This window comes from Runella sp. CRIBMP, assembly GCF_009905605.1.
In the GTDB taxonomy this organism is placed as follows: Bacteria; Bacteroidota; Bacteroidia; order Cytophagales; family Spirosomataceae; genus Runella.
The window spans coordinates 634,386-692,056 of sequence record NZ_JAAAKZ010000003.1 but is presented as its reverse complement, the minus strand read 5'-3'; the positions used below and the strand labels follow the sequence as shown (position 1 = coordinate 692,056).

Below are 57,671 nucleotides of genomic sequence, written 5' to 3'. Positions count from 1 at the left end.
CCTTAATATCATTACGGAAATGAAGATTCCGCACATAAAAATTAGGAAAAGGGTTTCCGCCCGCACCACGGTTATAATATTCATCATCTCCCGCGAGCCGTGCCCACGTAAAACCCAGACGAGCCGCCAAATGAGGGGTAAAATTTCGCGTGTACCCCGCATTCACATTCCAACGCATCATCCTGAATACCGACCTTACTGGAGTACGAAGGGGGGCTAATTCTCCCAAATAAGAAGAAGTTCCCAAGCCAAAACTCACGGTTGAATACTGTTCAAAAGGAGTTTTACGGCGTTGAGCTTCCGAAGCATACGTCACCAGTAGCGTAAACAACACGGTGCCGACAAGTATTTTGAATTTCATTCGCTTTACTGATTTATGCGTGACTTTGATTCAACGCAAAAATGATTGTATTTATTGAATAGCACTACAAAAATCGCGCCGAGAATTAGTTTCTAGCATCCAAACCCCAATGTAATTTGGTCCGTAAGGTCTGCACAAAGTTATCTTGGCTCAATTTGACCAAACGCGCCTTAAAGAGTTCTTTCTTAACCAGTAAAGTGACGGTTGAATCCACAATCCTGAAGCGGGAATCTAACGAGACCAGAAAATTACTGCTCCGACTTTCGACCCTGAAACTTAGCTTACTCACGTCTGGAATAATCATGGGACGAACATTGAGATTATGAGGGCTGATGGGCGTAATCACAAAAACATCGTTTGTTGGCAATACCACTGGGCCACCGCAACTCAGTGAGTAACCCGTAGAACCCGTTGGGGTTGACACAATCAGACCATCCGCCCAATAAGAATTCAAGAACTCTCCGTCCAAATAGGCGTGTACCGTAATCATGGAAGAGGTATCCGTTTTGGTAATGGTAAAATCGTTGAGCGCAAAATTATAATCTTCAAATAAGTCTGTATCAGACAATAAACTTACCAACGTACGGTCTTCAGTTTGAAAATTCCCCTGAAAGAGCGCCTCTAGCGAATCATTAATCATGGGCGGCGAAACCGTGGCTAAGAAACCAAGGCGGCCCGTATTGATACCTAAAATGGGGATTTGCCGCGAGCGCGACTGCATAACCGACTCCAGCAGGGTGCCGTCGCCGCCGATACTAAAAATAAAATCAGCATCAGGCGCACCGTGCGGGTGCGGGTAGTTCTTTTCGGTGTAAGGATTGACCCCAGCACTCAACAAAAAAGAATAGAAGGAAGAAGAAATAGAATAGTCTATTTGCTTACTCTTCAGAATATCAAACAATGCCTGTACGTACGGCTGCGTGTCGGTTGTAAAACTGCGTCCGTGAATGGCGATTTTCATGGGTATCGCTTCGGGGATAGATTTGGACGCAAAGGTATAAGAATCCTTTTTAAGTCGACACTTAGGTTTCCAAATACCTCAGTAATAAATCCAAACGGTGCCGATCGGGGTTTTCAAGTGGCTCATTGGCATACACATTCTCCACTACATAACTGAAACGTTCAAAGGTAGCTACCACCGCCGACACTTCGGTGCGGTTAAGTTTGAGCGTGAGCGTTGCCTGATCAATATCGCCGTATTCAGCACCCGAAAAATAACTGCTGATGATTTTTACATTATTGGATTCCACCAGACGGCTGATGTCGGTCATGGAGTAATCGCGGTTTGACATCTTAAGCACCACTACCGCTCCCGCTTCCTGCGCGCCCAGCAGTCCGGCAAACTTGGCCATCATGTCGGTTACGACGATTGTGCCAGCGTAGAGATTATCCTCATCCAACACTGGAACAGTATCTAACTGGTACTGATTGGCAATGCCTATGACTTCATAAATGTGCTGAAATAGATTGGCGTGGACAGGATTAGGTGGCAAATTAAGTTCGGAAAGCAGCTTCTCATCGTCTGGAAAATTTAAGAGTGTATCCTCACTCAAAAGCCCTTTGTATACTTCATTTTCCACTAAAGCTAATTGCCGAATGCCATATTCGTCCATTAAGTCAACCGCTTGCCCGACCGAGTCGTAAGGTCGTAAAACGGGGGTAGCGGGGTTGATAAGTTCTTCGGCCAGCATGGTTGATGTGTGATTTTTCTGAAAACTTAGAAAAGTTATTTAAAGTTTCCAAAAGTATTTTGAGATTTTATTGATAATGAATCAATAGATGAACAAAAAAAAATGTGTTTTCATTTTTTTTCACCCCATAATAAGCGATTCGTTTTCAATGATTTTACATTTTTACCACCACCAACTCCACCCGTCGGTTACGACGACGTTCGCTCTCTGAGGTTCCCTTCGTCACGGGGCGCGTGGGTCCAAAGCCTTTGGCTTCGATACGTCCCGCGTCAATCCCTTTGCTGACCAGGTACTGCTTGACGGCATTGGCTCGGTTTTGAGAAAGCTCCATGTTTTTGTCAAAATCACCCAGATTGTCGGTATGTCCTTCCACCCGAATTTCCATGGTTGGGTTTTCGCGCATGAGCTGTGTCAGGCGATCCATCTCGGCAAATGAAGACGATAGTAAATCGAATTTAGAAATGTCAAAGTAGATATTATTGAGGGTAATCGCCTCCCCAATCGCTACAGGATTTAACACAATTTGGTTGTCTATTTCTTGCCCTCCTTTGGCCTGCGTCAGGTCAAACGCGCCACTGCTCGGAAAATATCCCTTAGCCGTTGCCACGTAAGCGTATTTGTTTCCCGCATCCAAGTTAATTCGAAACCTTCCCGACGAGGCCGACAACTGCATGGAATCCAGCCCGTTGCCCTCACTTGGCACTACATAACTGATTCGTGCTGAAATAGGCTTTTTGGTTTTTGCATCCACCACGGTGCCACGCAAGGTTACTAATTGCGGCGCGGGTACTGTCTCTTTTTTAGGTTCAATAGGCGGCGGAACATCCTTGGGCTTTTCGGCTATGATAGGAGGCTCCTCATTCTTAGGTTCAGGTGTTGGCTGCTTTTTGGGCAATGGCCGCTTCGGGTTCCGGACATGAACACTGAAATAGTTCCAGTACCTTTTTGTTCCCTGATCACGCCCTTCAAACATATCAAACACCTCAATGCCTGGTTCTAGTCGCTCAAAATAAACAACAAATTTAACCATATCACCAGGTCGTATTTCACGCTTTTGGGGGGCTACAGGAATACCTTCTGCTTTGATAAATCTAAACTTACGCCCAGCATTTCCAGGTTCATACAGCCGACAATTAGGGTCAATTTCGATTTCTTCGTTTGAACGGCGTCTCCCCAGAATCATATCCTCCAACGAACGCGGATTCGAACTGTAATCAAGGGTAAAATAGAGGATTGTAAAGTCCTTCGTCAACTCCACTTTTGTGATATTGACATAGGGTTGAGATTGTTGCTCCACATAAGGGCTCAGGGTGGTAATTTTTTGCGCAACAGCCCCTCCCGAAAGTAGCAACAAGAGGCCTAAAAAATGGTATAATCGTTTCATGGTCAGATGAGATAATCTTGTGGATAATCTTGCCCGAAATAACGCCATTGAAGAGCGATTAGTGCGGAAATACTGTTAAAAATAGTTAATACCTCGCCATTCAACGTTGCATTTAGACCAATTAAACAAAAAATCTTGAAAGTATCAAAAGGTAATTAGATATTTGTCTAATTATTTAATTCTATGAACAACCTATTTCGTGCCCTCAATGACCCTACCCGAAGAAAAATTCTCGAAATATTGCGGGAAAAAGATTTTACTGCGGGCGAAATTGCCGATAAGTTTGAAATGACCAAACCCAGCATTTCGCATCACTTAGATTTGCTGAAACAGGCCGAGCTCGTTACTGCCGACAAACAAGGACAATTTATTTATTACTCCCTCAATACTACCATTTTAGATGAACTTCTAACGTGGATTTTTACCCTAAAACAACCATGAAAAAGTCCCTTAACTACTTAATGTTGGCAGCCATTACCGCGCCACTTATTTATTTAGCTTTTGTCTGGAATCAATTGCCCGACATTGTTCCTACACACTTTGGCCCTAGTGGCAAACCCGACGCTTTCGGGCCTAAATGGACGCTGGGTATCCTGACCGTTGTGTCTATCGGGCTTTATTTTCTCATGCGCAATGTTCCTCACCTCGACCCTCGTCTCAATCAGGCAAGCGTATCGGAGCATTATCCCAAACTGATTCTATTGGTACTTACTTTTTTGGGGGCTATTCATATCCTAATTATCCGTTCGGCACTGGAGCAAATGGCGGGAGAAGTATTCATCAACTTAGTATTTGTCGGTGTTTTTTTATTGTTGGCTGGCATTGGCAATTACCTTAACACCCTCAAATCCAATTACTTCGTAGGAATTCGTACCCCGTGGACGCTGGAAAGCGAAACGGTATGGCGCAAAACCCACCAAATGGGCGCAAAGTTGTTTTTTGCGATGGGAATTGTAGGCGCACTGGTCGTGGTTTGGTTACCCGAAATGTGGAAAATCGTCTGGACACTTTCCCTGATTTTTGCCACTGTCATCTGGGTTTTTGTGTATTCGTATCGAGCACATAAACAAGAACAAGCCAATCGGTGACCTTTTTTCCCACATCCATTTTCCTTTTACCTGTATTGGTTTGTTAGATTGTCAACAATAATCTGACTATCGTCTGACCATAACCACATTACAAACTAATTCACTAAGCGCTAGGCTTTCGGATGCGATTGCTTGAAAATCTTCTTTAATTTTTCGATGGAATTGTGGGTGTAGACCTGAGTGGCGGCCAAGCTACTGTGGCCGAGCAAATCTTTGATAGAGTTTAGGTCAGCCCCGTTGTTGAGCAAATGAGTAGCAAACGTATGGCGCAGTACGTGCGGGCTGCGTTTTTGAAGAGAAGTAACCGCCGAAAGGTATTTTTTGACAATCCGCTGAATCAGCATCGCGTAGGCGGGTTCGCCTTTATTGGTCAGAATCAGGACGTTCGTACCAGGAAACTGCTCATTTTTGAGCGCCTGATAGCTTTTTACAAGGTCGGCAAGGTTTTTATAGATGGGAATAACACGCTGTTTGCTTCGTTTTCCCATCACTTTTAGTGTGAGGTCATAAAAATTAATATCGCCATCTTTCAGCTCCAGCAATTCAGCCAAACGCATTCCTGTTCCGTACAAAAGCTCAAGAATCAAGCGGTCGCGCAGGCCTTCAAAATCAGCTCCAAACTCCATCTCTTCAAACAAGAGGAGAAGGCTTTTTTCTTCGACAAATTGCGGTAAGGGCTTGTCGGTCTTTAGCGCCGAAACCCGCAGCATGGGGTTCATCGTAATCACTTTGCAGCGCAGCAGATACCCATAAAAAGACCGCAGCGTGGCCAATTTTCGGTTCACGCTGCGGTGGTGTAATTCGGCCTCGACCAAACTCACCGCCCACCCCCGCACCATGCGAAAGTCGGCTTGGCTGAGTTCAGTGAGGTTATAGGTTTTTTCCAAAAACTCCGCAAACTGCTCCAAATCTTTTTTGTACGCCGTGAGGGTGTGTACACTGAGTCGTTTTTCGACCGTGAGATGTTGGAGGAATTGATCAAGCATCGTTTGGATTTTAGTTTACTATAACGTTCTGATTCTTACATTTTTGTACCAAGACTCATCGCCGTGGTCCTGAAGCGCGATTTTTCCTTTGGCACGGGGCGTAGCATAGGTCCATTTTGTAAATTTACTTTTGGCCAATTGCGCTTTCCATTCGGCACCACCATACTCGTATTCCACCACTTTCACGCCATTGAGCCAATGCTCTATGTGAGTGCCATTGACCACAATTTTTCCTTTGTTCCACTCGCCGGCGGGCTTGCTCACAAACTTACTCGGGGCCTGCATGTCGTAGTTAGCGCCCGTTTTTTGTTTGTCGTTGATTTTCACCATTTTACCATTGTCGTTAAACGGCGGGTATCCTTCATCGTCAATCACCTGATACTCAGGTCCTGAGTAGTACGGCGGGTGCGCGGGATCTTCGATTACTTTATACATGACACCGCTGTTGCCTTTGGGTTTTACTTTAAATTCAAACTCCATTTCAAAGTTTTCAAATTCAGCATCGGTTACGAGGTCGCCTGATTTTCCGTGGGTCATCAATGCCCCACCCATCACCATCCAGCCACTCACGCCCGTTTTGCCATAACTGTGCCAACCAGCCGTAGTTTTGCCGTCAAACAGGTTTTTCCAAGGTCCAGGTTTGGAAGCGTAAGAAAAAGTAACCGCGCCAACTAAAAAGGCACTCATTAAAATGCGAAGACTTTTCATGTGCATTTGATTGATTTTAGTTTTATTGAAAAAGGGAATACATTCGTCTAATTTACTCATTTTTGACGAGCTACGGCTACCGCAATTTTAGAATCTGCCGTTCCGTAGTACAAAAACCACTTGCCCTTATACGACGCTAGCCCTTCCACAAAACACACCTGATTGATTTGGCCAGTAATTTCGTAGGGGCGGTCGGGTTTGATAAAATAATTTTCAGAACGGTCGTTCAACTGAGCGGGATTTTCGGCATCAAATAAAAACTGACCCGCGGCATAGGCACCTTCGGGCAGGGTGGGGTCGCCCGTTTGGGCGTAATTCATGCCGTTGTAAATCAACACAATTCCTTTTTTTGTCAAAAAAGCAGGTGGCCCCGACTCCAGCAAACGTGAATCATGTTTTCCGGGGCGCGTTGATGCCACCGCCACGCAGTTCACATCCGACACATTTTGGGGCTGATACGAGGTATCTTTGGGCTTAGTGCTTGGATACCAATTGATTAAATCATCCGAAGTAGCCACGTAAAGTTGGGCTTGGTCACCCCAGTACATCCAATATTTCCCGTTGATTTTGGTAGCAATAAATCTATCTCCCACTTTTTTGCACACGATTGCACCCGATTTTGACCAAAAATCACGGTTTCCTTTGATAAAATTATTAAACGCCAAACCGTGTTTTTGCCACTTGACCAAATCCTGCGAGCTTGCCACGCATAGACGCGCCTTGTCGCCATCGTAGGAGGTATACGTCATTACGTAGTGCCCGTCTTCGGTCTCTACAATGCGAGGGTCTTCGCAGCCGCCTTCCCACTCGTATTTTTTCATAAAATCATTGTCGGGATAAAACACCGGCTGAGGCATTCTTTTAAAATGAACCCCATCGCTACTAACGGCCAATCCTAAACGAGAAGTACCCGCATATTTGCCCAATTTATCTTCGGCCCGATAAATCATGTATACTTTGCCATTACGAACCACTACGGCGGGATTAAACACATCTTTTTCTTCCCAACGAACGGTTTCTCCTCGGACGGGGCACGCAAAGGTTGTGTTGGCCTTGGCCTCTAAAATCGGATTGGCGGCGTCCATTTTTTGGAACGGTCCTAACATCCAAGATTGTGTTTTTTGGGCAAAAACAAGGGGAGAAACAAGCAGAAGCAGCAGGATTTTTTTCATAAATTAAAGGAGATTGGAACACAAACAAGAAAGGGTTAAAAGTATTGATAAACAACCTCTTAACCCTTTCTTTAATTTTATTTATTTATCTAGTCAAAACACAACGAAGCCGCCCCAAGCAAGCCAGCATCATTGCCCAAAGTGGCGCGTTTGATTTCGAGGTCTTTCAGATAATACGGTGTCAACCAATAGTTGAGTTGTTTGGTCACGGCAGGAATGATATAATCAAACGAAGCCGACAAACCACCACCGATAAGAATCAGCTTAATGTCCAAAATCCGAATCATAGACACCAGCCCATCGCCTAGCATCTCTCCTACTGCGGTCCAGACTTGAAGCGCCAATTCGTCGCCTTCGGCGGCAGCGGCCACTAAGCCCGTGGTAGAAATCGTCCCATCATCGGGCAGTTGAGTCGCACCAGTGTACGTCCGACGCATTTCATTGGCTAAATCCAATAATTCTTTCTTTCCGATGTTGCGTTCGAGTACCTTCCCGTTGCGCGAGGGAATATGCCCTGGCTCCATGGCATTTCCATCACCACCCACAAACACTTTACGGTTGATAATCGCGGCACCACCTACGCCCGTACCAAGGGTGATGAATATATAATTTTCGTTGATTTTTTCTTCGGCAAAGTAGAATTCTCCCAAAGCCGCTGCATTGGCGTCATTTTCAAGAAAAAACTGTACACCTGCAAATCGTTTTGACAGATACTCCACCAACGGAACGTTATCAATTTCGGGAATAGCCGTAATTTCTAACGGAACGGTCCGGTTTCGGTTAATCATTCCCGGCAATCCGATGCCTACTTTCTTTACGTTTGGATATTCGTGCAACTGAATCGCGATTGCGTCACCGAGGCGTTCCTCAAAGTGTCCTGACTGGCGCCAACTGGTAGTATCGTGGCTATAAAAATTTGAAATTCGACCGCTTTCTGTGTCCACGACACCCATTTTGACGTTGGTTCCGCCCACGTCAATACCCAAATATTGTTCCATTTGAAAATATAAATCGTTATCAGTTAGTGGTTAATAGTACAAGGCTAGGTGCAAAGTACTGATTTAACGCGCAAAAATCCTAAACTTAAACAATATCTCCCAATTGCGGACGTATCAAAATTTCTTCTACCACCGCTCCCGCCGAAAGATGGTACGCCGACCAAATTGCTTCCGCAATATCTTCAGCCTTTATAAACCGTTCGGGCGGCAATTCTACTCCTTCCCAACTTGAAGTAAACGTGGCCCCGGGCAAAATAGCCGTCACTCGAATTCCTTTGGTTTTGAGTTCCTCTCTCAGTACTTTGGTAAAACCGTAAAGGGCAAATTTGGCAATACAATACGCCCCTCCATTGGGGTAAGCCGTGATGCTCGCCGTTGAGCACAGCGTAAAAATATGGCCTTTTTTGCGCTCTTTCATCCCTTCTACCAAGCCTCCCGTCAGATAATGAGCACTATACAGGTTGATTTCCATCATTTGCTCTAAAGTTCCTGCGGGCGCTTCGTGGATTTGACCAGGCACAAAAAGCCCCGCGTTGTTAACAATGATCTCGACGGGTCGGTTGAGCGCCGCAATGAATGTCACAAACGCTTCAACTTCTGCTTTGACGGCCATATTCACGGCTTTCACATACAGCTTTGCCGATGGATATTTTGCTTGAAGGGACCGTTGAAGTTCCAACAAATCCGACTCGGTACGGGCACAGGTGACCACGTCAAAACCACCAGCCATAAATCGTTCTACGGTAGCTTTGCCAATTCCTTTGGTTCCACTACTCACAATCACAAGAGGGTTCATCTTAAAAAAATATCATTTTCGTTAAGCAAAGGTTAAGATAAAGTTTTACTTTTGTTGGCTTTTTTGTAAGAAAAAGGTATTTTTAACTTAATATTGTTCTTTTTATAACCTTAAAAAACTTACACTTCGTCAATGAATATTTGGCACATTTGTTCTGCCATTATTACTGCTTACCTGTTGGGGTCTATCCCTTCTGCCATTTGGTACGGTGAAGCGTATTTTGGGATTGATGTTCGGAAATTTGGGAGCGGAAATGCGGGGGCAACGAATACTTTCCGGGTATTGGGCAAACGTGCGGGTACAATTGTACTGTTGATAGACGTATTGAAAGGCTGGACGGCCACCAAGCTGGCCAGTATTCTGTTTTTTCTGGAAGTTATCCAGCCAAACCAAGTTCCCACCTTCAAATTAATATTGGGTTTTGCGGCCGTTTTGGGGCATCTCTACCCCATTTTTGTGCGATTTAAGGGCGGCAAGGGAGTCGCTACTTCATTGGGGATGATCTTGGCCATTGACCCGCTCGTTGCTTCGGTCTGCATTGTTATTTTTGTATTGGTATTGTTGGTATCTCATTATGTATCACTCAGTTCTATCATTGCCGCGTTTGCATTTCCGATGATGTTGGTCTTGGGTATTTTTGGGAAAGCCAGCACCTTATTAATTGTTTTTGGCTTTTTATTGTTTGCGGTTGTGGTCATCACCCACCAAAAAAATATTGTTCGTCTACTCAACGGCAACGAGAGCAGAGTGAATCTTTGGGGGCGTCGCAAATAGCAGACTCTCGACTTCTTCTTGCCACTTTGTTCATAGCACTTTGCAAGTTTATGCGTTATGTTTGCGTTTGAATACTAATTTGCGTTCAAATCAGCAACCATATTCTCCAAACGATGTCTATTACCCTCATTCTTATCATCATTACCGTCGGTATCAGTTGGTACGGCTTCCAAAATCCTTCTTTCCTCGACAAGTGCTTACTTAACCCCGTTCGGGTTTCTGCCCACAATGAGTACTACCGTTTTGTTACTTCGGGCTTCGTCCATGCTGACTTTGGCCACCTGATTTTCAATATGTTTAGTTTGTATTTCTTTGGGGAAGCCATGGAAATGTTTTTGGGAGGTATCTTTGGGCCAAACGGTACTTTTTATTATCTAGCCCTGTATATTTTGGGTATTGTGGTCTCCGATATTCCTACCTTTATTAAACACCGCAAAAACAGCCGCTACAACTCCCTCGGCGCCTCGGGTGGCGTATCTGCGCTGCTATTTGCGTTTATTTTATTAGCTCCGCTCCAAAAAGTCTGTTTATACTTTGCCATTTGTATCCCAGGTTTTTTATTTGGTGCTCTTTACATGGTTTATTCCTTTTACGAATCACGAAAAATGGGCGGCCGAGTCAACCACGATGCCCACTTATATGGAGCCATCTTCGGTATTCTTTTTATGGCGTTGCTCTTCCCCGCCGCTGTACCCAATTTTTTTGAACAGATAAGTACTTGGCGTCTGTTCTAGGCTTTTTACTTAGCTATTATCTCTTTTCATCATGACTAAAATCCAAATTCCTTTTTTGCTTGCCCTTTTTGTTTCGGTGGCGTCGTACTCGCAGGACGTATCTGTCCAATACGCCCAAAGCATTACGCCCAAAGACCTCGAGCGTCACCTGCGCGTTATTGCTCACGATAGCCTCGAAGGCCGAGACACTGGCTCTCCTGGCCAAAAAAAGGCCGCCGCCTACGTAGCCAACTTCTTCAAATCCATTGGTTTACAACCCATTGTCACTGCTAAAGACGGTTCAAAATCCTATTTCCAACCCTATGGTTTGTATCAAAAAAGCTGGGGTGAAGTTTATCTAGCGACCGAAAAGGAACAATACGAATTCCAGCAAGATTTTTATTTGAGCGGCCTACTCAATGTGCTTTCCGAAGAAAAAGTCCCCGTGGTTTTTGCGGGCTACGGTATTGAATCCGACAAATATGATGACTACAAAAGCCTAGATGTGACGGGCAAAGCCGTACTTATCCTTGAAGGAGAACCCAAAAATAAAAAAGGCAATTACCTGATTTCGGGTGACGAAAAACCCTCCAAATGGAGCAATGACGCCATGTCGTGGCAACGTAAAGTCAGTCTCGCCACGAGCAAAGGTGCAAAATATGTGCTGATTGTGTCGAATTTGACAGGTGATGATTTTGCCAAAGAAGTAACCAAGCGCGGCGTCATGAATCAGCGTTTCAACCGACTTTCGATGAAGCCTTACACCGAAAAAACCACGGGTAACGCCGCGTTTACCATTTCGCGCGCCATGGCGCTTGACTTGTTGGACATCAAAGCCAAAAAATTGGCCAAAATCGAAAACACCATCAGCAGCAAAGGCCAAAGTTTGGCGGGTAGCCTGCCCGAGCGCAGCGTACGGGTCAAAGCCGAGCGAAAAGAAAATATCGTCATGACCGAAAACGTGCTGGGCTTTTTGGAAGGAACCGATAAAAAAGACGAAGTCATTATGATTACCGCCCACCTAGACCACATTGGCATCTCGGCCGACGGCCAAATCAACAACGGTGCCGATGATGACGGCTCAGGCACGGTGTCCATTCTTGAATTGGCCGAAGCCTTTGCCAAAGCCAAAGCCGAAGGGCATGGCCCGCGCCGCAGTATTGTTTTTATGACCGTAACGGGCGAAGAAAAAGGGCTTTGGGGGTCTGAATATTATACCTCCAATCCTGTCATTCCTTTGGCAAATACCGTTTGTGACCTTAACATTGACATGATTGGCCGCGTAGACAACGCCCATAAATCCAACCCCAATTATGTGTACCTCATCGGTTCTGATAAGCTTTCGTCTGAGCTACACGCCATCAGTGAGGAAGCCAACAAGAAATCGGTCAATTTTGACTTAGATTATACTTTCAACAATCCGACCGACCCCAACCGGTTTTACTACCGCTCTGACCACTACAATTTTGCCAAAAATAAAGTGCCTGTTATCTTCTATTTTACGGGCGTACACGAAGATTATCACCGTCCCGGCGACGACGTAGAAAAGATTATGTTCGACAAGCAGTCCAAGATTGTGCAATTGGTTTTTCATACGGCCTGGGAATTATCAAACCGCGAAGAGCGCATCAAGGTCGACAGCAATAAACCATAATAATCGTAGGGGCAGACGTAAAGCCTGCCCCTACCATCCTAAACCTCTTTCTTATGATTACGTTTGATACGCTTGCCGCTTTCCGCGCCCACATTGGGCAGTCGCTCGGAAGCAGCGACTGGGTGACCATCACCCAAGAAAAGGTCAATGATTTTGCCAAAGCTACGGGCGACAATCAGTGGATTCACGTTAATACAGAATTGGCGAAGCTTTCGCCTTTCAAAACGACCATTGCCCACGGTTTTTTGACCCTCTCGCTGGCCCCGAAGTTCATGTACGAAATGTATCAAGTACAGTCGGTCAAAATGGGTCTTAATTACGGAACCAACAAAGTGCGTTTTACCTCGCCCGTCCCCACGGGAAGTCGAATACGAATGCACGCCATCCTTAAAGAGGTAGAAGACCAACAACCAAACGGCGTCAAATCGGTGATAGAAGCCACCTTTGAACTTGAAGGGAGCGCCAAACCCGCCTGCGTTGCCGAATTGATTACGCTTATGTTTGAATGAAAATCAGAGACTGAAAAACGGAGTATGGAGAACGTATTTATGAACATGCTTCGTTTTCCGTATTTCCAGTCTCTGTGTTCCGAACCCTTTAAAATCATCAACCTAAAAACGAATTAAAATGCGTTTAGAAAACAAAGTTGCTATCATTACGGGCGGTGCACGCGGCATCGGCAAAGCTACTGCCGAAATATTTACCCGCGAAGGGGCCAAAGTCATCATCTGGGATATGCTTGACGCTGGTGAACAAACCGCACAAGAACTCAGAGACAAAGGTTATTCGGCAGAATTTACCAAAATCAGCGTAACCGACGTACCCGCCATTGAAGCCGCCGCCCGCGACATCTTTGAGAGGTATGGTCAAATTGATATTTTGGTCAACAATGCGGGCATCACCCGCGACAAATCCTTGCTCAAAATGTCGTATCAAGAATGGGCGCAGGTAATAGACATCAACCTCAACGGTGTTTTTAACTGCACCAAAACGGTGGTTTCTTACATGGTTGAAAATAAATACGGCCGCATCATCTGTACCTCTTCGGTGGTAGGACAAACGGGCAATTTTGGTCAAACCAACTACGTAGCTACCAAAGCCGCCATCATCGGAATGGTGAAAACATGGGCCAAAGAGCTCGGAAAATACAACATCACCGCCAACGCCGTGGCCCCGGGATTCATCAAAACCGACATGACCGACCTGATTCCAGAAGAAGTACGCAATCAAACCGTGGCCGCAATCCCCGCAAAACGCATGGGCCTGCCGGAAGACATCGCCAACGCTTATCTTTATTTGGCTTCTGAAGAAGCTGGATATGTGAATGGACACACATTGAGTGTCAATGGCGGTGTAGCATAAAATAAGTATGCTTGCATACCTTTTTTGAAAAATGTATCTTTGGGCAAAAGTCAAGAAAACTCATACACTTCATTATGGCATTCAAAGACACCCTTTTAGAAGGTCTGAACTTCAACCTTTCCGAAGAACATTTGGCGGTAAAAGAAGCCGCCCGCGATTTTGCCCAAAACGAACTTCTACCGGGCATTTTAGAGCGCGACAACGAGCAAAAATTTGACCCTAAACTCCTTAAACGCATGGGCGAGTTGGGGTTTATGGGCATGATGGTCTCGCCAGAATACGGCGGTGGCGGCATGGACACGGTATCGTACGTACTGGCGATGGAAGAGCTTTCTAAAGTAGACGCTTCTGCATCGGTGATAGTTTCGGTTAATAACTCGTTGGTTTGCTACGGCTTGGAAGCCTACGGCACCGAAGAACAAAAACAAAAATACCTCACCCGATTGGCCTCTGGCGAAATAGTCGGAGCTTTTTGTCTTTCCGAACCCGAAGCAGGCTCAGATGCCACCTCCCAACACACCACCGCCGAAGACAAAGGGGATTATTACCTCGTCAACGGCACCAAAAACTGGATTACCAACGGCGGCATTTCGTCGGTTTGCTTAGTGATTGCCCAAACCCACCCTGAACTCAAACACAAAGGCATCAACTGTCTGATTGTAGAAAAAGGTTGGAATGGGTTTGCGGTCGGAAAAAAAGAAGACAAAATGGGCATCCGTGCCTCAGATACGCATTCGCTCATGTTTAGCGATGTAAAAGTCCCCAAAGAAAACCGCATCGGCGCGGATGGATTTGGGTTTAAATTTGCCATGAGCACCCTCAACGGCGGTCGTATCGGCATTGCCGCTCAGGCGCTGGGCATTGCGGCGGGAGCTTTTGAGCTTTCGTTGAAATATTCGCAAGAACGAAAAGCCTTTGGAAAGCCCATTTTTGAGCACCAAGCCATCCAATTCAAACTTGCCGAAATGGCTACCAAAATAGAAGCGGCGCGCTTATTGGTATATAAAGCGGCACGACTCAAAGATGAAGGCAAAGACTACGTAGAAGCCGCCGCCATGGCCAAGCTTTTTGCGTCTGATGTAGCCATGTGGGCTACCACCGAAGCCGTGCAGATTCACGGTGGGTACGGTTATGTCAAAGAATACCACGTAGAGCGTATGATGCGCGACGCCAAGATTACGCAGATTTATGAAGGCACTTCTGAAATACAAAAATTGGTCATTGCCCGGGAGCTAATCCGGTAAAAACGAAAATTATCAAATCAATAAAGCGGGCCAACACCCGCTTTATTGATTTCGCAAAATGCTCCGCTTCTCCCCTACGGAAATCGTCAACACACACACCAGCATTTTATTCCCTGCCCTTGCTATACTACAATTCTGCTTTCTAAAAAAATTGGCTGGTACCTTTCATGCCCAAGCAATGTCTTTTTTTACCAAAGTATCGCAAACCCTCAAAACCAGATTATTTGGATTAAGGAAAGATTAGACAAAACGCAAAATGCATCGTTTATTCCTCCGATTCTTTCTTTAAAAAAAATATTTTTCAAAAAAAGTACCCCTGAAATACAAAATTTCTCAATAGCCCTATTGGGGCAAAAAGCCCAAATAATCCAATTTTTACTGTTTTTATAAAAAAAAGTATGCGTTTTCTTGCAGGATTCGTGTACTTTTTTTTATATTGAAAAAAATTCCACACTTGTATTAGTTTTGTACAATTATTAGTTTTGTACAAATTTTAAAGAATATCCGTTTTTCGTAAGAATACAAGCAACGCACTTAACCATTACCCAATGGAAGATTATAATAAAATCATCGAATCGCTCGGAGTGAAGTTTATCAAGGCTCGTCACATCCGTATGCTGCAAACCATCACAATTAAAAACTTTTACGACGTCGAAAACTCGTTGATGATCCTCTATGATGGAGAGGTATTGTTTGCCAACGAAAAAATAGAAGTCGGCGATATGCTGTTCATCCCAGGTGGAAAACATGCCACCGTAACCTACAGCAGCGGCGACAACGTGCAACCCAAAGTGGTCAGCAACGAAGAATTCTTGACGCGTCGTGAGTTGTATTTCGACAGTTTGCGCGATGCCACTCAGGTTGGAAAAATTCCTCACTCGTTTGGTCTAGTTGCGTTTGATGCCAAGGTGTTTGATTCGGTCAACTTCTTTACGTCGTTGGACATTCCTCCTTTCATCATCAAAAACAATTCCTACTTGGGGCGCCTGATCGGCGAGATTCTTCAGGAAGATTTTAACGAGACTCCGGGGCGCGGCCGTATCATCAAAATCAAGACCGAAGAACTAGCCATTGAGGTGATTAGGTATATTTTGAAGAATAAGCTGTTTGTGGAGCAATTGGTGACCAACAGTACTTATTTCAAAGACCCACGCTTGATTGATATTTTTGCCTACATCAAAGATAATTTGGGGGGAGATTTATCCAACAAAGTGTTGGCCAACGTCGCCAACGTTTCCGAAGATTACGTAGGACAATACTTCAAAATGCTGACGGGTATCAATCCCCAGGATTATATTGAATACCAACGTATGGAAGAAGCCGTAACGCTGCTCCGTACGTCAAAGAAAAGCATTCGGGCCATCGGAGCTGAAGTGGGCTACAAAGACACCGCCTATTTCTGCCGTCGCTTCAAAATGATGTTTGGTATTCCGGCCGGCAAGATGCGCCGCCGCGAATCGCTGATGAACGTTTAAAGGTGAAAAATAGATTGACTTATAAAGCAGCTCATTGAGATGAGCTGCTTTATTGTTTTTGCAGGGTTTTGGCTTAAATTTGCTTAAAAAACGAAACCTTGTCCAAAGTATGAAAAAGCTATTTTACCTATCGCAAATTGTTGTTTTAGGTCTTTTATTTGCAGCAGAGGCATTGGGCCAGATCAAGGGTGCATGGAAACAATCTTCTTCTGATGGAAAAACGACGATGTTGATTTGCTCAGACAATTACCTGATGGTTTCACGTTTCCAAGAAAAGGAATTTTTATACACAGAAGGGGGTGTTTATAACCTCACCGACGGTACTCTCACCTACAAAAGCGAGTTCAATTCGGCGGATACGTCCAAAGTAGGTAAGACATTGAGTTTTAAAATTAATTTTTCAGGCAATAAATTTTCAGTTGAGGGCTTGGGCGAATGGCAACAGGTAGATGATGCCAATACCCCCGCTGCCGCTGTCTATCGTATTACGGGCCGTATGGGCAACGACAACAAAATCACCCCCATGCAGCGCGGCGCGCGAAAAACCCTCAAAATGCTCACCGACACGCGTTTTCAGTGGGTAGCCATCAATCCTGAGACCAAACAGTTTTCGGGAACTGGCGGCGGAACCTACACCATTAAAGATGGGAAATACACCGAAACCATTGACTTTTTTAGCCGCGACAACAACCGCGTTGGAGCTTCGCTCAGTTTTGATTATGAGCTTAAAGACCGCAAAGACTGGCACCATAGCGGCCTGAGCAGCGCTGGCGCCAAGATTTATGAAATATGGAGCAAAGAACAATAGCCTCTAAATGCCCAATCCTCAATACATACTACCGCTTAGAATGACCATTCCTCAACTCCACGATTTTTTTCGCACCTGTACAGGTGTATCGACCGATACCCGCCAAATTACCGAAGGATGTTTGTTTGTAGCCCTGCGCGGCGACAAGTTTGACGGCAATCTATACGCCAAAGACGCGCTCGAAAAGGGCGCAAAGTACGCAATTGTGGATAACCCTGAGATAGCTGTGGATAACCGTTATCTGTTGGTGGATAATAGTCTGGAAGCGCTCCAACAATTGGCCGCTTTTCACCGACGCCAATTATCCATTCCAGTGATTGGCTTAACTGGCTCCAACGGAAAAACCACCACCAAAGAGTTGATTGCGACGGTATTGTCCAAAAAATTCAGAACCTACGCCACCAAAGGTAATCTCAACAATCATATCGGCGTACCGCTTACCCTCTTGGCCATCGACGATAGCTACGAAATAGCCGTGGTGGAAATGGGTGCCAACCACCAAAAAGAAATTGCGCTTTTGAGCAGCATTTCCCAACCCACTCACGGTCTGATTACCAACGTAGGCAAAGCCCATTTGGAAGGTTTTGGCGGAATAGAAGGCGTCAAAATCGGAAAAGGAGAGCTGTATGATTGGTTGTCGCAATCGGCAGGTACGGTGTTTATCAACGGAGCTAATCCTACGCTCGTTGAAATGGCCGCCCAACGTTCTTTTGCGAAAAAAATCACTTATTTAACGGGCGAGCAGGCGCCTGTACTGTTGGAAGATTCGCCGTTGGTGAAGTATCGTGATGCCGAAGGGAATCACATCCAAACTCACCTGACAGGAAAATACAACTTTGAAAATATCGCCGTGGCGTTGGCCATTGGTGCGCATTTTGGCGTTTCCAATGCATTGGCCAACCAAGCGGTAGCGGAGTACAATCCCACCAACAACCGCTCTCAAATCATCCAGAAAGGCACTAACACCATCATTATGGACGCCTACAACGCCAACCCCTCGTCGATGTCGGCAGCGGTTGAAAACTTTGGACGACTAAAAGCGGAGCGGAAAATGGTGATTTTGGGCGATATGCTCGAACTCGGCGAAGAATCTCCCCAAGAACATCTGGCATTGGGGGAATTAGTGGCACAACAACAGTTCGACGTAGTGATTCTGGCGGGAAAACTCATGCAGGATGCCCTGCCAGCATTACCCAAAGCCTACTATTTCCCCGACAAATTTTCGTTACACAATTGGATTGTAGACCATCCACAAACCAATACCCACGTGCTTATCAAAGGCTCGCGGGGGATGGGGCTTGAAACGGTTGTGCCCTATTTATAACAAAGATTAATAGCCTACGGCGTAGTCTTTTTTGAACGGTTTTCCCGACCACGCCTTTTGCTGCGTCCATTCGGCGTCGGGGTCGCTCCAGAATGGGTCGGTGGCGGGTAAACCCAATGGAATAAACCCTAAAGTGGTCAAATACATACTTCCCGCGTTGGAATACGAATCGGCAATATTGGGTTGGTGCCCCGCAAAACCCAGCGTAAGCCAGCCATCTTTGTCAAAAATTCCTTCCTGCGCAAACATCCGTTTCATGACCGCCGTGAGTGCACAGCGCACTTGAGCTGCGCTAACTCCCTCGGGCAATTGATGAATCAAAGCCGCATGGGTCAGCGCCTGAAACGCCCCCAAACGATACGTTACGCTACGGCCAAAGGCTGGGAAAGAACCTTCGGGGGATATTAATCTTTCCAAAAAATCGGCGTGCCGTTGCATTCGTTTGACCGCAAGCGTATAACGTTCCTGCAACACTTTATGGTTGCCCGTGGGCGATTGTCGTTTGTTGGCTTCCAGCCACGTTTGCAGCACATCGACCATCATAGGCTGAATGACGAAAGAGTTGTAATAATCAGTGTGAAAGACTTCACCGTCTTTAAACCAGCCATCACCTACGTACCAATCTTCGATTTTTCGGACGCCGAATTCGATGCGGTAGCGGTCAGCTTCTTCACCAATAGATAACAAAAACGCTTCTACAATGGCTGCAAACAAGACCCAGTTATTGTTGGGCGGAACCACTCGACGCAATAACTTAAATTCTTCAATGACCCGTTTTTGGGTAACATTATCCAGTGGTTTCCAGAGTGCATCGGGGGCTTTAATGAGGGCTTGCGCCAAAAACGCCGCATCCACCAATGTCTGTCCTTCTTTTCTCCAAAGCATATAATCAGGGTGCGACGGGTTCACGCTGTTTTCGATGCTTTTAAGGGCATAGCCCCTCATTTTTTTGCGCAGCTGCCCTTCTTCGGTGGCGTCGTCGGGTAGCGCAAGCCACGGCGCTACGCCTACGATGGTTCGGGCAAAACCTTCTAAGTAGGCTACTTTTGCGTTGCGGTTGTCCCAAGCGGGGCTGTATTCTACTTTCCAGTTTTTTACCAACGTACCTTCCGCCAGATTTTTGAGCACAGGCTCGGCAATTTTATACAACAACTTAGCCCAATACAACCGGGCCGTATCATTAGCTTTATTTACTTGAGCACCAGCCAAAGGTACACCAACCGCACCCAAGCCCAACAAGGTATTTTTTTGAATAAAATCGCGACGATTCATAAAAGAGATAGCATTCTTACTTCATTAATTTCAAACAAACGGGCATCGAAACCTTGATTTCCTTTCCTGTGGGGGTCAGTTTCCCCGTTTTGGTGTCACGACTAAAAACCACCACATTGTCGCTGTCTTGATTGGCCACCAAAATCCATTTACCAGTGGGGTCAATCATAAAATTACGGGGGGTTTTTCCCAGTACATTCTGATGGCCTACGTAGGTCAGTTTTCCCGTTTTTTGATTAATGCTGTAAATCACCAAACTCTCGTGCGTGCGGTTGGAGCCGTACAAAAATTTACCATCGGGAGAAATGTGAATATCTGCGCACCACTTGCGGCCTGTGTAGTCGTCGGGGAGGGTAGTAATCGTCTGGAAAGGTACCAATTTGCCATCTTTGTAGTTAAAGCCCGTCACGGTGGCATCCAATTCCTGAATCACGTACGCAAACTTTCCATTGGGATGAAACGTAAAATGCCGGGGGCCAGCACCAGGAGTGGTAGCCGTAAAAGCAGGATTTCCTGGGGTCAGCTGACCCGTTTCTGTGTTCAACGTATAGGTCATAATTTTGTCAGTGCCTAAATCAGGAACAAACACATCACGGTTGTTGGGGGCGATATTAATCGAGTGAACGTGCGGTTTTTCTTGGCGTTCTGTATTGATGCTTTTTCCTTCGTGCTGGATGGTCTGGATGGGCTTCCCAACCGAACCGTCGGCCTGAATGGGCAGTACGCTCAAACTCCCGCCGCCATAATTACCAACAATAACCCATTTCCCAGTTTTATCAACCGTTATATGACATGGCCCTACGCCACCCGCCGACTGGGTGTTTAGTAAAGTCAAACTTTGCGATTGCTTATCAAATGAAAAGGCACTTACCGCCCCTCCACTCATTTCGGCCACAGAATATACAAAACGTTGGTCGGGCGAAAACGCCAGAAACGATGGATTTTTAACCCCTTTTCCAATCGTTACGGGAGTAAGGTCTCCTGTTTTGGAATTAAACTGATAGACATAAATCCCTTCGCTGGCTTTGGAAGTATAGGTGCCTATAAACAGAAGATGGCCTGTATTTTGGCCATTTGATACAACACTCATTAGATATAAAAGCCCAAAGAGGAGAAGGCTGACTCTTTTCATGTTTTAAATCGGTTAAAAAGAAGTGATAACTATCGTTTTTTTCGCTCTTTTTCTAAAGTAATAAAAAAAATGCTTTTACCCACGATTCCGGCACTAGTTTTGGGGTTTGTCATGAATGTTAAAAAAAATGCATAACTTTTGGTCTTTATTTCAGTTCAGGATAGTATCTTAATTTACATACTTACACACGTTATGAAAGGCATAGTTTTTACCGAGTTTCTCGACATGGTTGAGCAAAACTTCGGTTATGAAATGGTTGACACATTACTCAACGAGTCGGAGTTACCTTCAGGAGGCATCTATACAAGCATCGGCACTTACAATCACCAAGAAATGATAAACTTGCTTGTTACCCTGAATATGAAAACAAAAATCCCCATTTCACAGCTATTGAGAACTTTTGGTCGCTACCTGTTTCAACGTTTCACTAAAATATACAGCCATCTGATTGATAAAGCCCCCAATGCTTTTGCCTTTCTGGGTTCTATCCACAATTACATCCATGTTGAAGTACGAAAGCTCTACCCAGATGCCGAACTGCCCCATTTTGACATAGAACAACCCAATGCAAATACCTTAGTAATGCACTACTCGTCTGTCAGAAGCATGGGAGATTTGGCGTATGGCCTTATTGAGGGCGCAATGAAACACTACGGCGAAACGGCAACGATAACGCAGGAACTTCTTCAAGAAGACGGTAGTAAGATAAAATTTGTGATTGAAAAGTAGTATGCAAGACATCGAAATTCTACAAAGACGGGTAGAACGGGAACGCAAAGCTCGCCTGCAAGCTGAGGCAATTCTAGAAGAAAAAGCTTTCCAACTCTATCAAACCAATGAAAAACTGCGGTTCCTTAACGAAAACCTCGAACAACAGGTAATTGAGGGAGGCGCTAAGCTACAAAAAAGTGAAAAAAGATACCAGCAGCTCATTGAGTCTGTACAGGATATTATTTATAAAATTTCACCTGAGGGTTATTTTACGTTTGTGAACCCTGTGGTTGAACAACGTCTAGGATACTGCCCTGACGAAATCATAGGGCATCATTTTACCGAACTAGTAGTGCCTGAATACCGTGAGAAACTCGTCAATTTTTATTGGGAAATGGTGCACTTTCAAAAAGAAAGCACCTATAACGACTTCCCAGTCTACAAAAAAAATGGCGAAATTGCATGGATTGGACAAACGGTGCGGCTCATCGAAAATGAAGGAAATGTAGTGGAGCTGGTCGCAGTAGCGCGCGACATTACCGAACAGGTGGCCACCGACGATGCCCTCCGCACTACCCAAACCCGTTTATCAACCCTTATCACCAATCTACAAAAAGGTGTCTTGGTAGAAGACGAAAACCGCAAAATCATTCTGGTCAATCAATTATTTTGCGACCTTTTTGAGATTCCCGCTCCCGCCGAGTCGTTAATCGGAGTCGATTGCTCACAATTGGCCGAAGAATCGAAACATTTATTCAAAAATACAGAAGAATTCGTCCAACAAATCAATGATTTACTGGACAAGCAGAAAATCAGAGTCAATGAAGAATTACACATGGTCAATGGTCGCATTCTTGAACGCGACTATATTCCGATTTTTTTGGAAGGTCAATACCGAGGGCACCTTTGGAAATATGCCGATGTAACCGAACAGTTTTTGGCCCGGGAACAAATTAGAAAGAGCGAGGAAAAATACCGAGGCATCATGAACAACATGGAGCTCGGCCTGATTGAAGTCGATAAAGAAGAACACATTATCCGGGCATACGACCGTTTTTGTCTGATGATGGGCTACACAGAAGCAGAACTCATCGGCAAAGTGGCGTCTGACTTATTCTTACCTCCCGAATTTCGTGGAATATTTGAGCAGCATCAGTCAATAAGAAGCGAAGGCAAGGCAACCTCCTATGAAGTTCAGATGATAAAAAAAGACGGAAGCCGCATCTGGGTCATTCTTAGTGGTGCGCCCATCATGGACGAACATGGCAACATTGTAGGTTCTATGGGAATCCACTACGATATTTCAGCGCGAAAACACCTAGAACAAGAACTAGCCCTCGCCAAAGAAATTGCGGAAGAGGCGCGTCAAGCTGAAAAACAGTTTTTGGCAAATATGAGCCACGAAATTCGTACTCCGCTCAATGCCATCATTGGAATGACCCACTTATTGTTTGACACCCGCCCCAGCAAACAGCAATACGAGTACCTTGATATTCTTAAATCATCGGCTGATTTTCTACACAGTCTTATCTCAGATTTACTTGACATGGCAAAAATTGAAGCTGGACGCATCGAAATTCAGAACCATCCATTTGATTTAGTAGGTCTTTTAAGAACTACCCAACGTGTATTTCAAATTAAGTTAGAAAACCGCCCCATTGAGCTGGATTTAATGATTGACGGCCGTATTGCGGGCAACTATCTAGGCGACGATGTGATGTTGAATCAAATCCTTCTCAATATCATTGGCAACGCTGAGAAGTTTACGGAAGAAGGAACGATTGAAATAACGGTAAAACTCAAGAAAGAAGACAATGAAACCTGCTGGATTGAGTTTAAAATAGCCGACACGGGCATCGGCATTCCGAAGGAAAAACTGGACTTAATTTTTCAGAAATTTAAACAGGTCAACCCGCAAGGACATAAACACAAGGGCACCGGTCTGGGGCTATCTATTACCAAACAACTCGTTGAATTGCAAGGCGGTACCCTAACGGTAAAAAGCCACGAAGGAGAAGGAACCACTTTTACGTTTACCCTGCCCTTTCAAAAATCTGACACTGAGATTGTTAAAAACGACTATACAATTGAAGAAGGTACGGCCAATTTAGAGCTATGCAACCTGCTCGTTGTGGAAGATAACATCATGAACCAACGCTACATCAGCGGCTTGCTCAATAAATGGAATATTCCGTTTACCATCGCCATTGACGGCAGAAAAGCGGTAGAACAAGCCCATAAACAGCATTTCGATATTATTCTTATGGATATTCAAATGCCAAATATGGACGGATACGAAGCAACGTTGACCATTCGAAACACGAATAATCTCAACCAAAATACGCCCATTGTTGCCCTTACCGCCTCGGCAATGATGGATCAGAAAAACAAGACGAAGGCGGTCGGAATGAATGATTTTATCACCAAGCCATTTACTCCGTCGCAGCTGTTAAGTGTTATTCAAAAGTTCCTCAAAGTAGAGAACCTACCTACACCCTCCCCAGTTTCTCTCTCTGAGCCAACATCTACTCTTCTCAATTTTTCTCGCCTCAAAGAATTGTACGGCGACGACAATGAGTACATTCTGGATATGATGGAAACTTTTCTGACTGATGCACTACCCGATTTTTCGGGATTTCAGGCATTAATAAATACCAACGACTGGGTGACTTTGAGCAAGTTGGCACACCGACTAAAACCTAGCCTTGGGATGGTAGGACTCACGGATTTAGAAAAAACAATGGCCGAAATTGAAAACCAAGCCCGTAAGCAACCAGAAGCTGAAAGTTTGCAGCTACTTTTAAACCACGTCAATGCCCAACTCGAAATAGGCGTAAAAGAAATTAAAAGCGAAATTGAGAAGCTGAAGCTATAACACCTTTCGTAAAGAAGATACAATATGCTCCACCATTGAGTCAAACCAGATTTATTGGTGTAAGTAACTATCGTAAAGCAGGAATCGGAAGCAAATCCATATCGGTAAAATCCTTGTTCTCGCCCGCCATTCCCCAGATGAAAGAATAGCTTGAAGTACCGCAGCCCGAGTGAATCGACCACGGCGGCGAAAGGATCGCTTGGTGATTGGCTACCCACAAATGACGCGTTTGTGTAGGCTCACCCATGAGGTGCAGCACTCCGTGGTTTTCTGGCACGTCAAAGTAGCAGTAGGCCTCCATGCGTCGGTCGTGCGTGTGGGCAGGCATCGTATTCCAGACGCTCCCCGTTTGGAGTACCGTCAATCCCATCACCAATTGGCAGCTTTGAATACCGCCTTCATGGATGTATTTGTAAATGGTACGTTGGTTGGCCGTTTCGACCGCACCCAGATTAACCGGCGACGCTTCTTCTTTGGTAAAAGCCCGATTGGGGTACGTATGATGCGCTGGCGACGACAGCAGAAAAAAGCGCGCAGGGTTCTCTACATTTTGACTGCTAAAAATCACATTCTGAGTACCTTTTCCGAGGTACAAACAACCTAATTTGTCCAGTTCAAACATGACTCCGTCGGCCATGATACGGCCTTTCCCTCCCACATTGATAATGCCCAGTTCGCGGCGATCCAGAAAATAGGCAGCTTTGAGGGCATCGTGTGTTTCAAGCGTAATGGTACGCTCAAGCGGCATTGCACCGCCCGTCAACACCCGGTCATAATGCGAATACACCCATTCGATTTGATTGGGCGTAAACAATGTTTCAATCAGGAAGTTTTCGCGAAGCTCTTCGGTATTCATCTGGGCCGTTTCTTTACGGCTGCTTTCGTGCCTTATTTGCATTTGAGTTCTTTAATTAAATATATAATAATCTACTGTATTACAATTATTTACCTCCCCATCCAACCACCATCTACGGTCAAAACTGTACCATTGACGTAGTCAGAAGCCGAAGATGCCAAAAACACGGCTGGGCCTTTGAAGTCATCTGGCTCGCCCCAACGACCCGCCGGAATACGGTCCAAAATGGACTTGCTGCGGTCGGCATCGGCCCGCAATGCGGTTGTGTTATCTGTAGAAATGTATCCAGGCGCAATCGCGTTGACGTTGACCCCTCTGCCCGCCCATTCATTGGCGAGAGCTTTTACGAGACTCCCAACCGCGCCTTTGCTCGCGGCATAGCCAGGGACGTTTATCCCCCCTTGAAAAGTGAGCAGCGAAGCCGTGAAGACAATCTTTCCATACCCTCTTTCCATCATTTCTTTGCCAAATTCTCTGGCCAAAATAAACTGCGCATCTAGGTTGATAGACAGTACTTTATCCCAATACTCATCGGGGTGGCTAGCCGCTGGTTCGCGTAGGATAATGCCCGCGTTATTGAAGAGAATATCAATGCGAGAATGTTCTTCTTTTACTTGATTAATAAATGCGTATAATGAACTGCGGTCGCCTAAATCAGCTGCGTAGGGGCTGAATTCCCGGCCCAATTGACGCACGGCTTTTTCAATTTCACTTCCTTGCAACGGCATTGACCGCGACACCCCGATGATGTCGGCTCCCGCTTCGGCGAGACCTGTGGCCATTCCCAAGCCAATTCCTCGATCACAGCCGGTTATCAATGCCACTTTACCCGTCAAGTCGAAGTTTTTCATTTTTTCTGATTTTAATTTTTTTTAGAAATTTGGATAAAAGGCATTGTTATCCATTTGCTTTACCTCATTCTATTTATCCATTGCCGTATTCAAGTTTAGCTCACAATTTTAGTACATTACAAATATTTTGTTGACTTTTTTTATGCAATCGTTGTCGGTAACGTTGCCGAAACCTATTATTTTCAGTTTGTATTGATTTTATTTGAATTGAATGGTAAAAACCTGTAGCTTAACCTTCCCAAACAGTACACCTGCTCTCTACGTACACAAATTGTACAAAACCAACATTACGACTGTCAAAATTATTATTAAAGATATATCGAAGGCACTTAATCTCTCCACTTCGACCGTTTCGAGAGCATTACGAGGCAGTTATGAGATCAACATTGAGATCAAACGGCTTGAGATTTAATAGGGAGAACGCAGAAATTACCGTACTTGAAAATACGAAAAGGGAATGAACACGATGTTTATTCCCCTTTTATCAAAACAACAGGAAAGCCTCCTACCTTATGACGAAAAACTTTTGGGTTTTTAATTGATCTTTATTTTTCACCTGAACGAAATAAAGTCCGGAAGGCAAATCAATAACAGGAATTGAAACACTATTTTGACCCACTTCGGTCGGTTTCCACATTCTTACAAATTGATTACGGCGGCTATCAATCACATTGATTTGAAAAAACAGATAGGAGTATTCAGAACAATACGATTTCATTACCTATTTGTGAATCTTTAATATCTCCAACACCTTCATTGGTATTTCCAAAAATAACCCAAACCTAACTGAAAAAGTGGGCAATTTCGCCAAACGTCGAAAAAAATCATCAAACAGGTTGGGATAAAATAATTTTGAAAAGAAAAATAAAATCTAAAACTTGTAATGAGAAATTTGCTACTTATCATTTATATCATCATTATAACCAGTATATTGGGGCAGGAACTCCACGCTCAGAAAGTAAATTTACGATACTGCCCCTACAACTATTCTCGCAACAATGGCAATGGACAAGTCGTAAGCACTTTTGCTTCCAATATCACACCCGAAAGTATCTACTCTCAAACAGCCCTTACATCGGGCAATCAGGGTAATTTTCATTTTACGTGGGACAATCCCGTCGTTTATCCACCTGTCATAAACAGAACATGGTTGACTTCGAACGAAGGTATCACAACTCAAAACTGGTTTTTTGGGCAAACTAACCAAGGATCGCCCTTTAATCCGCCATCAGTACCCAATGGCAACACAGCCACTTATACATTTTACAGAGAAAACCTTCCTCCTTCTGGTTACATTACATTTGAGTTTATTGACCCCGTTGATGGCCAGCCTACGGCTGTTTGTACCTATCAATTATTCAATGGAGGCTCATCATCAGGAGGATTAGTATCGGGGCCTGTCAGTTCTGGTTCAGATGGAGGCTTAGAGAGCGAAGGGGCCTTGGCCGATAAAATAGCCCTTCGGCATTTTGAACGACAAACCCATCTACAGCCTGAATTTGACAACCCGACTGAGGATAAATCATTTGAAAAAAATAGAAGACAAGCTCGTATAGCTGCCGACGATTTAGCCAATTTCGTACCTATATCGCCCTTTGTCAATAGTCAGTCATTCATTTCTACACCTACCGATTTACCTCAAATAACCAACGCCAAAAAAGTACTGGCCGTAGATTATTTCGTAGGCAGATATCGTACTGCTGCCCTACTTGCTACTTATACCGAAAACGAGGTGTACAATCATACTAAAACCATTTGTGATAGGCTAAATGGTGGAAAAATTTTGGAAATTAAGCCTATGCAGATTTCAGGTGGAAACTTTATTTTGACCAAAATTTTACAACCTACTTTGATTGTTGAATATGCAATTTGTTTTTCATTGGCTGATAATGGCACTCACTACATGAGTGAAAGCCGTTGGGGTATTGATGAATTTGCCAAAGGCAAAAATTACCTTAACTTCCAAATTTGGGCAAGCAGTACTACCCATGCTGAGGCGTTGGTAACACAGATTTTGAAAATGGCTAACAAGCCTATACACTTTTCGAGTCAAAAACCCTCCATTCCGACTTCATTTGTCGAAAGTGGGCGTTACACCAAGGGGAGATTGCTACTCAATATACGAAGTATGGCTCCTACCAAGGTAGTATTTAATGGAAAGCTAAAACGTACTGAAACTACCCAATACTCCGAAAATTGGGCGTTTGAACAAACCCTTGATCAATCCCTGCAAGTCGTGGAAATTCCAGTCAATCAGATGTTTGATAGCGGGATTACAATCACAGACATTACTACCAATACTCACGATGTGCTGTATTTGGCGGATAGTCCTTGGGGAATAGATGCCCCTACACAAAACACACACCTTCAAGTATTTGAAGTGACAGAAAATAAAGGGGCCGATACCCCTAAAAACGGATATTTACTGGAACGCAACGCCCACTTAAAGGCCGAGGTCAAAAGCTATGTGTCTTTGTTCAAGATGTTGCGACCATCTGCCCAACCACTTGACATGAGTGATTTTGAAGGTGTGCAGTTTGAGGCATCAGGTAAAGGCATTGTAGAGGTAGTCTTGATGAAAAAATCTATCGCAAACTTTGAAGAACAGTTTCGTTTTGAAGTGAAACTCAATGCCAACACCCGTAGCATTTCTATTCCTTACAGTGATTTTTACTCAATTAGACACAAAGTCCTTAATGTCAAAGACATTACAGCAGTCGTGTTTTCGTTTAGGGGCAATGATCGTGATTTTAGGGCAGTAGAGCTAAGCATATCAAACTTGCATTTTGTTAAAAGTATCAATTCGAATTCCATAGAAAAGACATCTGACATCAATATTTCAGTTTACCCCAACCCGACCACTTCTGAGGCTAAAATGATAATTAATCTTTTCAATGATGCTATAACTAAAATAGGTGTCTATGACTTAAACGGACGACTCTTTTGGACAAAAGAAATACAATGCTATCAAGGCAACAACGAAATATTATTACCTATTAACGATTTACAAACTGGTGAGTACATCTGTACTTTTCAGGCTAGCAATTTAAGATTGAGTAAGAAAATGATGGTAATAAAGTAAGATTTGGAAAGAGGAAATTGATTTTTTGGTAGTCCTGAATGGGCATACCATTAAGTGGTCGAGCAAAAATTTTTGTGTAATTGTATTCGCTCGCTTCAAAGCGAGTGTCCACTATAATGAGTCATCTTGACGATTAAGGCTGGAAGCCTTCCGATAGCAGTCACTAACGCGACGCGAGCGACTGCTATTGTTTTTACTTTATGGCGATTTTGTTTGAGCTGACTAGTGTTTAGCAATCTTTAAGAGTTCGTTTTTTGGGATTTTATTCTGCCCTACCTCCTTCATTTCAAATACTACATTAATAACTTCTGGGCAAGGATTGGGGAATACATTTACTTCAACAGAAGAGTGTTTTTTCATTATTGATATTTTATTGCACATTACTTACTTAAATTTCAAAGGATTTAGAGCATAAATTAGTGCCGTTAAACGAGAATACAACAGCAGTAATATCATCAGCTTTAAAATTTCTTGACCTCGTCGAATAAAAGTCACTATTTAAGAAATAGTAAAAAAATTGACTTTTCTGTCAACTGAAGTTCTACTCAAAATTGTTCATTGGGGTTGCTATTAGATTTTTTCAATAAAATACCCTCTACAATCCCGATACCCAGTACAAGAACGGAGTATCGGGAAGAGAAGCTTTAATATTGACCGCATTCTTTCCAAAATCGGTTCATAAACTAAAATAGCAGGCACGCCTTCACTAATAAATGAACTTAGGTAGTTGAACTGCGCTTGGGCAATCATTGCAATTGCAACAAGTAATAGTATCAGTTTTCATTTCTCCTGATTTTGACCCAAAGATCTCTTATCAACAGAGATGCTTGCTCATGTTTCTATGTTTGGAAAAAAAACCTATCTTTTCAGCATATTTTTGAAATATAGACTAGAAACCTACCCTCCTTATGAAAGGCATTGTTTTTACAGAATTTTTTGAAATGGTTGAGAAAGAGTTTGGCTATGAAATGGTTGATACTCTTGTAGATACCACTAATTTGCCTTCAGGTGGTATTTACACAGCAGTGGGTACTTACGATCACAGTGAGATTGTGGCCCTAGTTGTCAATCTAAGTAACCGCACCCAAATACCTGTACCTGCACTTTTAAGGGCTTATGGCAAGTATTTATTTCAAACCTTTACCCGTGCTTACCACCATTTTATCGTAAAAGCACCTGATGCTTTTACCTTCCTAGGGTTTATCCATAACTACATTCATGTTGAGGTACGTAAACTCTATCCCGATGCAGAATTACCCCATTTTGATATTGAGCATGCCGACGATAATACCCTCATCATGAACTATTATTCAAGCCGAAAAATGGCTGACTTTGCACACGGCCTCATAGAAGGAACCCTGCTTCACTTTGGCGAAAATGCCACTATTACTCAACAAGCCATTAACGAAGATGGAAGTCACGTACAATTTGTGATAGTAAAGTAATATGGAAGAGGTTTAACTGCTCAAACGGCGTGTTGATAGAGAACGAAAAGTACGGTTGCAAGCCGAGGCTATTTTGGAGAAAAAAGCATTGCAGTTGTCTCAAGCCAATGAACAACTGAGGCATTTGAATGAAAATCTTAAACACCTAGTTAAACAAGGAATAGAAGAACTCCACGAAAGTGAAAAACGATATAGAGAGCTCCTTGAGTCGGTTCAAGATATCATCTATAAAATTTCACCTGATGGCTATTTCACGTTTGTAAAATCGGTAGTAAAATTACGCTTAGGGTATTCTGAAAATGAATTGATAGGTCGGCATTTTGCTGATTTGATAGTGCCCGAATATCGTAAGATAATATTAAAATTACCCATGGTTCACAAGGCGGATGGGACATTTTTGGTTTGGAGAAAAGAGTTACCAATTCATCAGCTAGTATTTTAGTAGAATTAGAAAACCAAAATGCATTTGATCTATACAAAAAATATTTAGGCTCAGAAGCAGAAAAGCTTCCTGGTACTGAATTATTATATCCATTATCAGTAATCATACCTGGTACTGAAAAGCCAGTTGTGAGAACGATACTCTCAATTAACGAAGAAGAAAAAACGATGAGGTTTCAAGGCTGCGTTTTATGAAAGCCAATTTTGGAAGGCTTACAATGGCCGCTTCAGAAGCAGCAGAAATGACAATAAGAGAAGGCAATGTTCCTGACTTTTCGTTACTGATAAGTTGTGTAGGGCGCAAATTGGTACTTGGGGATAAAACAGCCGAAGAAGTAAAAGCCGTAAGTCAAACATTTCATAACAAAACTGTACTGGGGGCTTTTATTTTTATGGTAAAATATCTACCTTTAATAAAGGCGGCAACTGCCAGCTACACAATCAAACAATGACAATAACTTCTTTTTACGAAAATTAAATTTTAATGATCAAACAAATATGTACGGTATAGTAAATAAAGCAATTGAAGACCTCGTAACTGAAAATTTTGGTGCAGACAAGTGGGAAGCTGTGAAGCAAAAAAGTGGAGTGGATGTAGATTTTTTTCTTAGCAACGAACCTTACGACGATGCTATAACATATCAACTGGCAGGAGCAGCATCTGATATATTGGGGTTATCCGTAGGCCAGGTATTAAATGCATTTGGCGAATGGTGGATATTAAAAACAGGTAAAGAAAAATATGGTGGTTTAATGGAAGCTGGCGGTAGCAGCTTAAGGGAGTTTCTGGTTAACCTCCCTATGTTTCACAACCGTATTATGCTCATGTACCCAAAGCTTACACCACCAGAATTTAAAGTAAGTGATGCAACTGAAAATTCTATTCATGTTCATTATCATTCAAAAAGGGAAGGCTTACAGGAATTTGTACGGGGATTATTAAGTGGTCTTGCTAAAATGTATAATGTAGAAGTGGTCATAGAATTACTTCAAACCAGAGACGAAGGCAATACACATGAAATATTTAAAGTTAACTGGTAATTCAAATGCATTCTTTCTATTTTAATACTGAACAGTTTACTCGGCTTTTCCCTTTTTATATTATTATAAATGAGGATCTGAACGTTGTTTCTGCAGGCAAGTCTGTTGAAAAACTATGTGCTATAAAAAATGGGGAGAATTTTAAAAGGCACTTTTCCATTCCACGCCCCTATACACCATTTCAATCCTTAAATGATTTGTTGGTACTTCAAAACCAACTTATTATTTTAGAAAACATAAATGATGCTTCAATTAAACTAAGGGGTCAGTTTGAATACTTGTCTATTAGCAATGAATTATTGTTTATTGGTTCCCCCTGGCTTGGTTCTATTGAACAGGCACGGGAACATAATCTGCATATTAATGATTTTGCTTATCATGACCCACTGATAGATTTATTGCATGTATTAAAGGCACAAGAGATAGGCAATAAAGACCTGCAAGAATTGGTAAAAACAATTAATAAACAAAAGGAAGAATTAAAAAAAGCTAACCAAGAAATACATGACATTGCCCTTTTTCCCACGCAAAACCCTGATCCGCTTATTAGAATAAATTTTGAAGGAGAGGTAATTAGAAACAATCCTGCAGCATCGTTGTTAGAATTTTTTCTATTCGAAAATCAGTTCTTGCACAACGACCTTTTTTTCAAATTAATTGCAAGTAAAATAGATAAAAAAAACCCAAGATGGTCTATTGAAGCTACATGCGATGAAAAGGTTTATTCATTCCTATGTGTTACTATGGCAAATGAGGGTTATATTAATATTTACGGAAGGGATATTACCGACAAGAAAAAAACGGAGGATGAACTTAGCCGCTTATCATTAATAGCAAGTGCCAATAAAAATGGGGTAATATTTATTGATCCTGATGGATATATTACCTGGGCTAATGAAGGCTTTTGTAAACTTACAGGTTATTCACTTAACGAAATTGTGGACAATACACCAGTAGGCTTATGCAAAGGACCGCTAACTGATGAAGATACCATTGAGACAGTATTGGAAAGTTTCAATAATGGAAAAAGTTTTAGTGTTAATTTAATTTATCATCGTAAAGACGGAACCTGGTTTTGGGGGCATTCGGATGGTCAGCCGCTATTTAATGAAAAAGGTGAAATAAGCGGATATTTTGGCATAATTGAAGATATCACCAGCGAAAAGTTAAATGAAGAAAAGCTGAAAGTGCTCTCTCAAATTGCAGAAGACAATATAAACCCTGTAATTATTGCTGATAAAAATGGTTATGTAAACTGGGTGAACAAAAGCTTTACGCAACTTACTGGATATACGCTTGAAGAGTCAGTCGGAAAAAAACCAGGAAGCTTTTTACAAGGACCAGACACTGACCTAAAAACGGTGCAATATCTTTCGCAACAAATTAAAAAAGGGGAGCCCTTTGCCGTAGAAATATTGAACTACAATAAAAATAAAAAAAAGTATTGGCTCCGAATTCAAGGCCAGCCTATAAAAAATGCAAAAGATGAAATAACCGGTTTCTTTGCATTAGAAGAAGATATTACCAAAGAAAAAGAATCGGAGTTGCGTTTCCGTTCAGTACTTGAAAATATAGGTGATAATATATGGGAACATAATTTTATAACAGGCAGAACATTTTTTTCTAAATCACAAAATGACTTTTTGGGTTATTCAACAACCGAACTTACTAATAATCAAAAACTTTGGTGGGAAAGTGTACACAATGATGACAGAAATTTATTAGTAGAAAGTGACTATAAATATAGAAATGGCCAGACAGAATTTCATAGCCTTGAGTATAGAATTATGCATAGGGATGGAACCGTAAGATGGGTGCTCGACCGTGGTGTTGTAATAGAGAGGAACAAGTTGGGTAAGCCAATCAAAATTATAGGTACCCATGTAGATATAACCAGCCAAAAAACTTTGGAAGCAGCTTTAAAAAAAGCAAAGGAAATAGCCGAAGACGCTCGTCAAGCTGAGAAACAGTTTTTGGCCAATATGAGTCACGAAATCCGTACGCCACTCAATGCCATCATTGGCATGACTCACCTACTGTTTGATACACGCCCTAACAAACAGCAATTTGAATACTTAGAAATCCTCAAAACCTCTGCTGATTTTCTGCACAGCCTTATCTCTGACCTACTCGATATGGCAAAAATTGAAGCAGGACGAATTGAAGTACAAAGCCACCCATTTGATTTGGTCGGGCTCTTACGAACAACACAGCGTGTTTTTCAAATCAAGCTCCAAAATCGCCCAGTCGAGTTAGAGATGATGGTTGATACCCGTATATCGGGTATGTACCTCGGCGATGACCTTATGCTCAACCAAATTTTACTCAATTTGATCGGCAATGCTGACAAGTTTACCGAAGAAGGAAGCATAGAGATATCAGTGAAACTCAAAAAAGAAGAAGAGATCACGCACTGGATTGAGTTTAATGTAACCGATACCGGGTTAGGAATTCCAGCTAATAAATTGGAAGAAATTTTTCAGAAATTCAAACAAATTAATGCCCACGGGCATAAACACAAAGGCACAGGTTTGGGCTTGGCCATCACCAAACAATTGGTAGATTTACAAGGCGGAACAATTTCGGTCAAAAGCCAAGAGGGAAAAGGAACAACCTTTACATTTATGCTTCCTTTTCAAAAATCAGACATAGAGGCCATACCAGATACCTTCGAGATTCAAGCCGTTTCGAGCGATTTGCTGGGCTGCAAAGTATTGGTTGCCGAAGACAACATAATGAACCAGAAGTATATCAGTAGCTTATTGAACAAATGGAATATTGAATTTATCATTGCTTCCGATGGCAGAAAAGCCGTTGAACAGGCGCTAAAACAGCGTTTTGACATCATTTTGATGGACATTCAAATGCCCAACATGGACGGATACGAAGCCACTATCAACATTCGTAATACCAAAAATCCTAATCAGCACACTCCTATTGTAGCCCTCACTGCCTCGGCTATGCTCGATCAAAAGAACAAAACAATATTAGTGGGTATGGAAGATTTTGTAACCAAACCCTTTGCTCCCAATCAGCTGTTGGGGATCCTGAAACGTTATGTAAAAATTGATGTTTCCGGCCAAAATCCTGAAACATTAGGTAATTTAAGCCTCCAACTTGACCATACTCGCCTTCAAGAAATGTATGGCGATGACAAAGCTTATGCCGCAGATATGTTTCAAACGTTTTTGGCCGATGTACTTCCCAACTTTCCTGTTATTCAAGACTTAATCCTGCAAAACGACTGGGAATCTTTGAATAAATTGGCACATAAGTTGAGCCCTACACTCGGTATGGTAGGGCTTACCAAACTCGAACTTCAACTGTCAGAGATAGAAACCATTTCCAAAGAAAATCCGCAAGAAGAACCGTTACAAAAGCTTTGGGAGGGCATACAAAGTACCTTGGATGCCGCTGTTCCTATTCTGCAACAAGAATTGGTTCATTTACAAGAATCAGTAAAATAGGCCTATTGTCAAAGACTAAAAAAAACCATGAAATTAAAATGTATTATTGTTGAAGATGAAATAATGGCTCGCAAATCGTTGCAACGGCTTTGCGAACAACACGACTCGCTACGCCTAATCACTGCCTTTGAAAATGCCGAAGATGCCCTTGCTTTTTTGGCGACCGAAGAGGTAGATCTAATATGGTTGGATGTAGAAATGCCTGGCTTGTCGGGATTTGGATTGTTAGAAAATCTTACATCCATGCCACAGGTAATTATGACTACCACCAAAACAGAATATGCTTTTAATGCGTATCAGTATCAAGTAACAGACTATTTACAGAAACCCATTACTTTGCCTCGTTTCAAAGTAGCCGTTGAGAAAGTGTTAGAACTCAATAGCCGTAAAACGGCTGTTTCGCCCGAGCGCCAAGAGATTTACGTAAAAATAGAAGGCCGTTACATGCGATTACCTTATGCTGAGATTACGTTTGTTGAAAATGTAGGCGATTATGTCAAAATTTTTACGACTAAAAACTCCTATGTAGTACACACGACCATGAAATACTTAGAAGAAAAGCTGGGCAGTCAGTTTTTGCGGGTACACAGGTCATTTATTGTTCATCTCGACAAAATCGTGGATATCGAAGAAAACAATCTAGTGATTAGCAACAAAGTCATCCCCATCAGTAGGGCCAACAAATCTGAATTGATGACTCGGCTCAATTTGCTGTGATTTTATCGTTTTTTCAACAGAATCCATTTTGCTTTAATGCCCGTTTCTGAATAGCTATACCCCACCACCGACGACGTGGCGCTGTTGCTATACAAGCTATATGCTGTTATCTCAATGTTTGCGTTAGGCCTGTAACCAAGGGTGAGCGATGCACGGTAAGTGGCCTGAAATTCCTCATCCTCAATGCGCTGCATACCACCTGCTACGGAAATCTGATAAATGAACTTTTGCTTTGGTACATTGAGGTTTTCGATCACACCAAACGCTTCGTAGGAACGGAATAAAAATGGACTAAAATAAACCTTAGACATACGTTTTTCAAAAGTCATGCGCTGGTAGTTTACACCAAACTTTACAACAGGTGTAGCCATCAAATCATAATACAGTGAAGCAAACAGCAAATTGCGGGTGTTTCCGTCAGAATTTTTTGTATAATAGTACTGAGAATAAACGCCCAATTTGAACGGTGTGTTGAGGTTATAGGTAGCAATATAGTTTTTAAATGAAAGCTGATTGCCTACCAATCCTGCCGTAAAACTCTGAACATCAGCATTGTAACGAAGTTCGATTGTCTGAAACTTGTCTACTTTAAATTCACTGGCAATATCAAGCGTTTTGAAAGGAGTTGCGGTACCATCTTTCTCTAATTTGGTCAAATTAATAGCGCCAGTAACCAACCAAAAAGGTTTGGCTCTCCACCGCAAACCTGCGGTAAATGTCTGCACATTGGCCGCATTATTTTCGAGCGAATTAGTCACTTCACGTTGGCGGTAGCCCACATTGAGACGTAATGCTGTTGCTACATCAAATGCCGCATTTACTTGATAGTTTTTCGAGGCGTTCCCCCCTTTGTCGCTACTTATAAAAGTATGGGTAGTAAGAGCAGGTGCATGACGAAGTTTTAATTTTATGAGAAAGTCTTTGGCATCTTTTTGATTTGGGTAATAATCCAAGGTTTTCAATACATACTTTTTTGATTCATCATCCAATTCTTGGGCAAAAAGGGCATCCGCCACGCCCAAGTTGCCATCAAAAGAAGAGGGTACATTACGCAGTGATTTTTTGAATAACGATACTGAGCGAGCAAATTCTTTGTTCCAAACCGAAAGCCCCGCTCGTTTGATCAATATGTCGTTGTTGTTAGGAAAGAGGGTGTCCAGTGAGTCTAATTCAGCAAAAGCTTGCTTAAATTTTTCGTTCCAACCCAGGGCTGTAATGCGCCCCAACCGAGCCACAAGGTACTTTTGAGGCTGAGTGGCGGTACTTTCAACTGCTTTGTTGGCATAATCAAAAGCCAAAGATTTGTTTGCCTGCAAAAATGATAAATACGAAAGATTCAAAAACACTTCAGTTTGACCATTGGTGAGTTGAAGTAACTGTTGATAAATTTTCTCGGATTCGTCGTAGCGTTCAAGTTGGATGTAAAGCTGTGCTTTGGCAAAAAGAGCTTCTTTGTCAGTAGCATTTTCCGACAAGATAGCTTCCAGCAACGGAGCGGCTCGGTTATAGTCTTGATTCTTTGCAAAATAATCCGCCAATCCCAAGCGAGCATACTTACGGCTCACTTTGGCATTGTCGTTGGATGGCTGTATTTCAAGCGCTTTATTGGTAAATGACAGTGCTTTTTCGTATTCAAACAACGAAGCCAGTGCATTGGCGTATCCTAAATTGGCAGCAAAATCATTTGGATTTTCGGCCAACAGTTTTTCGTAATAGCTCTTGGCGGCAGGGTATTCTTTTCCCCACATAAGTGCCTCAGCGGCATTGAGCGAAATCTCAAAATCACCAGGAAAGCGTTCGAGTAGTTTTGCAAATACTTCTTTGGCCTCAGTTACATTTCCTGACAACCCGATGCCCCGTCCGTAGCAAAGCAATGCGGTTTTGTGCGTAGCATCGTGGGTAGTAAGGTAGTTTCTAAAAAAAGCAGCGCCCTCGGCAAACTGTCCGTTTTCCAACATTTTAAAACCTGCCTGTAAAGCATCTTGTGCTTGTACTGCCCCAGAAAACATAACCAGAATAACTACGAGTATCTTTTTCATTACTATTGTTGATTTGATGAAGCAAAACTATCATCTAATGCAACGGTAATACTTCAACTTTCGATGAAGTGCAGTTTTTGAGGTGTTTTTGGAAGAAAAACACTGTTTAAAGTTGGCCTATTCTTATATATAGATTGACAGTTGTTGTTTGACCGACACAATGTTGGTTGTAAATAATTGTAAATCAGATAGAATAACTACCAACAAATCGCTGAACTCCTCTGCTATAAAAATTGATGTTAGGCAAAATACTTATCGCTGCTGGATTCGTTCAAATGGATAAACTTACCACTAAAAAAAGAGGCAAAATCTTCCAAAAAACCTTCATTTTTTGTCATTCATCGAATTGCCCCGACTCAGGGTAGACGTTTGCTGCAACTTTGTCCCAACAAAAACGCAAAAACCAATGTACGCACCCAATTACCAACAATTTGCTGAACGTCTTCGTATCTATCGTTATAGGGGTGAGCTTGGCGCTACCGATGCCATTGCTCTCAAAAATGAGTTGTTGGCCGAAACCGCCGAGCAGTTGTTCATTGACCTTAGCGAAGTTACCAAAGTTGATTTGATTGCAGTAAATGCTTTGGCAATGGCGCACAAAAATAAAAACCTCAAAGTAGTTATGCCTAAATTAGCCCAAGGTCGGCATATTTTTCATATCACTAAGTTTGACCTTATTTTCAATATTATCACTTCTATTCCTGATTACCTCTACGACTATGAGTAAGCTCAAAACAAATAATGAAGCCTTTTTGAGCACAGGATTTATGCTAATGGTTAGCACATTGGTAGTTAACATTGGCAATTATGCATTCAATCTGTTAACAGGACGCATACTCAGTCCAGAGGCTTTTGGAGAAGCAAATTTCTTAGTAACTTGTTTGTTGGCTGTTTCTTTTGTTGCTACGGCTTTCCAATTAACGGCAGCTAAATTCTCTGACCCACAGAATCAACTGTCTGATTTAGCTTGGATCTTGGGTTTCATGATATGCGCAGGTGTACTTGTTTTTTCAAATAACATAGCCGATGCCTTTCAGCTGACCTCCGAAACTTCACTTAGTTTACTTGCGATGGCAGTTCCGTTCTATTTTGTGATGAGTGTAGGACGAGGCAAGTTACAAGGAGATTTACATTTTGGGAGGTTTGCTATTACGTATCAAGTAGAAATGTGGGCCAGGCTAATCGTAGGCATTGGCATGGTGGCTTTATTCCGCTCGGCATGGGGTGTGGTAATAGGCTTGTTAGTTTCAATCGGAAGTGGTTTCATCTATACGAACTTAGCACAAAAAACGTCAAAAACAGCAGCAATACATATCAAGTCTTTTGAAGGATTTAGTACATTTTTTGGAGCTACTTTGCTTTATGAGCTTAGTCAAATTGTTATCAACAACAGCGATGTGCTGATTGTAAAACATTACTTCACAACGCAAGAGGCGGGCCTGTATGCTGCTTTAGCATTGATTGGCCGAGTGGTGTATTTTGGAACTTGGTCGGTAGTGATGGTACTATTCCCAAAAGTAATTGAGCAAAAAAAGAAAGGCTTACCTACTCACCAGTTATTGGTCAAAAGCTTTGCGATTGTGGCACTCATTGCCGCTATAATAGTAGCCGGGTGTTTGGCATTTTCTGAATGGATAGTCGGGACGTTGTTTGGCAAAAACTACCTCAGTATCAGCACTTATCTATGGCAATATGCCTCCGTAACCGCTTTGTTTGCCTGTGCCAATGTTTGGGTATATTACCACTTATCGCTCGACCGCAAAACCCCCATACTCCTTTCACTCTTGGCAGGCATTTTACAGTTTTTCCTACTTTATGTTAAGCATGGCAATTTTGGAGACGTGATTCAAGGACAGTGTATTTCCATGCTCTTTTTATTCTTTTCACTGTTGGTTTATCATTTTGTAGTTACAACAAGATACTTCTCTTTTAACCCAAAAAACATTCAATTGTCATGAAATCAAACCTTAAAGTTGCCATTGTTTCTCCTTTTCCTCCGAGCAAATGTACGCTCAATGAGTACGGATACCATCTGGTAAACCATTTCCGTCAAAATAACGACACCAAAGAAGTAGTCTTGATTGCTGACCAATTGCCCGAAGGCCAAGTTTATGAATTTGATACTGAAGGATGTGCAATAGATGTTCGTCCAGTATGGCAATTCAATAATTGGTTCAATTTCTGGTTTATCCTTAAAACCATCCGTCAGACTAAGCCCGACGTAGTACTTTTCAATATTCAATTCCTGTCGTTTGGTGACAAAAAAATACCCGCTGCGCTGGGGCTACTCACTCCCTGGTTGGTAAAACTCTTAGGTTTCCCTTCGATAGTTTTATTACACAATATTATGGAGGAAGTAGATCTAAAAACGGCAGGAATCACCCAAAATCCAGTTTTAGCTGCCATTTTTCGCTTCATCGGCACTATGCTCACTCGTTTGGTATTGCAAGCTGATTTGGTAGCAGTTACCATTGCCAAGTACGTAGAAGTGTTAGAAAAAAAATACAAAGTCAACAATGTAGCATTGGTTCCTCATGGTAGTTTTGAATTACCTCCCATGCCTACCTTTGACTTAACCGAAGGCCCCAAGCGAGTGATGACTTTTGGCAAATTTGGTACCTACAAAAAAGTAGAAGTAATGATTGAAGCCGTAGAGCTGGTTCGTCAGCGTAGCAGAGTACCGCTCGAAATCGTGATTGCAGGCACCGACAGCCCCAACAAGAAAGGCTACCTAGCAGCAGTACAACAACAATATGCCAACGTACCTGGTTTGACTTTCACAGGTTATGTACCCGAAGAATACGTACCTACGGTATTCAACGAAAGCGCAGTAGTGGTGTTTCCATACACTAGCACTACGGGTAGCTCGGGGGTTTTGCACCAAGCAGGTAGCTACGGCAAAGCGGTGATATTGCCTAACATTGGTGACTTAGGTCAACTGATTAAAGAAGAAGGCTATGCAGGTGAACTTTTTGAACCCAACAATGCCGAAAGCCTGGCCGAAGCAATCCAGAAAGTAGTAGAAAACGACGAATATCGCCGTGAATTGAGTGTTCAAAACTACTTTGCAGCGGTTTCATTACCAATGGCCGATATCGTAGATTGGTATCATCTTCACTTTGGAAGGTTGATGCAAGCGGCATAAATAATACGCTTTTTTTTAAGATCTTACTTTACCCTATGTTCCTCCTAAGCCTGTCGCACGTGCGCAGGCTTTTTTTATTTTATCAATACCCCCAAACCCTTTTTGGGTTTTCCTGCTGCATTCAAAACGCCAAAATTCTTCTGTGGGTAGCGATTCCATGGCATTTTACCAACTACTTCGGCAGGTACATCAGTAAAATCATACAGGGTCCATGCAATGTAAGGTATATTACCTTTTTGACGAAGCACTTCTCTTATTTGGGCAAAATAAACGGCTTGATCTTCTTCATTTTTACCAAAAGGCGCCCAAATGCCACGGTAGGTAGAAAGCCCAAACTCTTCTAAGACAAGTGGTTTTGTTCTTATCTTTTTTCGCAATTCATCAATACCATACGCCAATTCTTCGGGTGATTTATAGGAGTGAAACGACACAAAATCAAGCTCTTTACTCAACAATTCGGCATTTTCGGGATAAGCCCAACCAATGGTAAGCAAGTGATTGGAGTCGTAGATTTTGGCTCGTTTCAATATCCACTGCAACCATTCTTGTACTTCGGCTGTATCGTGGTATTTATAATCCAAATCAGGTTCGTTTTTTAAATCCCAAGCCAAAATCGCTGGATGCTCTCTAAATGCTGTCAACAATGTTTCGAGTTGTCGGTCGGTCGCAGGAAAGTTTAGTAATCGATAATCACCCAAAAAATCGAACAGCGTGACAATGACTTTAAGATCATACTTTTGAGCCGTATTCAATAGTTGCCGCAATTTCTCCGTTTGTTCGGCTGGCACATTTCCTTTATTAAAATCATGAAAATTCACAAAAATTCGTAGCGTATTAAAGCCTAAGGATTGTACCAATGCGAAGTCTTTCGAAATAATGTTAGCATCAAATTTCGACCAAAAAAAAGTCCAAGGGGTCTTTTGAGGGTAGTAATTGATGCCTTTTGAAAAAAAGGGCTGATTCGCCAAATAAAACTGTTGACCCTTAATCTGTACCATTTTCGACTTATCAACCTTCAAGGTATCTTGCCAAAAGGGAACAGGTTGCTTACGCACTACATTTTTGACCCGCCAATACCCATCATCGAGCAACATCACTACTTCGTAGTCAGCCACCACTTCAGAGGAATAAACCTTCTCTTGTGTGTCTTTGTGATAAAGGTGTTTTTTTAGTCGTACTTGTCTATCCGTAAACGACACAATTTGCCCGTCGGCTGAATAAAAATGCAATTGGATGTGATGCTCTAAATCAGTTTGGTGTAACTCAAACCCTTTATTATCCAACTGCTTGACAGCCTCTTGTATTTTGGGTAAAGCAGATGGGGTAAAATACTCCTTTAAGCCTTTGGTCTCACCCGTCATGTAGCTCAAATGCTGCTGGTACCACCCACGGATATAGTCTTTGATGATCTCTTGTCGAGTAAAATCCTCCATTTTGCGCCCCGTTTGTGGGTCGTCAGGCAGCCATTGAATATACGGAACATGCGATTCGGGGAGATTAGGTGGAAGATTGAGTGCCGTAGCACGGTCGGCACCCGTGTTAAAATAAGTCCATAATTTGGCCGTTACACCAATCAATAAAGACAGACCTACCACCGAAACGATACCGAAATAAATTCTGTAATATTTAATGGAAGGTTGAGCCGTCATTTCTTCGTTATAAAAGTTACTGTGAATAAATTGCTTTTACCACCACCATTTACCGATGCACGTATGCGGAGGCTCCCAGCTGATATGGGGTTTTGCACAAAAATTGTTGCAATTCCTTCGAGTGTATAACCGTTGAGGTGGCGTAAGGTATTGTTGGCATCTTGGCATTCAAACAAAACCAGCGTACCATCAGGAACGGTATTTCCGAAACGGTCTTTGAGAACATCTGTTTTTATTTTAAACGTCTGTCGGCCATCAGCAAATGGCGTTGTATCTTCTGCCCAAATCCGAAAATCAATGGGGTAATCGGCCACCTCTAACAGCTCTTTCTCTTTGCTTTTAACCCGATCAACGGATACATACCCCAATGTTTTACCCGCTTTCGTTTGGGCAGTAATGATTTGGTAGGCTACCCCGTGTTTTGTGAATGCTTGCTTATTTTCTACAAAATCGCTTGGCCTAACCAGCTCAAACCGCACGGGGGTCTGTGCTTGAACCAAATTCCCGAAAGTATCAGTTGGAATCGCCGTGAGCATAGCCCAATCTTGCCCATTTGCAATGACAGATTTCGAGCCTAAATAGGTGTCAAGCGGCATGGTAGCACCCATTGGCAACACATGATATGCCTTTTGACTAATTTTTATGCCTTCATAAAGTACTTCTGCCGAAACCCAGCCCGTCAGGGTATCAACCATCGTGATGGTTTGACCTGGGTCAAAGGTATCAATCGTGGTTCCCCAAGTAGCGTGGCGCATTAGGTAAATAGGTGAATTAGAAAGTTTTTCTTTGCCCATGAGCCGAATCGTAAATTTTTGCCCTACTGTTACCGAGTCTGGCCCGAGCAGTTTAAAATCAGCAAGTGCCCCTTCATGGGTTTGTCTTGTGGTGCATTGACAACACAAAGGAAAAATAATGGCAATATGTACAAACCAATTTCGCATCAATAGAGGGTAGGGTTTCCGATATAAGCATTCACTAAAAAACGCACATAGCCTTGTTGGGCTGGCAAAGGGAGCAAGCCGCCTTTGGGTGGCCTATTTGCCAAATTTACGTGATTCAGAAAACTACTCTGAGGCAATCCATTCACAAAAAAATCATTGATAGTGCCTTTCTTCACCAGCTTTATTCGCTCAAAATTAGGCAATTGCTGCTCAAAAGCCTGCTTTGCTTGCTGCCTAACACCATCTTTCAAAAACAAATGATCTACCCATCTTACCGTTTGGTCTTGGTCATAATAAGTAAAAAGTATTTGCGGAACGCTCATTTCATCTATGCCATGATTATAAACTTCTCCTTTGAATTTTTGAGTACCCACCACTTGGATTTGTTGAACTCCTACATCCCGATACATATCTCTATCGGCTACTACTGCACGAGCAAATAAGCGAAAATGAGTCGGTTGATGCGTAAAATTGTGAGCTGTAAATTCAGTAGGATTAAATTTAAGTGGGTTTTTATCTTCTTCTTTCACCCAAGCTGTTTCTTCAAATTCAATTCTAAATGGCACAATCTCTTTGGGAAGTACGTTGTGCATAGTGGTATATTTAGCATTGTAAGAAACCAGCTTTCGACTCTGATTATCAAACAATTGCGCCTCAATGGTTAGATGAGCAGGCAGATGGTCAATGTTCTGAATTTCTCCTACCACTACATACTGGCTATCAATTTTCATCAATTTGGCAGACAAAACATACAATTCGGGACGGTCCAATATATCATCGTGCTCGGTTGTAGCCGTCGTAATTTTACGTTTTCCTTGACTATGCAAGCCTAATACTCCCTTTTCGATGTGCTCGTCGGGAGGTGTTTTTTGATCAAAAACAGGGGGCTCAACGAACCAATTTTCACCTACCCTCATCAGCGTATGTTCTACCTCTTGGTGAAATCGTTCAAGGGGTGTTACCCAATCCGTAATGGCCAACACCTTCATTCGATCAGGTTGTTTTTCCAAGATTTTTACCGAAAATGAATCTAACTTACCATAAGAGGCCAGCAGTCCATCCCGTACCGAAAGTTGCAAAACATAATCATCAAAGCTGATGCTATGAGGAGGGAAGTACTCATGTGCTTCTTTGAAATACTTAAAATCTAAGGCGTTATAGTAAGCTTTGAGTAAAACAATGGGGTCTTTCTGATATGAAGTAAGAAGGGTTTTCAGCCAAAAACCACCTGCTATGGTTAGTACTATTGCCATCCAACCAAACAACCAAAGATTACCTTTTCGAGTATTATATCCTGAGTTTTCAATCTCAGCAAATGCACTAATTAGAAATACACGACGATGGTAAAATAGCACTGCAATCATGACAACGAATGCAAATAATGGCAAAATTCCCCACATCCGTTTCTGCACCACGGGCATCTCTTTTAGAGGCAATACCGTAGGTAAAGGTGGCACATCGTGTTTTTGCCATACCATAATGCCATTTTCCAGGCGCTGAACCCGCTCCCAACCAGCAAAATACAAAATAGGGTCGTAGAACTTATCGTTGGAGAAAATGAATTTTAGGTGATATTTCTCTGGGATAGTTAGAAATTGCTGTAAAGAACCAATCCCCTGAATGCCTTTGAATTTTGAATTTTCGAGCCGTTCAAGTGGTTGAGTGGTCATCTCGGGCACTCTTCGGGCAGAATGATAATTGCCATCAATAGAAAGTGCCGTTGTATTGGCCGAAAGCCACGCCATCTGATCACCAAACCCAAGGGTCATAAAGCGCCAACGGTCGTGTTGGTCGCGCTCTAAAAAACTAAGGATAGGCTGTATATCCACACTTTGGGGTTGCAAGGCACGAAACTTATGAAAATCGGCAATAAAAAGTGCCTGTAAACCCACCAAACTTATCATCAGGATAGAAGTAAAACGGTACATCTTTTTTCCAAACCGACTGATAATACGTTCTCGAATATCTCCTTCTACAAGACGCCTAAAAAAATCGCCCACAAAGGGAATCGCAATCACAGATGCCCAAAATGTGAAACGGTCGAGCGTTAAAATCTCAAAAGCATTTTTTCCCAAGAGTAGTTTGGGGAGAGGGGTTGTTCCTCCTGTGCCTAATAATAAAAGCAGCGAAAACGATAAGGCTAAAAAGATATTCCGACGAGTATAAAGACTCCGAAAAATATAAGGTAGCATTAGTAGTGTAAACCCCAATGGGATAATAAAAAACATCAAGCCCGACGATGTAATTTCAATAAATGAATCTCGTGAGCCGTGTGGGATAGAAACTTGGGTAATGGGGTCGGTTTTGGACCAAAACCAATAAGGAAATATAATAAGCACTATTTCTGCCCCCGCAATTACAAAAAACGTTAAAAACAATTTCCACTTCTTAAAGGCCAGCACAATAGCATCTTTGGCAACATTAAAAAAACTCCCTTCCACACCCACTTCATCCAGCAATGCCGTAGCGATAATTGGAGCAATAAAAAATACCATACCAAAGATAGTTGTAACATGGTGCGAGGCAACCGTTACGCCCAAGATAGCCAACCCTAAGAATAAATATCGCCTTTGAGTATTTCGGAAATAACCATACACCTCGGGTAAAGCATTGGTTAAACAAGCTATTCCCATCATAGTGGGCAATTGCCCATAAATATGGATAGTCTGAACAATTGAAGAAGCTACTAAGGCAAACAAAGCCGCATACCCTGCCGAACGCTTTGATACCCACAATTGAGAAAAACGATAAATTCCAATGATAAAAAAACACAAAGCCAACAAGATAACCACCATAAAGCCAAACCTTAATCCGCCGATTTTTGACAATAGCGCAATCAATTGATGACTTAATGGAGGATAACTTGTAACAGGAAAACCTGTGTACCAACGATACTCCCAAGGCTCAAACCACGAACGGGCGTAGTGATCGGCAAAAAAAATGTGCACAAAGGCATCGTATGTCTTGTCAATATTATATATCAGAGCCGAGCCATGAAACAACACAGCTACAATCAATGCTACAAACAATAATCTATCTGCTTTGGGTGACATAGTATACCTCTAACTCTTTTATACTAATGAGGAGATTGCGAAATAAGAGTGGATTTTCTCAATAAAAAAATTTCCACCTGTATTTCATCATAGTAATGCTTTTTCTTCTAAAACCTAGCTATTTCTTCCTGCTAAATATCGGGCAAATACCTCCAAAAAACTGCATTAAACTGCAGTTTATCGAAGACTTCACTTTAAGACACTCGTACATAGCACTTTTGTATCATCAAACACGAGAAAAACAAAAAAAAATGAAAACAGGAATTGTTATCCCTTGCTATAATGAAGCTAATCGCCTAGACTACAGCGCATTTCGATCTTTTTTAACTTTTCATCCAGACTACCATTTGTGCTTTGTTAATGATGGAAGTAAAGACGATACACTAACCTTCTTGAAAAGCATGCGTAAAGGTTTTGAAACCCAAATCACTATTGTTGATTGCAAAACAAATGGCGGAAAAGCCGAAGCAGTACGCCAAGGGGTATTAAACATGTACCAAGTTCAAAATATAGATTATATTGGTTTTCTTGATGCCGATTTGTCGGTAAGTTTAGAAGAATTCACCGACTTGGTTCAAACCATCCACACTGACTCAAACCTCAAAATTGTAAGCGGATCAAGAGTAAAACGCATGGGTGCTGTCATCAATCGTAACCTCAAACGCCATCTCATAGGCCGAACCATCGCCACACTCATCAGTATCTTATTAGGATTACCATTTTATGACACCCAATGTGGAGCCAAAGTATTCCGTAAAGAATTGGTTCCCGTAGGTTTCTTTACACCTTTTCAGAGTGCGTGGTTATTTGATGTTGAGTTGTTCATGCGCATGAAAAAATACTACGGTATTCAGGCTATAATGAACCTAATTCTTGAATATCCATTACGTCGTTGGGTACATGTAGAAGACTCAAAAATCGGTGCATCTGATTTATTCAAGATTCCCTTACAACTCATTAAGATTCAATATCATTATCAAATTAAGCCCGTGCTTACACTAACTTTACCTTCTTTCAATAAAGTGCTCACATTAGAACAAGAGTTTTAATAATCATTATCAAAAGTCTTCTCTAAATCAAGTAATAAAAGTCTAATGACATGGCAACCGCATCAAAATTTACATTTTGTGAGGACCATTTTTTTAAAGAAAAGATTTTGACAGACCCTAAGATATTCTCACCCAAGAATGCTTGACTACCAATGAAATACCTCACATCGTGACTGTTTTTTATTTTCAGATAAAATGCAACGTTCACTACTGACTTTGACAATAGCAGTCAAGTTTTTCCACTCATCTTTGGCTTCAATCCATCGCAAATCAGTGATGACTTGCCAAGTTCACTTTTCTATCCTATCGTGATTTTTTCAAGTGTTTCAGCCGTAGAAACAGGTTTTGCAAGGCAAATGATTCTTCTACTTGGGCATCAAGTTGACCTTGATTACCCTTGGGAGTCAATAAATAATCAGCTTCCTTTTGAACAATATTAGCTGCAATTTCCTTTTGGCATTTCAAAGCATCTGCCGTCTACAGCCTTTAAGGCATGAAATCTCCAATAATTTGGGCATAGCAAATATCTCATTGCTTTTGTGATCTAACTTCAACTGATCCAACAGAAGTTGATACCCACTAGCCCATGCCCCCATGTGATATACCCAATTCGGCCAGAGGATTCATAGTCTAAAAAACGAAACACACGTCCTAATGTATCATCAGAAGGCACATCCTTGTCTAATTTTAGGTACTGCCGAAGCCATGCTAAATTGTCTTTTGCCCATAAGTGTATTCCCATATAATCTTCACAGCCACCCCTAACGGCACAAATATTGATGAAGATAATCTCATTTAAACTGAGTAACTTCTTTCAGTTAAGACGAAAATCGGGCACTTTACTGAATATCTTTATGAGGCGCATTGTTATGAAATTTATAGCACAACGCTACATAATCAACCATTACTAACTATTTTAATGCGATTGCCCTGGGTTTAATGAAGTTGATTTAACCAGTAAAAAATGTATCTTCACCTCTTCAAACTTTAACATATGAAAGTAAGCTAACCCAACAATACAAGAGTGGAAATTATCACTATTAAAGATATAGCCAAGGCCCTTAACCTCTCTACTTCGACCGTTTCGAGGGCTTTAAGGGGCAGTTATGAAATTAACCCTGAAACCAAGCGACTGGTTATGGAATATGCCGAGCGAATGAACTACCGCCCCAATCCCATTGCCCTGAGTTTGAAAGAAAACCGTAGTCGTTCGATTGGCGTAATTATTCCTGAGATTGCCAACAACTTCTTCTCGCAAGCCATTAACGGCATGGAATCCATCGCCTACAATCGCGGGTACCATGTCGTGATTTCGCAAAACCACGAATCCTACGAGCGTGAACTGGTCAGTACACAATACCTAGCCCAACGCCGGGTAGACGGGCTTTTGGTCTCTCTTTCGGGAGAAAGCAACGACCTAGAGCACTTTAAAGAGCTGCAAACCAAAGGCTTACCAATTGTGTTTTTTGACCGCGTACCACAGGATTACATTACGCACAAAGTAATCGCCGATAACTTTGCGGGAACGTACGAAGCCACTGAGCACCTGATTAAACAAGGTTTTCGCCGCATCGCCCACTTGACCAGCCCTTCGTGGCTTTCCATTACGTATGAACGGTTGGAAGGCTACAAAAAAGCCCTCCAAAATCACGACATCCCCATTGAAGACTCTTACATCAAGTATTGCAGTCACGGGGGGATGATTTTCGAAGAAGTTGAGCAGGCTGTCATGGAGTTGATTAACCATCCCAACCGACCCGATGCCGTTTTTACGGCTGGCGACCGCCTTACCACCACGTGCATGTCGCTGATTCGGCGCGAAGGGCTGCGTATTCCCGAAGACATCGCTATCGTTGGATTTACCAATTTGATGACGGCTGATTTGCTCAATCCCGCCTTGAGTGCCGTTCGTCAGCCAGCGTATGAGATGGGGCAATTGGCCACCGAATTTTTAATCGACCTGATTGAGCACCCGAAAGCGACGATTCGGTTTGAAACGAAAAAATTGGACACGCATTTGGTCATTCGTGATTCTTCACTCAAAGCCACTCCGTAATCCTAAACTAGACCAATGCTTCGTTTTTTGTGCATTGCCTGTTTTCCTTTTTTTTTACAGGCCCAAACCCGCGATACCCTCGCAGCCTTCCGACCCGATTCTACCTTCTTTGTACGCACCAAAGGGGCCCTGGCTTACCTCAATTATGGGGTGGGTGAAGATCGCCTCGGAGGCGCAAAAATGGGGTATGTCGATTCGCTGGTATTGCTCAAAGTCACCGCTAAATATAAAGACCTTTATCGGGTACGTTTGACCGGCCAACTGTCGGCGTGGATTCCGCAAACCCTCACCAAACGTGATACCAACGTACGGCTCCCCTCGGTACAATATTTAACGGCTTCTTGGCGCGTATCTGGCGATAATCGCCAAGATTATGTGTCCATCCCATTACCCGAGCGACTGCCCTACCGCAGCCGTCAGGAGATAAATCCAGCTCGGATTGTGGTGGACATTTTCGGGGTCACGGCCAACACTAACTGGATTACGCAACTTCGCACGGCAAGAGAGATTAAAAACATTGATTATGAACAGGTTGCCGATGAGCAATTCAGGGTTATCATTTCCCTGCGCCATGCGCAACATTGGGGTTACGCCATCGGCTACGAAGGTCGTCGGCTGGTGATACGCGTCATGCATCAACCCGAAAAATTACGCCTTCGTGACCTAACCATCGCCATTGACGCTGGCCACGGCGGTAGCAATTTAGGCGCTCGTGGGCTACGATCAAAACAATACGAAAAAGACTTTAATCTCAGCATTGCCCGACATTTACAGAAAGAACTTGAACGCAAGGGCGCAACGGTGCTGATGACCCGCAGCAATGATTCACTGATCAATAACACCGACCGCGTACTGAGCCTTCGTAAACTCAAACCCGACTTGCTCATCAGTATTCACAACAACGCAGCGGGCGATACCACCAAAACCAAAGGGACAAGTACGTATTATAAACACCTTGGATACAGGCCGTTGAGTCAAGCCATTTTGGAGCGATTGTTGGAGACGGGATTGACCGAATACGGCAATGTCGGCCGTTTTAATTTTGCGCTCAACAGCCCTACCGAATACCCCAATGTGCTGGTGGAAGGATTATTTTTAAGCCACCCCGACGACGAGGCGCTTATTTTGGAAGATGCTTACCGCAAAAAAATGGCGAAGCAGATTCGAAAGGGCGTAGCAGATTGGCTAAAACAAGTCAGAAAGCAACGTTCGTAAAAATAGATTACGTAATTTTAGGGGCGCTTCGGTAAACGTTTCGACCCTATGCCTTTTATTTATTTTATACTCCTGTTTATGCATTCTGCTGTTCCAGAAATCCACTTGGCGAAAGGCCAATCAACCACACTGTCACAAAATCATTTTCGACACGCCACCGACGGAAAAGAAGCGTCTCAGTCTACATTGGTAAATCTGAGTTTTGACGACGAATACCTATCCGTTGATTTTCAGTGCTTGCAAAATCCGTTTTGGAGCCAAAACACCTACACAAAGCACAATACTGAAATGTGGAATCAGGAGGTTTTTGAGCTGTTTATTGCCGAAGGCAGCGCCACCCCCACGCAGTATTTAGAATTGGAAATCAATCCTAACAACGCGCTGTTTGTGGGTTGGATTGAGAATCCGACGAAAGAAACACCCCAAAAATTGACGTTTGTGCCTTACGAAAAAGCAGGTATCAAACACGAAGTGAAAGCTAATGGCGATACTTGGTCGGGCAAAATGCAGATTCCGTGGGCTTTATTGGGAGGCAAAAAAGATACCTATCGCCTGAATTTTTACCGGATTGTGTCTCTCCAATCCCACCCAAATACCGATTGGAAATGCACTCCTGCCGACTGTGATTTTACATGTTGGAGCCCCTCAATGAGCGGCGCTACGCCGCGTTTTCACCGCCCCGATGCGTTTGGAATTTTGCATTTAAAATAGCCTATTCCACCGTCAGATAAACAATATTTGTAGGTGTGAGCAGGTGCTTTACTGCTACTGGATTTCCCTCTTTTATTTTCTCAAATGTCCCTGCTTGCTCTACATTAACTTTCATAAGGCTTTGAGAAACAGGGCGTTTTATCCATATTAAATAAGAACGCGAGGTCCCACTTTTGCTTGAGTGATGCACGATAAGCTCTTTTTTTTCAACTGTGACCATAGCCGTTTCGGTAAAATCAGACTTAGGATATAACATATATTTCCGGACGATTTTGACCACACTAGACAGCAACTCCCCCACAAGCCATAACCAAAAAGGCAATAATGCAAATGTATAAAGTACCGTGTCAGGAACGGGAAGTATGGCCAATAAGCGACTCCCCATATCTTGTAAAACCTTCATCATATCTTTGGGCACAAACCACAAACTAAAAAAACAAATCCAAAAGACTGTCGGCCAAATCCACCAGATAATTTTATAAATGATTTTAATGACGTTACCAATTTGGTCAACGGCGCGGTCGGCATAAAATTCAGTTTTTGGAATTGTATTCATAAGACCAGAAAAGTTGGGAGGGTGAATTTAAAAATTTGTCGCTACATTCTCCTAGTTTGTTTCAATCCTATTCGGAGCTTCTTCCGGCAACGTTGCCGACAACGATTGCATAAAAAAATGCAATAAATGAGTTGTTTTGTTATAATTTAACCAGTAATCTCGTACAGGATTCCTCGTTTTATCAAACCAACTTCATGAAATCATTTCTTCGGATTTTCTTTTTGGTGGCCTTGACTGCCTTTCGTCCAATGGATGAAAAACTCACCATTTTTCTCTGCGGCGATTCTACCCTAGCCCCCAAACTACCCGCCGATGCGCCCGAAACGGGCTGGGGTATGGTGCTGCCTGAATACTTCAATACCGACGCCGTACAGATTCAAAACCACGCCGTCAATGGTCGCAGCACCAAGAGTTTTATCACCGAAGGGCGCTGGCAAAAAGTGGTTGCTCAGGTCAAAAAAGGAGATTGGGTTTTTATTCAATTTGGCCACAATGACCAAAAAATAGTCGACAGCACGCGTTCGGCTCCTGCGCAAACGCTATACCGCCAAAACCTGATTCGGTTTGTAAACGAAACCCGCGCCAAAGGCGGCAATCCGCTACTGATTACGCCCGTTATGCGGCGCAAGTTTGACGAAAAAGGGGCATTTGTGGATCAGCACGGCGAATACCCACAAGTGGTAAAAGATGTAGCCAAAGAACTAAAAGTGCCGATGATCGACCTGCACGCCAAAAGTCAAGCAGTGATTGAAAAACACGGCGTGGAAGGTTCAAAAGCGCTGTTTATGCATTACGGCGGTGGTATTTATCCCAAATTTCCCAAAGGCATCGAAGACAATACCCATTTTTCCCGTTACGGTGCGTCGGTCATGGCGAGCTTGGTCGTGGAAGGCATTATGGAGTTGCCGGTTGACTTGAAAAGCTTCGTCAAAAAATCAGAATTTACGAACAAATACACCTACGAACTTCCCAATTATTATACGCCCGTTTTTCGCAAAGACACCTTCAATATTGCCCGCTACGGCGCTAAGGCCGACGGCTTAACGGTAAATACAAAAGCCATTAACCAAGCCATTGATGTATGTCATGCGGCGGGCGGCGGCACGGTATTGGTGCCAGCAGGTCTGTGGCTTACGGGCCCGATTGTGCTGAAAAACAACGTCAATCTGCACATTGCTAAAAACGCTTTATTGCAATTCAGCCGCAACCACGATGATTATCCAATCGTGGTCACCACTTGGGAAGGCCAGGAATCATACCGCTGCCAAGCCCCCATTTGGGGTGTAGATTTGACCAATATCGGCATCACAGGAGAAGGTGTGCTCGACGGTGGCGGGGAGGTATGGCGCGCTATCAAACGCGACAAACAAACCAATTCGCAATGGGCAGCGCTGGTAAAATCAGGTGGCGTAGTAAGCGACAAAAACGACTTATGGTACCCGTCAGAAAAATCCAAAAAAGGGAATAATTTGCCCAATGCAGGGCGAATTCTGAACGGCATTCACCCAACGCAGGCCGAATTGGAGTCTTACAAAGATTTTTTACGCCCCAATATGATCAGTCTGACGCGTTGCAAAAATGTGTTGCTGGAAGGTGTCACGTTTCAAAATTCCCCTGCTTGGACCATGCACCCGCTGCTCTGCGACCACGTCAGCATCCGCAACGTGACCGTCAAAAACCACTGGTATGCCCAAAACAGTGACGCGCTCGACCTCGAATCCTGTCGCAACGGCATCGTTGAAGGCTGCACCTTCGATACGGGCGACGACGGAATTACCATCAAATCGGGCCGCGACGAGCAGGGGCGCAAGCGCGGCGTACCCACCGAGAATTTTATCATCAAAGACTGCAAAGTTTACCACGCCCACGGTGGCTTTGTGATTGGCTCCGAAATGTCCGGCGGGGTCAGAAATCTATTTGTTTCTAACTGTACTTTTATGGGTTCAGACGTGGGCCTTCGTTTCAAAACGGCCCGTGGCCGAGGTGGCGTGGTGGAAGACATTTACGTGACCGACATCAACATGACCGAAATCCCGGGCGAAGCCATTCTTTTTGACATGTATTACGCCGCCAAGGACCCCGTACCGCAGGAAGGCGAGTCCACCGAATTGCCGACCATCAAAGCCGAGCCGTTGAACGAAGGCACGCCGCAGTTCAGAAACTTCTATATCAAAAATATCATCTGCCAAGGAGCCGAAACTGCCATTTTGGTGCGTGGCTTGCCCGAAATGAGCATCAAAAATATCAACATCGAAAACGCCGTCATCGAAGCCAACAAAGGTTTGGTCTGTGTGGAAGGGGAAAATATTAACCTCAAAAACGTCAGTCTTTTGACCAAAGACAAAACCGTGATGCAGGTGCAAAACAGCAAAAACGTAGTGCTCGACGGCATCAAGTATGGCTCCGATAAAGACGTATTATTGAAGGTTATGGGCATTCGCTCAGAAGGCGTTCGTTTGCTAAATACCGACGCAACAAAGGCGAAAAAAGACGTTGAATTGGGCGTTGGGGTGAAAGGAAAGGTAGTGAGTAAGAAGTAAAAAAGTATTGACGTTGGTGAAAAAACACCAACGTCTTCTGATGAGGATTACCGTTCAGATTTTAATAAAAACACTCCTGCCCCCAACGCCAACACTGCCAAACCCAATTGAATGTAGGCAGAGGCTTGCCCGCTTTCATTGTCGGCGTCAATTTTTAAGCCCAGTACTTTCACCGATGCCGAGCTTTTCTGAAATTTCTGAACACCATTGTATCCCAATACAATAGCAAGGACGATAAGAACGATTCCCATTATTTTTTTCATATCACGTAGAAGTTTAAAGTAGTTTATTGCTCCCTTTGGAAGCCTAAAGAAGTATGCCAGTGAAAAAATAAGGCTTTTAGTATCTCAAAAACCGCAACCGCTTTCCGACCTGCTTCATCCATTCCCGTGCCATGAGTTCGTGGGCAAAAACGGTGGGGTGAACGCCATCCCAAATCCAGTATTCAATGGGGGCTTTTTGGATGGCTTTGTCAAAAACGGCGGGATAATCTATCAAAACGGCATCAAATTCGCGGGCCAATTTTCGTACTACGGCTTGGCGCTTGCTGGTATCGTCCCGCCATTGTTCCCAATGTTCGATGCGTTTGCCTACGGGATAGACGAAAGGAATTCCTAACACAAACAAAATCTCAGGATTGGCGCGTCGGCAGTCGTTTAGAAGAATGCGGTAGATATTTTCAAACTCTTCGGCAGTGGTGGCTTCGGCAGGTTTGTTGATCGTAGCGCCTGTGTCATTGATACCAACCAAAATACTCAGTACATCGGGCTTGAGGTTGAGCGTGTCGGTTTCCCAACGTTTCTGCAAATCCGTGATTTTATTGGCGCTGATGCCTCGGTTATAAAAAGTAAAACCTGCTTCGGGAAAATCCGCCCCGATACGACTCGCCACCGAATACGCGTAGCCATGCCCCATGATGTGGTTGGGGTCGAGATTGCGACCACGGTTGCCGTCGGTGATGGAATCACCCTGGAATAAAAACGTGAGGGCTTTTTGGGGTTTAGGCGAGGAAGTTTTTGGGGAAAGAGTAAGCTCTGTTGCCAGTCCTGTTAAGGCGGCTGATTTTAGAAATTTTCGTCTTTGCATTGCTATTTGATGCAATTATAGTAGTTCTTACTTAAGCTGCCAATCCTTAAACTCGCCGTAGGAGATTAACAAAATAGAAACTATTTTGCTAGGGCATCTAATTGCTGTTTATCAATTTTTGCAAGCAATTGATTGACCAAGCCAGTCTTATGGGCTACGGCTTCCTTAAGCGTATTGAATTTTCCCATTTTCTTTTTGGGAGAGTTGCGTTTCGAGGTCATCAAATTTGTCTCCATATTTCAATAGTATTATTTCTTTTTGAGAATAACAAATCCATCATATTTTTCATTCCTTTCAAAAGGTACCAACCCTTTATCTGATAGCCCTAAAACAGTCAAAGTATGAGCCACTTTTTCTATCTCTTTAGTTAAAATGATACTGTACAATCGTGTTCTATGGGCTGTACTTCCTGAAAAAGCAATCTTTGCCTCAGGATTATGAGACAAAAACGCCAGTATTGTTTGTATAACCGTCGCTAAAATCTTTTCCATGTCACCATTTTTACTTTCCACAAATACATCCAGCGAACCATCAGGTAAAACATCTGCTAAAGTTAAACTGAAAAAATCAGGCAAGTCAGTTTGCTGATATACGATAACTTTAAGAATCTCTTTTTCTCCACTACTTGTAAATTCATACCTATAAGCGTTTTCTAAAATTATAAAATCGTAAAAAGGTTTATCCATTGATTACTTGGTTTTTAGCTGCCAAAATTGGGGATATTACCCTTCATCCCCGCTAATCAAACTCTTTTGCTTCTTGCCACCGGCGGCTTGGTTGAGGCGGTACATCACCGTGAGGTTAATCTGACGGGCACGCATTCCCGCCGTTCCATAGGTGTAGAAATTGGCCCCTTCAAACGTAGAACGCATGTAGCGGGAGTTGAACACGTCGATGACGTTGAAAGTGAGCGTACCTTTGCCTTTTAGGATTTCTTTGCTGAAAGCCAAATCCACAAACGCGCGCGCTTTGCGGCTTCCTTGCGGGAGTTGCTGCGGTGCTTCGTAGTTGGCGCGGAGTTGCAAGTCGGTTTTAGGAGCTAAAGTAAAACGGGAAGTTTGACGTGCAAACCAACTGTACGTATCGGCTTTGAAGGTGGCATCCAGGTTTTGTCCGTCGGTAATGGCGCGGAAGAAGTTGAAGTTAAAATCCAGTTTCCACCATTTTACGGGCGTATAAGTACTGGTAAATTCGGCCCCAAAG

General features: G+C 43.0%; 53 protein-coding genes and 1 pseudogene (2 of these 54 cut by a window edge). 29 read left to right on the top strand and 25 right to left on the bottom strand.

Annotated features, from left to right (window positions below):
- The 4 genes from GVN20_RS12675 to GVN20_RS12660 form a co-directional block, all read right to left on the bottom strand.
- A protein-coding gene (locus GVN20_RS12675) for a hypothetical protein (protein WP_166558668.1) crosses the window boundary here: on the bottom strand, positions 1–361 show its start. Its footprint begins 623 nt before the window's first position; the window shows 361 of its 984 coding nt (coding positions 1–361); the start codon lies at positions 359–361; the stop codon falls past the left edge of the window.
- An 85-nt stretch (positions 362–446) separates the two neighbouring features.
- A complete protein-coding gene (locus tag GVN20_RS12670; protein WP_114459654.1) occupies positions 447–1,322 on the bottom strand; it encodes an NAD kinase in 876 nt (291 codons plus the stop codon).
- 61 nt (positions 1,323–1,383) lie between these two features.
- The gene (locus GVN20_RS12665) at positions 1,384–2,052 is read right to left on the bottom strand and encodes a CBS domain-containing protein (RefSeq protein ID WP_114459653.1); all 669 of its coding nucleotides are present in this window, start codon (positions 2,050–2,052) and stop codon (positions 1,384–1,386) included.
- Positions 2,053–2,206: 154 nt separating this feature from the next.
- Positions 2,207–3,436, bottom strand: a complete 1,230-nt coding sequence (locus GVN20_RS12660) for an OmpA family protein (protein ID WP_166558667.1) — start codon at positions 3,434–3,436, stop codon at positions 2,207–2,209.
- Positions 3,437–3,619: 183 nt separating this feature from the next.
- Here GVN20_RS12660 and GVN20_RS12655 point away from each other — a divergent pair, with 183 nt between their 5' ends.
- Positions 3,620–3,877, top strand: coding sequence for an autorepressor SdpR family transcription factor (locus tag GVN20_RS12655; protein WP_166558666.1), 258 nt, complete (start codon positions 3,620–3,622; stop codon positions 3,875–3,877).
- Positions 3,874–4,524, top strand: a complete 651-nt coding sequence (locus GVN20_RS12650; protein ID WP_166558665.1) for an SdpI family protein — start codon at positions 3,874–3,876, stop codon at positions 4,522–4,524. The genes GVN20_RS12655 and GVN20_RS12650 overlap by 4 nt, the downstream gene beginning before the upstream one ends.
- 110 nt (positions 4,525–4,634) lie before the next feature.
- On the opposite strand, the gene GVN20_RS12645 is transcribed toward GVN20_RS12650, so the two are convergent.
- The 5 genes from GVN20_RS12645 to GVN20_RS12625 form a co-directional block, all read right to left on the bottom strand.
- Positions 4,635–5,510, bottom strand: coding sequence for a tyrosine-type recombinase/integrase (locus tag GVN20_RS12645; RefSeq protein ID WP_166558664.1), 876 nt, complete (start codon positions 5,508–5,510; stop codon positions 4,635–4,637).
- Between the two features lie 18 nt (positions 5,511–5,528).
- Positions 5,529–6,218, bottom strand: a complete 690-nt coding sequence (locus GVN20_RS12640; RefSeq protein WP_229599051.1) for a DUF1080 domain-containing protein — start codon at positions 6,216–6,218, stop codon at positions 5,529–5,531.
- A 56-nt stretch (positions 6,219–6,274) separates the two neighbouring features.
- Entirely contained in the window at positions 6,275–7,390 is a 1,116-nt protein-coding gene (locus GVN20_RS12635; RefSeq protein WP_166558662.1) for a glycoside hydrolase family 130 protein, read from the bottom strand.
- A gap of 89 nt (positions 7,391–7,479) precedes the next feature.
- Positions 7,480–8,388, bottom strand: coding sequence for an ROK family protein (locus tag GVN20_RS12630; protein WP_166558661.1), 909 nt, complete (start codon positions 8,386–8,388; stop codon positions 7,480–7,482).
- Positions 8,389–8,473: 85 nt separating this feature from the next.
- Positions 8,474–9,184, bottom strand: a complete 711-nt coding sequence (locus GVN20_RS12625; RefSeq protein WP_166558660.1) for an SDR family oxidoreductase — start codon at positions 9,182–9,184, stop codon at positions 8,474–8,476.
- A 132-nt stretch (positions 9,185–9,316) separates the two neighbouring features.
- On the opposite strand from GVN20_RS12625, the gene plsY reads away from it, so the two are divergent.
- The 10 genes from plsY to murF all read left to right on the top strand — a co-directional run bounded on the left by plsY (position 9,317) and on the right by murF (position 18,538).
- A complete protein-coding gene (plsY, locus tag GVN20_RS12620; RefSeq protein ID WP_114459645.1) occupies positions 9,317–9,958 on the top strand; it encodes a glycerol-3-phosphate 1-O-acyltransferase PlsY in 642 nt (213 codons plus the stop codon).
- Between the two features lie 113 nt (positions 9,959–10,071).
- Entirely contained in the window at positions 10,072–10,692 is a 621-nt protein-coding gene (locus tag GVN20_RS12615; RefSeq protein WP_166558659.1) for a rhomboid family intramembrane serine protease, read from the top strand.
- Between the two features lie 31 nt (positions 10,693–10,723).
- Positions 10,724–12,325 (top strand): M28 family peptidase, encoded by a 1,602-nt coding sequence (locus tag GVN20_RS12610; RefSeq protein ID WP_166558658.1) that lies wholly within the window; start codon positions 10,724–10,726, stop codon positions 12,323–12,325.
- A gap of 53 nt (positions 12,326–12,378) precedes the next feature.
- The gene (locus tag GVN20_RS12605; RefSeq protein WP_166558657.1) at positions 12,379–12,834 is read left to right on the top strand and encodes a MaoC family dehydratase; all 456 of its coding nucleotides are present in this window, start codon (positions 12,379–12,381) and stop codon (positions 12,832–12,834) included.
- Positions 12,835–12,952: 118 nt separating this feature from the next.
- The gene (gene fabG, locus GVN20_RS12600; protein ID WP_166558656.1) at positions 12,953–13,687 is read left to right on the top strand and encodes a 3-oxoacyl-[acyl-carrier-protein] reductase; all 735 of its coding nucleotides are present in this window, start codon (positions 12,953–12,955) and stop codon (positions 13,685–13,687) included.
- Between the two features lie 74 nt (positions 13,688–13,761).
- Positions 13,762–14,931 (top strand): acyl-CoA dehydrogenase, encoded by a 1,170-nt coding sequence (locus GVN20_RS12595; protein WP_304621484.1) that lies wholly within the window; start codon positions 13,762–13,764, stop codon positions 14,929–14,931.
- Positions 14,932–14,976: 45 nt separating this feature from the next.
- On the top strand, positions 14,977–15,321 hold the full coding sequence (locus GVN20_RS29570) for a hypothetical protein (RefSeq protein ID WP_206023253.1): 345 nt from the start codon (positions 14,977–14,979) through the stop codon (positions 15,319–15,321).
- Between the two features lie 158 nt (positions 15,322–15,479).
- Positions 15,480–16,406 (top strand): AraC family transcriptional regulator, encoded by a 927-nt coding sequence (locus tag GVN20_RS12590; protein ID WP_114068635.1) that lies wholly within the window; start codon positions 15,480–15,482, stop codon positions 16,404–16,406.
- Between the two features lie 109 nt (positions 16,407–16,515).
- Positions 16,516–17,214, top strand: coding sequence for a membrane or secreted protein (locus GVN20_RS12585; protein ID WP_166558655.1), 699 nt, complete (start codon positions 16,516–16,518; stop codon positions 17,212–17,214).
- Positions 17,215–17,221: 7 nt separating this feature from the next.
- A complete protein-coding gene (gene murF, locus GVN20_RS12580) occupies positions 17,222–18,538 on the top strand; it encodes a UDP-N-acetylmuramoyl-tripeptide--D-alanyl-D-alanine ligase (RefSeq protein WP_229599050.1) in 1,317 nt (438 codons plus the stop codon).
- Between the two features lie 6 nt (positions 18,539–18,544).
- On the opposite strand, the gene GVN20_RS12575 is transcribed toward murF, so the two are convergent.
- Both GVN20_RS12575 and GVN20_RS12570 read right to left on the bottom strand, forming a co-directional pair.
- A complete protein-coding gene (locus tag GVN20_RS12575) occupies positions 18,545–19,810 on the bottom strand; it encodes a DUF2264 domain-containing protein (RefSeq protein ID WP_166558653.1) in 1,266 nt (421 codons plus the stop codon).
- A 16-nt stretch (positions 19,811–19,826) separates the two neighbouring features.
- The gene (locus GVN20_RS12570; RefSeq protein WP_166558652.1) at positions 19,827–20,942 is read right to left on the bottom strand and encodes a lactonase family protein; all 1,116 of its coding nucleotides are present in this window, start codon (positions 20,940–20,942) and stop codon (positions 19,827–19,829) included.
- Between the two features lie 192 nt (positions 20,943–21,134).
- Here GVN20_RS12570 and GVN20_RS12565 point away from each other — a divergent pair, with 192 nt between their 5' ends.
- Both GVN20_RS12565 and GVN20_RS12560 read left to right on the top strand, forming a co-directional pair.
- On the top strand, positions 21,135–21,671 hold the full coding sequence (locus GVN20_RS12565) for a heme NO-binding domain-containing protein (RefSeq protein ID WP_166558651.1): 537 nt from the start codon (positions 21,135–21,137) through the stop codon (positions 21,669–21,671).
- Position 21,672: 1 nt separating this feature from the next.
- Positions 21,673–24,528, top strand: a complete 2,856-nt coding sequence (locus GVN20_RS12560) for a PAS domain S-box protein (RefSeq protein ID WP_166558650.1) — start codon at positions 21,673–21,675, stop codon at positions 24,526–24,528.
- A 67-nt stretch (positions 24,529–24,595) separates the two neighbouring features.
- Here GVN20_RS12560 and kduI read toward each other — a convergent pair whose 3' ends face one another.
- The 3 genes from kduI to GVN20_RS30125 all read right to left on the bottom strand — a co-directional run bounded on the left by kduI (position 24,596) and on the right by GVN20_RS30125 (position 26,953).
- On the bottom strand, positions 24,596–25,426 hold the full coding sequence (kduI, locus tag GVN20_RS12555) for a 5-dehydro-4-deoxy-D-glucuronate isomerase (RefSeq protein ID WP_166558649.1): 831 nt from the start codon (positions 25,424–25,426) through the stop codon (positions 24,596–24,598).
- A gap of 47 nt (positions 25,427–25,473) precedes the next feature.
- Entirely contained in the window at positions 25,474–26,235 is a 762-nt protein-coding gene (locus GVN20_RS12550) for an SDR family oxidoreductase (protein WP_166558648.1), read from the bottom strand.
- 505 nt (positions 26,236–26,740) lie between these two features.
- Positions 26,741–26,953 (bottom strand): T9SS type A sorting domain-containing protein, encoded by a 213-nt coding sequence (locus GVN20_RS30125; protein ID WP_166558647.1) that lies wholly within the window; start codon positions 26,951–26,953, stop codon positions 26,741–26,743.
- A 165-nt stretch (positions 26,954–27,118) separates the two neighbouring features.
- Here GVN20_RS30125 and GVN20_RS12535 point away from each other — a divergent pair, with 165 nt between their 5' ends.
- The 7 genes and pseudogenes from GVN20_RS12535 (at position 27,119) to GVN20_RS12505 (ending at position 36,428) form a co-directional block, all read left to right on the top strand.
- Complete coding sequence (locus GVN20_RS12535) at positions 27,119–29,317, top strand: T9SS type A sorting domain-containing protein (RefSeq protein ID WP_166558646.1); 2,199 nt, start codon at positions 27,119–27,121, stop codon at positions 29,315–29,317.
- 908 nt (positions 29,318–30,225) lie between these two features.
- On the top strand, positions 30,226–30,762 hold the full coding sequence (locus GVN20_RS12530) for a heme NO-binding domain-containing protein (RefSeq protein WP_166558645.1): 537 nt from the start codon (positions 30,226–30,228) through the stop codon (positions 30,760–30,762).
- Between the two features lie 73 nt (positions 30,763–30,835).
- Complete coding sequence (locus GVN20_RS12525; protein WP_229599049.1) at positions 30,836–31,204, top strand: PAS domain S-box protein; 369 nt, start codon at positions 30,836–30,838, stop codon at positions 31,202–31,204.
- Positions 31,165–31,655: pseudogene (locus GVN20_RS30120) on the top strand (FIST C-terminal domain-containing protein). Before GVN20_RS12525 ends, GVN20_RS30120 begins: the two are co-directional and overlap by 40 nt.
- Positions 31,656–31,701: 46 nt before the next feature.
- Positions 31,702–32,244, top strand: a complete 543-nt coding sequence (locus GVN20_RS12515; RefSeq protein ID WP_166558643.1) for a heme NO-binding domain-containing protein — start codon at positions 31,702–31,704, stop codon at positions 32,242–32,244.
- A 5-nt stretch (positions 32,245–32,249) separates the two neighbouring features.
- Positions 32,250–35,711: a PAS domain S-box protein gene (locus GVN20_RS12510; protein ID WP_166558642.1), complete on the top strand. Its 3,462-nt coding sequence runs from the start codon at positions 32,250–32,252 to the stop codon at positions 35,709–35,711.
- A gap of 27 nt (positions 35,712–35,738) precedes the next feature.
- A complete protein-coding gene (locus GVN20_RS12505) occupies positions 35,739–36,428 on the top strand; it encodes a LytTR family DNA-binding domain-containing protein (RefSeq protein ID WP_166558641.1) in 690 nt (229 codons plus the stop codon).
- Positions 36,429–36,430: 2 nt separating this feature from the next.
- Here the strand turns inward: GVN20_RS12505 and GVN20_RS12500 are convergent, their stop codons facing one another.
- Positions 36,431–38,467: a tetratricopeptide repeat protein gene (locus GVN20_RS12500; RefSeq protein ID WP_166558640.1), complete on the bottom strand. Its 2,037-nt coding sequence runs from the start codon at positions 38,465–38,467 to the stop codon at positions 36,431–36,433.
- A gap of 406 nt (positions 38,468–38,873) precedes the next feature.
- Here GVN20_RS12500 and GVN20_RS12495 point away from each other — a divergent pair, with 406 nt between their 5' ends.
- From GVN20_RS12495 to GVN20_RS12485, 3 genes are read left to right on the top strand one after another with little or no spacing between them, the layout of a single operon-like run.
- On the top strand, positions 38,874–39,194 hold the full coding sequence (locus GVN20_RS12495; RefSeq protein ID WP_166558639.1) for an STAS domain-containing protein: 321 nt from the start codon (positions 38,874–38,876) through the stop codon (positions 39,192–39,194).
- Positions 39,187–40,425 carry an oligosaccharide flippase family protein gene (locus GVN20_RS12490; RefSeq protein WP_166558638.1) on the top strand — a complete coding sequence of 413 codons (1,239 nt, stop codon included), beginning with the start codon at positions 39,187–39,189 and terminating at the stop codon, positions 40,423–40,425. Before GVN20_RS12495 ends, GVN20_RS12490 begins: the two co-directional genes overlap by 8 nt.
- Positions 40,422–41,612 (top strand): glycosyltransferase, encoded by a 1,191-nt coding sequence (locus GVN20_RS12485; protein WP_166558637.1) that lies wholly within the window; start codon positions 40,422–40,424, stop codon positions 41,610–41,612. The genes GVN20_RS12490 and GVN20_RS12485 overlap by 4 nt, the downstream gene beginning before the upstream one ends.
- 74 nt (positions 41,613–41,686) lie before the next feature.
- Here GVN20_RS12485 and GVN20_RS12480 read toward each other — a convergent pair whose 3' ends face one another.
- From GVN20_RS12480 to GVN20_RS12470, 3 genes are read right to left on the bottom strand one after another with little or no spacing between them, the layout of a single operon-like run.
- Positions 41,687–43,261 carry a cellulase family glycosylhydrolase gene (locus tag GVN20_RS12480; RefSeq protein WP_166558636.1) on the bottom strand — a complete coding sequence of 525 codons (1,575 nt, stop codon included), beginning with the start codon at positions 43,259–43,261 and terminating at the stop codon, positions 41,687–41,689.
- Positions 43,258–44,202, bottom strand: coding sequence for a hypothetical protein (locus GVN20_RS12475; RefSeq protein WP_166558635.1), 945 nt, complete (start codon positions 44,200–44,202; stop codon positions 43,258–43,260). Before GVN20_RS12475 ends, GVN20_RS12480 begins: the two co-directional genes overlap by 4 nt.
- Positions 44,202–47,255 carry a hypothetical protein gene (locus GVN20_RS12470; RefSeq protein WP_166558634.1) on the bottom strand — a complete coding sequence of 1,018 codons (3,054 nt, stop codon included), beginning with the start codon at positions 47,253–47,255 and terminating at the stop codon, positions 44,202–44,204. The genes GVN20_RS12475 and GVN20_RS12470 overlap by 1 nt, the downstream gene beginning before the upstream one ends.
- A gap of 251 nt (positions 47,256–47,506) precedes the next feature.
- Between GVN20_RS12470 and GVN20_RS12465 the strand changes: the two genes are divergently transcribed.
- Positions 47,507–48,304, top strand: a complete 798-nt coding sequence (locus tag GVN20_RS12465) for a dolichyl-phosphate beta-glucosyltransferase (protein WP_166558633.1) — start codon at positions 47,507–47,509, stop codon at positions 48,302–48,304.
- Positions 48,305–48,854: 550 nt separating this feature from the next.
- On the opposite strand, the gene GVN20_RS12460 is transcribed toward GVN20_RS12465, so the two are convergent.
- Complete coding sequence (locus tag GVN20_RS12460) at positions 48,855–49,094, bottom strand: transposase family protein (RefSeq protein ID WP_166558817.1); 240 nt, start codon at positions 49,092–49,094, stop codon at positions 48,855–48,857.
- A 234-nt stretch (positions 49,095–49,328) separates the two neighbouring features.
- Between GVN20_RS12460 and GVN20_RS12455 the strand changes: the two genes are divergently transcribed.
- The 3 genes from GVN20_RS12455 to GVN20_RS12445 all read left to right on the top strand — a co-directional run bounded on the left by GVN20_RS12455 (position 49,329) and on the right by GVN20_RS12445 (position 52,286).
- Complete coding sequence (locus tag GVN20_RS12455) at positions 49,329–50,360, top strand: LacI family DNA-binding transcriptional regulator (protein ID WP_166558632.1); 1,032 nt, start codon at positions 49,329–49,331, stop codon at positions 50,358–50,360.
- A gap of 15 nt (positions 50,361–50,375) precedes the next feature.
- Complete coding sequence (locus GVN20_RS12450; RefSeq protein ID WP_166558631.1) at positions 50,376–51,575, top strand: N-acetylmuramoyl-L-alanine amidase; 1,200 nt, start codon at positions 50,376–50,378, stop codon at positions 51,573–51,575.
- 78 nt (positions 51,576–51,653) lie between these two features.
- Positions 51,654–52,286, top strand: coding sequence for a carbohydrate-binding family 9-like protein (locus tag GVN20_RS12445; RefSeq protein ID WP_229599046.1), 633 nt, complete (start codon positions 51,654–51,656; stop codon positions 52,284–52,286).
- Position 52,287: 1 nt separating this feature from the next.
- On the opposite strand, the gene GVN20_RS12440 is transcribed toward GVN20_RS12445, so the two are convergent.
- Positions 52,288–52,842, bottom strand: a complete 555-nt coding sequence (locus tag GVN20_RS12440) for a hypothetical protein (protein ID WP_166558629.1) — start codon at positions 52,840–52,842, stop codon at positions 52,288–52,290.
- A gap of 194 nt (positions 52,843–53,036) precedes the next feature.
- Between GVN20_RS12440 and GVN20_RS12435 the strand changes: the two genes are divergently transcribed.
- Positions 53,037–55,382, top strand: coding sequence for a glycosyl hydrolase family 28 protein (locus GVN20_RS12435; protein WP_166558628.1), 2,346 nt, complete (start codon positions 53,037–53,039; stop codon positions 55,380–55,382).
- Between the two features lie 47 nt (positions 55,383–55,429).
- Here GVN20_RS12435 and GVN20_RS12430 read toward each other — a convergent pair whose 3' ends face one another.
- From GVN20_RS12430 to GVN20_RS12410, 5 genes are all read right to left on the bottom strand, one after another.
- The gene (locus GVN20_RS12430) at positions 55,430–55,645 is read right to left on the bottom strand and encodes a hypothetical protein (protein ID WP_166558627.1); all 216 of its coding nucleotides are present in this window, start codon (positions 55,643–55,645) and stop codon (positions 55,430–55,432) included.
- A 76-nt stretch (positions 55,646–55,721) separates the two neighbouring features.
- Positions 55,722–56,468 (bottom strand): SGNH/GDSL hydrolase family protein, encoded by a 747-nt coding sequence (locus tag GVN20_RS12425; RefSeq protein WP_166558626.1) that lies wholly within the window; start codon positions 56,466–56,468, stop codon positions 55,722–55,724.
- Between the two features lie 80 nt (positions 56,469–56,548).
- Positions 56,549–56,704 (bottom strand): hypothetical protein, encoded by a 156-nt coding sequence (locus GVN20_RS12420; RefSeq protein ID WP_166558625.1) that lies wholly within the window; start codon positions 56,702–56,704, stop codon positions 56,549–56,551.
- A gap of 12 nt (positions 56,705–56,716) precedes the next feature.
- Entirely contained in the window at positions 56,717–57,154 is a 438-nt protein-coding gene (locus tag GVN20_RS12415; RefSeq protein ID WP_166558624.1) for a DUF6934 family protein, read from the bottom strand.
- Positions 57,155–57,190: 36 nt separating this feature from the next.
- Positions 57,191–57,671, bottom strand: partial view of an outer membrane beta-barrel family protein gene (locus tag GVN20_RS12410; protein ID WP_166558623.1) — the 3' portion only. The gene runs 1,976 nt beyond the window's last position; the window shows 481 of its 2,457 coding nt (coding positions 1,977–2,457); its start codon lies off the right edge, out of view — the gene reads right to left on this strand; its stop codon occupies positions 57,191–57,193.

Excerpts from the sequence above, each read along its gene's own strand:
- GVN20_RS12670 (WP_114459654.1), bottom strand. The coding sequence starts at position 1,322 with ATGAAAATCGCCATTCACGGACGCAGTTTTACAACCGACACGCAGCCG.
- GVN20_RS12665 (WP_114459653.1), bottom strand. The coding sequence starts at position 2,052 with ATGCTGGCCGAAGAACTTATCAACCCCGCTACCCCCGTTTTACGACCT.
- GVN20_RS12660 (WP_166558667.1), bottom strand. The coding sequence starts at position 3,436 with ATGAAACGATTATACCATTTTTTAGGCCTCTTGTTGCTACTTTCGGGA.
- GVN20_RS12655 (WP_166558666.1), top strand. The coding sequence starts at position 3,620 with ATGAACAACCTATTTCGTGCCCTCAATGACCCTACCCGAAGAAAAATT.
- GVN20_RS12650 (WP_166558665.1), top strand. The coding sequence starts at position 3,874 with ATGAAAAAGTCCCTTAACTACTTAATGTTGGCAGCCATTACCGCGCCA.
- GVN20_RS12645 (WP_166558664.1), bottom strand. The coding sequence starts at position 5,510 with ATGCTTGATCAATTCCTCCAACATCTCACGGTCGAAAAACGACTCAGT.
- GVN20_RS12640 (WP_229599051.1), bottom strand. The coding sequence starts at position 6,218 with ATGAAAAGTCTTCGCATTTTAATGAGTGCCTTTTTAGTTGGCGCGGTT.
- GVN20_RS12635 (WP_166558662.1), bottom strand. The coding sequence starts at position 7,390 with ATGAAAAAAATCCTGCTGCTTCTGCTTGTTTCTCCCCTTGTTTTTGCC.
- GVN20_RS12630 (WP_166558661.1), bottom strand. The coding sequence starts at position 8,388 with ATGGAACAATATTTGGGTATTGACGTGGGCGGAACCAACGTCAAAATG.
- GVN20_RS12625 (WP_166558660.1), bottom strand. The coding sequence starts at position 9,184 with ATGAACCCTCTTGTGATTGTGAGTAGTGGAACCAAAGGAATTGGCAAA.
- plsY (WP_114459645.1), top strand. The coding sequence starts at position 9,317 with ATGAATATTTGGCACATTTGTTCTGCCATTATTACTGCTTACCTGTTG.
- GVN20_RS12615 (WP_166558659.1), top strand. The coding sequence starts at position 10,072 with ATGTCTATTACCCTCATTCTTATCATCATTACCGTCGGTATCAGTTGG.
- GVN20_RS12610 (WP_166558658.1), top strand. The coding sequence starts at position 10,724 with ATGACTAAAATCCAAATTCCTTTTTTGCTTGCCCTTTTTGTTTCGGTG.
- GVN20_RS12605 (WP_166558657.1), top strand. The coding sequence starts at position 12,379 with ATGATTACGTTTGATACGCTTGCCGCTTTCCGCGCCCACATTGGGCAG.
- fabG (WP_166558656.1), top strand. The coding sequence starts at position 12,953 with ATGCGTTTAGAAAACAAAGTTGCTATCATTACGGGCGGTGCACGCGGC.
- GVN20_RS12595 (WP_304621484.1), top strand. The coding sequence starts at position 13,762 with ATGGCATTCAAAGACACCCTTTTAGAAGGTCTGAACTTCAACCTTTCC.
- GVN20_RS12590 (WP_114068635.1), top strand. The coding sequence starts at position 15,480 with ATGGAAGATTATAATAAAATCATCGAATCGCTCGGAGTGAAGTTTATC.
- GVN20_RS12585 (WP_166558655.1), top strand. The coding sequence starts at position 16,516 with ATGAAAAAGCTATTTTACCTATCGCAAATTGTTGTTTTAGGTCTTTTA.
- murF (WP_229599050.1), top strand. The coding sequence starts at position 17,222 with ATGCCCAATCCTCAATACATACTACCGCTTAGAATGACCATTCCTCAA.
- GVN20_RS12575 (WP_166558653.1), bottom strand. The coding sequence starts at position 19,810 with ATGAATCGTCGCGATTTTATTCAAAAAAATACCTTGTTGGGCTTGGGT.
- GVN20_RS12570 (WP_166558652.1), bottom strand. The coding sequence starts at position 20,942 with ATGAAAAGAGTCAGCCTTCTCCTCTTTGGGCTTTTATATCTAATGAGT.
- GVN20_RS12565 (WP_166558651.1), top strand. The coding sequence starts at position 21,135 with ATGAAAGGCATAGTTTTTACCGAGTTTCTCGACATGGTTGAGCAAAAC.
- GVN20_RS12560 (WP_166558650.1), top strand. The coding sequence starts at position 21,673 with ATGCAAGACATCGAAATTCTACAAAGACGGGTAGAACGGGAACGCAAA.
- kduI (WP_166558649.1), bottom strand. The coding sequence starts at position 25,426 with ATGCAAATAAGGCACGAAAGCAGCCGTAAAGAAACGGCCCAGATGAAT.
- GVN20_RS12550 (WP_166558648.1), bottom strand. The coding sequence starts at position 26,235 with ATGAAAAACTTCGACTTGACGGGTAAAGTGGCATTGATAACCGGCTGT.
- GVN20_RS30125 (WP_166558647.1), bottom strand. The coding sequence starts at position 26,953 with ATGAAATCGTATTGTTCTGAATACTCCTATCTGTTTTTTCAAATCAAT.
- GVN20_RS12535 (WP_166558646.1), top strand. The coding sequence starts at position 27,119 with ATGAGAAATTTGCTACTTATCATTTATATCATCATTATAACCAGTATA.
- GVN20_RS12530 (WP_166558645.1), top strand. The coding sequence starts at position 30,226 with ATGAAAGGCATTGTTTTTACAGAATTTTTTGAAATGGTTGAGAAAGAG.
- GVN20_RS12515 (WP_166558643.1), top strand. The coding sequence starts at position 31,702 with ATGTACGGTATAGTAAATAAAGCAATTGAAGACCTCGTAACTGAAAAT.
- GVN20_RS12510 (WP_166558642.1), top strand. The coding sequence starts at position 32,250 with ATGCATTCTTTCTATTTTAATACTGAACAGTTTACTCGGCTTTTCCCT.
- GVN20_RS12505 (WP_166558641.1), top strand. The coding sequence starts at position 35,739 with ATGAAATTAAAATGTATTATTGTTGAAGATGAAATAATGGCTCGCAAA.
- GVN20_RS12500 (WP_166558640.1), bottom strand. The coding sequence starts at position 38,467 with ATGAAAAAGATACTCGTAGTTATTCTGGTTATGTTTTCTGGGGCAGTA.
- GVN20_RS12495 (WP_166558639.1), top strand. The coding sequence starts at position 38,874 with ATGTACGCACCCAATTACCAACAATTTGCTGAACGTCTTCGTATCTAT.
- GVN20_RS12490 (WP_166558638.1), top strand. The coding sequence starts at position 39,187 with ATGAGTAAGCTCAAAACAAATAATGAAGCCTTTTTGAGCACAGGATTT.
- GVN20_RS12485 (WP_166558637.1), top strand. The coding sequence starts at position 40,422 with ATGAAATCAAACCTTAAAGTTGCCATTGTTTCTCCTTTTCCTCCGAGC.
- GVN20_RS12480 (WP_166558636.1), bottom strand. The coding sequence starts at position 43,261 with ATGACGGCTCAACCTTCCATTAAATATTACAGAATTTATTTCGGTATC.
- GVN20_RS12475 (WP_166558635.1), bottom strand. The coding sequence starts at position 44,202 with ATGCGAAATTGGTTTGTACATATTGCCATTATTTTTCCTTTGTGTTGT.
- GVN20_RS12470 (WP_166558634.1), bottom strand. The coding sequence starts at position 47,255 with ATGTCACCCAAAGCAGATAGATTATTGTTTGTAGCATTGATTGTAGCT.
- GVN20_RS12465 (WP_166558633.1), top strand. The coding sequence starts at position 47,507 with ATGAAAACAGGAATTGTTATCCCTTGCTATAATGAAGCTAATCGCCTA.
- GVN20_RS12450 (WP_166558631.1), top strand. The coding sequence starts at position 50,376 with ATGCTTCGTTTTTTGTGCATTGCCTGTTTTCCTTTTTTTTTACAGGCC.
- GVN20_RS12445 (WP_229599046.1), top strand. The coding sequence starts at position 51,654 with ATGCATTCTGCTGTTCCAGAAATCCACTTGGCGAAAGGCCAATCAACC.
- GVN20_RS12440 (WP_166558629.1), bottom strand. The coding sequence starts at position 52,842 with ATGAATACAATTCCAAAAACTGAATTTTATGCCGACCGCGCCGTTGAC.
- GVN20_RS12435 (WP_166558628.1), top strand. The coding sequence starts at position 53,037 with ATGAAATCATTTCTTCGGATTTTCTTTTTGGTGGCCTTGACTGCCTTT.
- GVN20_RS12430 (WP_166558627.1), bottom strand. The coding sequence starts at position 55,645 with ATGAAAAAAATAATGGGAATCGTTCTTATCGTCCTTGCTATTGTATTG.
- GVN20_RS12425 (WP_166558626.1), bottom strand. The coding sequence starts at position 56,468 with ATGCAAAGACGAAAATTTCTAAAATCAGCCGCCTTAACAGGACTGGCA.
- GVN20_RS12420 (WP_166558625.1), bottom strand. The coding sequence starts at position 56,704 with ATGGAGACAAATTTGATGACCTCGAAACGCAACTCTCCCAAAAAGAAA.
- GVN20_RS12415 (WP_166558624.1), bottom strand. The coding sequence starts at position 57,154 with ATGGATAAACCTTTTTACGATTTTATAATTTTAGAAAACGCTTATAGG.